The sequence below is a fragment of the Halorussus ruber genome, from assembly GCF_004765785.1.
GTDB lineage: Archaea > Halobacteriota > Halobacteria > Halobacteriales > Haladaptataceae > Halorussus > Halorussus ruber.
In genome coordinates, this window is the sequence record NZ_SBIT01000001.1 from 442722 (window position 1) to 499086 (window position 56365).

At 64.8% G+C, this 56365-nt stretch carries 53 protein-coding genes, 1 tRNA gene and 1 pseudogene (1 of these 55 running past the window's edge); 24 read left to right on the plus strand and 31 right to left on the minus strand.

Going from position 1 to position 56365, the window contains the following annotated elements; all coding sequences use genetic code 11:
• Positions 1–140: 140 nt before the first annotated feature.
• A tRNA-Val gene (locus EPL01_RS06775) sits at positions 141–215 on the minus strand.
• A gap of 111 nt (positions 216–326) precedes the next feature.
• Positions 327–560, minus strand: coding sequence for a DUF7553 family protein (locus tag EPL01_RS06780; RefSeq protein ID WP_135824489.1), 234 nt, complete (start codon positions 558–560; stop codon positions 327–329).
• A gap of 494 nt (positions 561–1054) precedes the next feature.
• Here EPL01_RS06780 and EPL01_RS06785 point away from each other — a divergent pair, with 494 nt between their 5' ends.
• A complete protein-coding gene (locus EPL01_RS06785; protein ID WP_135824490.1) occupies positions 1055–2044 on the plus strand; it encodes an MBL fold metallo-hydrolase in 990 nt (329 codons plus the stop codon).
• Entirely contained in the window at positions 2041–3777 is a 1737-nt protein-coding gene (locus EPL01_RS06790) for an adenine deaminase C-terminal domain-containing protein (RefSeq protein ID WP_135824491.1), read from the plus strand. Before EPL01_RS06785 ends, EPL01_RS06790 begins: the two co-directional genes overlap by 4 nt.
• 22 nt (positions 3778–3799) lie before the next feature.
• On the opposite strand, the gene EPL01_RS21995 is transcribed toward EPL01_RS06790, so the two are convergent.
• The gene (locus tag EPL01_RS21995; RefSeq protein WP_210424085.1) at positions 3800–4054 is read right to left on the minus strand and encodes a hypothetical protein; all 255 of its coding nucleotides are present in this window, start codon (positions 4052–4054) and stop codon (positions 3800–3802) included.
• A 120-nt stretch (positions 4055–4174) separates the two neighbouring features.
• On the opposite strand from EPL01_RS21995, the gene EPL01_RS22690 reads away from it, so the two are divergent.
• On the plus strand, positions 4175–4774 hold the full coding sequence (locus EPL01_RS22690) for a hypothetical protein (RefSeq protein ID WP_210424086.1): 600 nt from the start codon (positions 4175–4177) through the stop codon (positions 4772–4774).
• Positions 4775–4792: 18 nt separating this feature from the next.
• On the opposite strand, the gene EPL01_RS06805 is transcribed toward EPL01_RS22690, so the two are convergent.
• Entirely contained in the window at positions 4793–6394 is a 1602-nt protein-coding gene (locus tag EPL01_RS06805) for a vWA domain-containing protein (RefSeq protein ID WP_135824492.1), read from the minus strand.
• 123 nt (positions 6395–6517) lie between these two features.
• The gene (locus tag EPL01_RS06810) at positions 6518–6817 is read right to left on the minus strand and encodes a hypothetical protein (protein ID WP_135824493.1); all 300 of its coding nucleotides are present in this window, start codon (positions 6815–6817) and stop codon (positions 6518–6520) included.
• 146 nt (positions 6818–6963) lie between these two features.
• Between EPL01_RS06810 and EPL01_RS06815 the strand changes: the two genes are divergently transcribed.
• Positions 6964–7647 (plus strand): DNA methyltransferase, encoded by a 684-nt coding sequence (locus tag EPL01_RS06815; protein WP_135824494.1) that lies wholly within the window; start codon positions 6964–6966, stop codon positions 7645–7647.
• A gap of 9 nt (positions 7648–7656) precedes the next feature.
• Here the strand turns inward: EPL01_RS06815 and EPL01_RS06820 are convergent, their stop codons facing one another.
• Positions 7657–9027: an NAD(P)/FAD-dependent oxidoreductase gene (locus EPL01_RS06820; RefSeq protein ID WP_135824495.1), complete on the minus strand. Its 1371-nt coding sequence runs from the start codon at positions 9025–9027 to the stop codon at positions 7657–7659.
• Between the two features lie 795 nt (positions 9028–9822).
• Here EPL01_RS06820 and EPL01_RS06825 point away from each other — a divergent pair.
• On the plus strand, positions 9823–11904 hold the full coding sequence (locus EPL01_RS06825) for a serine hydrolase domain-containing protein (protein ID WP_135824496.1): 2082 nt from the start codon (positions 9823–9825) through the stop codon (positions 11902–11904).
• Positions 11905–11923: 19 nt separating this feature from the next.
• Here the strand turns inward: EPL01_RS06825 and EPL01_RS06830 are convergent, their stop codons facing one another.
• Together EPL01_RS06830 and EPL01_RS06835 are read right to left on the minus strand one after the other, a co-directional pair.
• Positions 11924–13279 carry an MFS transporter gene (locus tag EPL01_RS06830; protein WP_135824497.1) on the minus strand — a complete coding sequence of 452 codons (1356 nt, stop codon included), beginning with the start codon at positions 13277–13279 and terminating at the stop codon, positions 11924–11926.
• Positions 13280–13306: 27 nt separating this feature from the next.
• Complete coding sequence (locus EPL01_RS06835) at positions 13307–15184, minus strand: S9 family peptidase (protein ID WP_135824498.1); 1878 nt, start codon at positions 15182–15184, stop codon at positions 13307–13309.
• A gap of 105 nt (positions 15185–15289) precedes the next feature.
• Here EPL01_RS06835 and EPL01_RS06840 point away from each other — a divergent pair, with 105 nt between their 5' ends.
• Both EPL01_RS06840 and EPL01_RS06845 read left to right on the plus strand, forming a co-directional pair.
• Positions 15290–16492, plus strand: coding sequence for an amidohydrolase (locus tag EPL01_RS06840; RefSeq protein ID WP_135824499.1), 1203 nt, complete (start codon positions 15290–15292; stop codon positions 16490–16492).
• Positions 16493–16616: 124 nt separating this feature from the next.
• Positions 16617–18848, plus strand: coding sequence for a PQQ-binding-like beta-propeller repeat protein (locus EPL01_RS06845; RefSeq protein WP_135824500.1), 2232 nt, complete (start codon positions 16617–16619; stop codon positions 18846–18848).
• Positions 18849–18908: 60 nt separating this feature from the next.
• Here EPL01_RS06845 and EPL01_RS06850 read toward each other — a convergent pair whose 3' ends face one another.
• The 4 genes from EPL01_RS06850 to EPL01_RS06865 form a co-directional block, all read right to left on the minus strand.
• Positions 18909–20894 carry a SpoVR family protein gene (locus tag EPL01_RS06850; protein WP_135824501.1) on the minus strand — a complete coding sequence of 662 codons (1986 nt, stop codon included), beginning with the start codon at positions 20892–20894 and terminating at the stop codon, positions 18909–18911.
• A 31-nt stretch (positions 20895–20925) separates the two neighbouring features.
• Positions 20926–22236: a YeaH/YhbH family protein gene (locus EPL01_RS06855; protein ID WP_135824502.1), complete on the minus strand. Its 1311-nt coding sequence runs from the start codon at positions 22234–22236 to the stop codon at positions 20926–20928.
• A gap of 43 nt (positions 22237–22279) precedes the next feature.
• Positions 22280–24589, minus strand: coding sequence for a PrkA family serine protein kinase (locus tag EPL01_RS06860; RefSeq protein WP_135824567.1), 2310 nt, complete (start codon positions 24587–24589; stop codon positions 22280–22282).
• A 77-nt stretch (positions 24590–24666) separates the two neighbouring features.
• Complete coding sequence (locus tag EPL01_RS06865) at positions 24667–26730, minus strand: PrkA family serine protein kinase (RefSeq protein ID WP_135824503.1); 2064 nt, start codon at positions 26728–26730, stop codon at positions 24667–24669.
• 582 nt (positions 26731–27312) lie between these two features.
• Between EPL01_RS06865 and EPL01_RS06870 the strand changes: the two genes are divergently transcribed.
• Positions 27313–27708, plus strand: coding sequence for a DUF5820 family protein (locus EPL01_RS06870; protein ID WP_135824504.1), 396 nt, complete (start codon positions 27313–27315; stop codon positions 27706–27708).
• Positions 27709–27953: 245 nt separating this feature from the next.
• Positions 27954–28403 carry a UPF0179 family protein gene (locus EPL01_RS06875; protein ID WP_135824505.1) on the plus strand — a complete coding sequence of 150 codons (450 nt, stop codon included), beginning with the start codon at positions 27954–27956 and terminating at the stop codon, positions 28401–28403.
• Between the two features lie 322 nt (positions 28404–28725).
• On the opposite strand, the gene EPL01_RS06880 is transcribed toward EPL01_RS06875, so the two are convergent.
• Together EPL01_RS06880 and EPL01_RS06885 are read right to left on the minus strand one after the other, a co-directional pair.
• Positions 28726–30507, minus strand: a complete 1782-nt coding sequence (locus EPL01_RS06880; protein ID WP_135824506.1) for a M3 family oligoendopeptidase — start codon at positions 30505–30507, stop codon at positions 28726–28728.
• 47 nt (positions 30508–30554) lie between these two features.
• Positions 30555–31835, minus strand: coding sequence for an RNA-guided endonuclease InsQ/TnpB family protein (locus tag EPL01_RS06885; RefSeq protein WP_135824507.1), 1281 nt, complete (start codon positions 31833–31835; stop codon positions 30555–30557).
• A gap of 417 nt (positions 31836–32252) precedes the next feature.
• Here EPL01_RS06885 and EPL01_RS06895 point away from each other — a divergent pair, with 417 nt between their 5' ends.
• Positions 32253–32756, plus strand: coding sequence for a phosphate-starvation-inducible PsiE family protein (locus tag EPL01_RS06895; RefSeq protein WP_135824508.1), 504 nt, complete (start codon positions 32253–32255; stop codon positions 32754–32756).
• Between the two features lie 54 nt (positions 32757–32810).
• Positions 32811–33536: a ribosome assembly factor SBDS gene (locus tag EPL01_RS06900; RefSeq protein ID WP_135824509.1), complete on the plus strand. Its 726-nt coding sequence runs from the start codon at positions 32811–32813 to the stop codon at positions 33534–33536.
• Positions 33537–34072: 536 nt separating this feature from the next.
• Here the strand turns inward: EPL01_RS06900 and EPL01_RS06905 are convergent.
• Positions 34073–34393 carry an FUN14 domain-containing protein gene (locus EPL01_RS06905; protein WP_135824510.1) on the minus strand — a complete coding sequence of 107 codons (321 nt, stop codon included), beginning with the start codon at positions 34391–34393 and terminating at the stop codon, positions 34073–34075.
• A gap of 228 nt (positions 34394–34621) precedes the next feature.
• Between EPL01_RS06905 and EPL01_RS06910 the strand changes: the two genes are divergently transcribed.
• The 3 genes from EPL01_RS06910 (at position 34622) to EPL01_RS06920 (ending at position 37093) form a co-directional block, all read left to right on the plus strand.
• Positions 34622–34978 (plus strand): DUF2209 family protein, encoded by a 357-nt coding sequence (locus EPL01_RS06910; RefSeq protein WP_135824511.1) that lies wholly within the window; start codon positions 34622–34624, stop codon positions 34976–34978.
• Positions 34975–36270, plus strand: coding sequence for a GTPase HflX (gene hflX / locus EPL01_RS06915; protein WP_135824512.1), 1296 nt, complete (start codon positions 34975–34977; stop codon positions 36268–36270). The genes EPL01_RS06910 and hflX overlap by 4 nt, the downstream gene beginning before the upstream one ends.
• A gap of 175 nt (positions 36271–36445) precedes the next feature.
• Complete coding sequence (locus EPL01_RS06920) at positions 36446–37093, plus strand: DUF7344 domain-containing protein (protein ID WP_135824513.1); 648 nt, start codon at positions 36446–36448, stop codon at positions 37091–37093.
• Here EPL01_RS06920 and moaC read toward each other — a convergent pair whose 3' ends face one another.
• The 6 genes from moaC to EPL01_RS06950 all read right to left on the minus strand — a co-directional run bounded on the left by moaC (position 37094) and on the right by EPL01_RS06950 (position 42504).
• Positions 37094–37597, minus strand: coding sequence for a cyclic pyranopterin monophosphate synthase MoaC (gene moaC / locus EPL01_RS06925; RefSeq protein ID WP_135824514.1), 504 nt, complete (start codon positions 37595–37597; stop codon positions 37094–37096).
• Complete coding sequence (locus tag EPL01_RS06930) at positions 37584–39032, minus strand: NAD(P)H-hydrate epimerase (protein WP_135824515.1); 1449 nt, start codon at positions 39030–39032, stop codon at positions 37584–37586. The genes moaC and EPL01_RS06930 overlap by 14 nt, the downstream gene beginning before the upstream one ends.
• 542 nt (positions 39033–39574) lie before the next feature.
• Positions 39575–39961 carry a hypothetical protein gene (locus EPL01_RS06935; protein ID WP_135824516.1) on the minus strand — a complete coding sequence of 129 codons (387 nt, stop codon included), beginning with the start codon at positions 39959–39961 and terminating at the stop codon, positions 39575–39577.
• 216 nt (positions 39962–40177) lie between these two features.
• Positions 40178–41203: a hypothetical protein gene (locus EPL01_RS06940; protein WP_135824517.1), complete on the minus strand. Its 1026-nt coding sequence runs from the start codon at positions 41201–41203 to the stop codon at positions 40178–40180.
• A gap of 8 nt (positions 41204–41211) precedes the next feature.
• A complete protein-coding gene (locus EPL01_RS06945) occupies positions 41212–41505 on the minus strand; it encodes an acylphosphatase (RefSeq protein WP_135824518.1) in 294 nt (97 codons plus the stop codon).
• A 78-nt stretch (positions 41506–41583) separates the two neighbouring features.
• Positions 41584–42504, minus strand: coding sequence for a DNA-3-methyladenine glycosylase family protein (locus EPL01_RS06950; protein ID WP_135824519.1), 921 nt, complete (start codon positions 42502–42504; stop codon positions 41584–41586).
• 86 nt (positions 42505–42590) lie between these two features.
• Here EPL01_RS06950 and EPL01_RS06955 point away from each other — a divergent pair, with 86 nt between their 5' ends.
• Positions 42591–43046 carry a DUF555 domain-containing protein gene (locus EPL01_RS06955; RefSeq protein WP_135824520.1) on the plus strand — a complete coding sequence of 152 codons (456 nt, stop codon included), beginning with the start codon at positions 42591–42593 and terminating at the stop codon, positions 43044–43046.
• Between the two features lie 129 nt (positions 43047–43175).
• Here EPL01_RS06955 and EPL01_RS22720 read toward each other — a convergent pair.
• The 3 genes and pseudogenes from EPL01_RS22720 to EPL01_RS06970 form a co-directional block, all read right to left on the minus strand.
• Positions 43176–43844 (minus strand): annotated as a pseudogene (locus EPL01_RS22720) (RNA-guided endonuclease TnpB family protein); the annotation flags it as partial.
• A 26-nt stretch (positions 43845–43870) separates the two neighbouring features.
• The gene (tnpA, locus tag EPL01_RS06965; protein WP_135824521.1) at positions 43871–44266 is read right to left on the minus strand and encodes an IS200/IS605 family transposase; all 396 of its coding nucleotides are present in this window, start codon (positions 44264–44266) and stop codon (positions 43871–43873) included.
• A 312-nt stretch (positions 44267–44578) separates the two neighbouring features.
• Positions 44579–44818, minus strand: a complete 240-nt coding sequence (locus EPL01_RS06970) for a UPF0058 family protein (protein WP_135824522.1) — start codon at positions 44816–44818, stop codon at positions 44579–44581.
• Positions 44819–45069: 251 nt separating this feature from the next.
• On the opposite strand from EPL01_RS06970, the gene EPL01_RS06975 reads away from it, so the two are divergent.
• Entirely contained in the window at positions 45070–45477 is a 408-nt protein-coding gene (locus EPL01_RS06975) for a translation initiation factor IF-2 subunit beta (RefSeq protein ID WP_135824523.1), read from the plus strand.
• On the opposite strand, the gene EPL01_RS06980 is transcribed toward EPL01_RS06975, so the two are convergent.
• On the minus strand, positions 45478–45657 hold the full coding sequence (locus EPL01_RS06980; protein WP_135824524.1) for a DUF7836 family putative zinc-binding protein: 180 nt from the start codon (positions 45655–45657) through the stop codon (positions 45478–45480).
• Positions 45658–45794: 137 nt separating this feature from the next.
• Here EPL01_RS06980 and EPL01_RS06985 point away from each other — a divergent pair, with 137 nt between their 5' ends.
• Positions 45795–46541 (plus strand): hypothetical protein, encoded by a 747-nt coding sequence (locus tag EPL01_RS06985; RefSeq protein WP_135824525.1) that lies wholly within the window; start codon positions 45795–45797, stop codon positions 46539–46541.
• Between the two features lie 125 nt (positions 46542–46666).
• On the opposite strand, the gene EPL01_RS06990 is transcribed toward EPL01_RS06985, so the two are convergent.
• The 4 genes from EPL01_RS06990 to EPL01_RS07000 form a co-directional block, all read right to left on the minus strand.
• A complete protein-coding gene (locus EPL01_RS06990; protein ID WP_135824526.1) occupies positions 46667–47026 on the minus strand; it encodes a hypothetical protein in 360 nt (119 codons plus the stop codon).
• Positions 47027–47087: 61 nt separating this feature from the next.
• Complete coding sequence (locus EPL01_RS06995) at positions 47088–47372, minus strand: DUF357 domain-containing protein (protein WP_135824527.1); 285 nt, start codon at positions 47370–47372, stop codon at positions 47088–47090.
• Positions 47373–47426: 54 nt separating this feature from the next.
• Positions 47427–47552 carry a hypothetical protein gene (locus tag EPL01_RS22395; RefSeq protein ID WP_281275340.1) on the minus strand — a complete coding sequence of 42 codons (126 nt, stop codon included), beginning with the start codon at positions 47550–47552 and terminating at the stop codon, positions 47427–47429.
• A 3-nt stretch (positions 47553–47555) separates the two neighbouring features.
• Positions 47556–47798, minus strand: coding sequence for a hypothetical protein (locus EPL01_RS07000; protein ID WP_135824528.1), 243 nt, complete (start codon positions 47796–47798; stop codon positions 47556–47558).
• Between the two features lie 440 nt (positions 47799–48238).
• Between EPL01_RS07000 and trxB the strand changes: the two genes are divergently transcribed.
• Entirely contained in the window at positions 48239–49291 is a 1053-nt protein-coding gene (gene trxB, locus EPL01_RS07005) for a thioredoxin-disulfide reductase (RefSeq protein ID WP_135824529.1), read from the plus strand.
• Between the two features lie 17 nt (positions 49292–49308).
• On the opposite strand, the gene EPL01_RS07010 is transcribed toward trxB, so the two are convergent.
• Positions 49309–50478, minus strand: a complete 1170-nt coding sequence (locus EPL01_RS07010; RefSeq protein ID WP_135824530.1) for a DUF7282 domain-containing protein — start codon at positions 50476–50478, stop codon at positions 49309–49311.
• Positions 50479–50875: 397 nt separating this feature from the next.
• Between EPL01_RS07010 and EPL01_RS22005 the strand changes: the two genes are divergently transcribed.
• From EPL01_RS22005 to EPL01_RS22400, 4 genes are all read left to right on the plus strand, one after another.
• Entirely contained in the window at positions 50876–51424 is a 549-nt protein-coding gene (locus EPL01_RS22005; protein WP_210424089.1) for a hypothetical protein, read from the plus strand.
• Positions 51425–51503: 79 nt separating this feature from the next.
• Positions 51504–52190, plus strand: a complete 687-nt coding sequence (locus EPL01_RS07020) for a hypothetical protein (protein WP_135824531.1) — start codon at positions 51504–51506, stop codon at positions 52188–52190.
• An 85-nt stretch (positions 52191–52275) separates the two neighbouring features.
• Positions 52276–52575 (plus strand): DUF7545 family protein, encoded by a 300-nt coding sequence (locus tag EPL01_RS07025; RefSeq protein WP_135824532.1) that lies wholly within the window; start codon positions 52276–52278, stop codon positions 52573–52575.
• Between the two features lie 215 nt (positions 52576–52790).
• Positions 52791–52916 (plus strand): hypothetical protein, encoded by a 126-nt coding sequence (locus EPL01_RS22400; RefSeq protein ID WP_281275341.1) that lies wholly within the window; start codon positions 52791–52793, stop codon positions 52914–52916.
• Here EPL01_RS22400 and EPL01_RS07030 read toward each other — a convergent pair whose 3' ends face one another.
• A complete protein-coding gene (locus tag EPL01_RS07030; RefSeq protein ID WP_135824533.1) occupies positions 52917–53579 on the minus strand; it encodes a 2,5-diamino-6-(ribosylamino)-4(3H)-pyrimidinone 5'-phosphate reductase in 663 nt (220 codons plus the stop codon). It abuts the gene before it with no gap.
• 70 nt (positions 53580–53649) lie between these two features.
• Between EPL01_RS07030 and EPL01_RS07035 the strand changes: the two genes are divergently transcribed.
• Complete coding sequence (locus EPL01_RS07035; RefSeq protein WP_210424090.1) at positions 53650–54996, plus strand: arylsulfotransferase family protein; 1347 nt, start codon at positions 53650–53652, stop codon at positions 54994–54996.
• A 508-nt stretch (positions 54997–55504) separates the two neighbouring features.
• Positions 55505–56365, plus strand: partial view of a Single-stranded DNA binding protein gene (locus tag EPL01_RS07040; protein ID WP_135824534.1) — the 5' portion only. It continues 408 nt past the right edge of the window; 861 of the gene's 1269 nt are visible here — the first part of the coding sequence; the start codon lies at positions 55505–55507; the stop codon falls past the right edge of the window.

A 56365-nucleotide genomic window follows, 5' to 3' on the forward strand; every position in this document is an offset into this window, starting at 1 on the left:
CAGACCCACTACTCCAAGGTGAAGCCGACCACGCCGGGTGGATTGGACAGTATCAACCGCTGACTTGGTGAGTTGGAAACGAGGTAGAACTCCACCGTATCCACGTCTGGTGGTTAACTACTCGCCACGAACAGAGTGAATGGGTCGGGGCGGATTCGAACCGCCGACCTGCTCCGTGTGAAGGAGCTGTCATAACCGGACTAGACTACCGACCCGCGCATTCCATGCTTTCCCCTTCCGGGACTTAAGACTTACTTTACGCTCGGAAAATCGGCCGTCGTCCGAGACTTTTCCCGAGGAGTCCCCTCGAAACGGTCTCGAACACCTCACACCCGGCGGCGGGCCTTTCGCACGGCGCGTCGAGCGCGGTCCACGGCCTCGTCCTCGGTCGCTTTCAGTTCGGCGAGCCACTTCTCGCGGCGGGTCGTGACCTCTTTCTCGCGGCCGGTGGCCGTCCGGAGGCGGCGCTCGACCGGGGTTAACTCCTCGCGCAGGCCGCGGGTGAGGTGCTTGCCAGCGCGGCGGGCGTAGTACCAGGCGTCCTCGAAATGTTTGTTCATATCTCGCACACCATTGTGTTCTTACGGGAAGGACAGATATAGCTTTTACCCTCGTTCGGACCGCGCCGAAGTCCCTGTTCCGCGCGCGAGTCGGCGGTTTCGGGACTCGATTCGCCTCACAGAACACCTCTACATTTGCTAAGAACAATTATTTATTTGTTTAGAAATTGTTTTTATTTCTTTCTGGTGGTGGTTCACTCGACGGAGCCAACCCGTGACCGCCACCGCGCCCCGTGCCTCCTCGCCCGCCTTGCGCTCACTTCGTTCGCGCAGGACGGCCGCGACCCGATGACTAGCACACCGGTCGCGTCCGGTAGATGGTCACGCCGACCGCACCCCGTCGATTTCCACAACGACCGCGTCCCGCGAACCGGGAAAATCCACGACGCTCGGTTGCTCGGCGAGGACCGCGAATCCCCGTCGTCGGCACCAATTCCGTCAAACTCCCGTGCCGTGTCAAAAACTGTTTATCGGCAGGAGGCTACAGTCCGGGTATGTTCACGCGGCTCTCGATACCGACGCCGTTCCAGGTCGGCCCAGTCAACGCCTACCTCGCCGGGCGGACGCTGGTCGACCCCGGACCGGGAAGCGAGGAGGCGTGGGCGGCCCTGCTCGACGGCCTCGAAGCCCGCGGGCTGGGACCGACCGACGTGGAACAAGTGCTTGTGACCCACCCGCATCCGGACCACTTCGGACTGGCGAGCCGACTCCGCGAGGAGGGGGCGCGAGTCGTCGCCAGTCCGACCACCGCGGAGGTCATCGCCGACTTCGGCGCGCGACTCGACTACGAGCAGTCGTACTTCGTGGACATGTTCGAGCGCCACGGGATGGCCCGCGAGACTGCCGAGACCGTCACCGACCTGCCCGAGGTCTTCCTCAAGGTCGCGCCCGGCGTCGAGACTGACCGCCGACTCGAAGACGGCGAGACCGTCGAGGTCGCGGACACCGGCGTCACCGCCGAGGCCGTCCAAGGTCACGCACCCGGCGAGACCATCTTCACCTTCGAGACCGACGCCGAGTTGCGGGCCATCGTCGGCGACCACGTGCTGGCCGACATCACGCCCAATCCCCTGCTCCAGCCGCCCGTTCCCGAGGAGAGCGCGTCCGGCGCGGGAGCCAGCGCCCCGATACACGGCGAGCGCCCGCGGGTCCTCCCGGCGTTCAACCGCTCGCTGGCGACCCTCCGCGACCGGGAGTTCGACCGGTTCCTGCCGGGCCACCGCGAGGAGATTCCGAACCCGACCGAGCGCATCGACCAGATTCTCGACGCCCACGAGGAGCGCACCGAGAACGTCAAGGAAATCGTCGCGGACGGCCCGACCACCGCGGTCGAGGTCATGGAAGAGCTGTTCAACGACCTGCCCGCGACCGAGTACTTCTCGGGCATGAGCGAGGCGGTCGGCCACCTCGACGTGCTGGACGAGCGCGGCGAGGTAGACGCCCGCGAGCAGGGTGGCGTGGTCGTCTGGGAGGTGGCGGCGTGAACGACCTCCAGTCGGTCGCGCTCGGCGACGAGACGGCCGACCTCGTCATCACGGGCGGTCGGGTCTGCCTGCCCGAGAAGGGCGAGTTCCAGTCCCGGGACGTGGTCGTGGTGGACGACCGAGTCGCCGCGCTCCCCGAGGACGCCGACCCCGTCGTCGGCGAGGAGACGCAGGTCATCACCGCGAGCAACCGGGTCGTCGCGCCGGGGTTCGTGGACGCCCACACCCACCTCGACCTCCACCAGACGTTCGAGAACGCGTACCACTACGTCGTGGAGGGCGGCACCACGACCGTCGTCTCGGAGGTCACGGGCTACGGCCCGGCCTTCGGCGCGGAGGGCGTCGAGCAGTTCCTCGCCGCCACCTCCTACCTCCCGGTCCGGGTCCGAGCAGTCGTCCCGCCCCAACCCCTGCTCGACACCTTCGAACCCCCGCGAGACGAGGGCGAGGACGCCGAGGCGCTCGTGGACCTCCTCTCGGACGACCGCGTGGTCGGGGTCGGCGAGACCGACTGGATTCACGCGGTCGGCCGGGACACCCCCGCGGAGCGCCTCTACGAGCGCGCCGACGCCGAGGACAAGACCGTCTCGGGCCACGCCGCGGGCTGTTCGGGCGAGAAGCTCTCTGCGTTCGCCACCATCATCGACGACGACCACGAGGCCATCTCCGGCGAGGACGTCATCGAGCGCGTCGAGAACGGCATCCACGCCATCGGGCGCTACGGCTCGATTCGTGACGATATGGAAGCCATCGGCGAGGCCTACCCCCACGTCCCGACCGCGGAACTCTCGCTGTCGACCGACGGGATGTGGCCCCGCGAACTCATCGGCGAGGGCTACATGGACGTGGTGGTCCGCCGGGCCATCGAGGAGGGCGTCGAACCCGCGGACGCCATCCGGATGGCGACCCTGAACCCGGCCCGCCACTTCGGACTGGCCGAGGAGGGAGTCGGGTCCCTGTCGCCCGGAAGCGTCGCGGACATCGTCCTCATCGACGACCTCGACACGGTGAACGTCACCACGGTCGTCTCCGGCGGCGAGGTCGTCTACAACAAGGGCGAGTCGAAGGTCGCGCCCCGGACCCACGAGTACCCCGACCGCTTCTACGACTCGGTGAACGTCTCGACCGACCCCGAACAGTTCCGGGTCCCGGCCGACGCCGCGAACGACGACGGCGAGATTCGGGCGGTCGAGTACCGCGGCGGCCTCCTCTCGGGCGAAACCGTCGTCTCTCCTCCCGAGGAGGACGGCGAACTCGTCGCCGACCCCGAGGAGGACCTCCTGAAGGCGACCCTGCTGGACAGGCATCCCAAAGGCGATGGAACCGGATTCACCGGGTTCGTCACCGGCCTCGGCCTCGACTCGGGCGCGGTCGCAACCAGCGTGGTCTGGGAGACCACCGGCGTCCTCGCAGTCGGCACCAACGACGAGGACGTGCGGACCGCGGTCTCACACGTCGAGGAGATGGGCGGCGGCTGGGCCGTGGTCGAGTCCGGCGAGGTCGTGGCGGAACTCCCGACGAGAGTCGCGGGCGTCTGCTCGGACCTCGAAGTCGAGGAGACCGCGAAGCTCTACGACGCCGTCGAATCCGCGCTCCGGCGACTCGGTGCCGAGGGCGACCGGCCCATGCTCGCGGTCCAGACGATGACCTTCCCCGGCGTCCCGCAACTCAAGTTCTCCTTCTCGGGCTACGCCGACATCATGCACCGTGAAATCGTCGGGCTGAAGCCCTGAAAACCGGGGGTCTGCTCGGTCATCACTCTTCGAGCATCTCTTCTTCGGCCCCCGCGTCGCCGCCTCCGCCCTCCGGTGTCTGTGTCTGGGCCGTACTCGCTTGTTCGGAGTGCTGTCCCTCGGGATGCTCTCGGATGGTCCGAATCTGCTCGTAGGGGAAGAAGTTCCGGCCTGCCTCGCGGTCCAGCCAGACCCCGGTGTCGTAGAACTCCAACTTGTGGCCCTTGACCGGGGAAGTGACTTCTCGCTTGCCGCCTTGCTCGCCGTGTCGTTGCACCAGGTATACGGAGTAGACACTCTCGGACATCGCACCGGGAGTACGACGGACCCGGCGAAAAGTGTGTGGGTAACTACCACCCTAACGATTAATCAGGTCGCCGTGGTACCGCGAGTCGGTATGAGAACGACTGGCGCGGCGCTGGTGCTGGCCGTCCTCCTCGCGGTCGCTCCGCTCGCCGCGAGTCAAGAGACCGCGACGACGCGACAATCGGACCTCGACCTCCGCGAGGCCAACGTCGTGGGCGTCGAGTTCGAGCGAGGAGACGGCGACGACAGGAGCTTCGACGTCTCGGTGACGCTCTACCACGACGACGACGGCGAACCGGGCTACGCCGACCGCTGGCAGGTCGAGACCCTGAACGGGACCGAACTCGGCAGGCGGGAACTGCTCCACGCCCACGGCACCCGCCCGTTCACTCGCTCCGAGCGCATCTCGGTCCCCGAACCCGTCTCGCTGGTCGTCGTTCGCGGCCACGACCAGACCCACGGTCTCGGCGGGCAGGCGATGGTCGTGGACCTCCGGACGGGCGCGACCGAGGCCGTCGAGCAGGGACCGGACGCGCGGAACTTCAGCGAGTGTACCGCGGTCCGGCGCGCGGTGAGCAGCGAGACGACGACTGCGAGCGCGACGACGACAACCGCGACTGCCGGACTCTCGTCCGAGACCGACCTCGTGGACTGTCCGTGGGAAAAAGCGGCGAATCGGACGACCGCGTGACTGCCGAACCGACGCCGACTATTCGCAGATCTGCTGAGCGATGGCGTCGAACGCGTCGTTTATCTCCTCGACGGTTTCGGCCTCCACGAAGTTATCACTCACCGGGTCGGACGCCATCTGGCGTAGCTGAGACCGGTCGGTCAACTGTGGGATTCCGATAGTCATCACTCGAACGCCCGCCGATTTCGCATCACGTGTCACCTGTACCGGATTCGGACCGGGGGTGTTGTGTTGTCCATCCGCGAGAACGACCATGACCTTCTTCGAGTTCTGCCGACCGTTCGTCCTGAGTTCGTTCAGCGCGCGAGCGACACCGCCGCCTAAATTCGTGTCCCCACGAGCGTCGAGGTTTCGCGCGAGGGACCGGACACGTCCGAAGTTTCCGGTCAACCCCGAGTCCAAACTCACGCCGCTTGCAAAGGAGACGAGTCCGACCCGGTCGTTTCGAGCCAGCAGACCGACGAGATTTATCGCACCGGTCTTGGCCTGGTTGAATTTCCCAGTCTGTTCGGTCATCGAACCCGACCGGTCCAGAACCAGCATCACGTCGTTCCGAACAGGGTCGCAGTCCGGCCGGTCGCCTCCCCCGCAGGGCACCTCCGAGGGGTTCTTGTCCGTGAAGAGGTCGCGGGCGCTGACGGGCCGCCCGTCGAACCGGACGTTGTACTTGTCCATCCACTGCTCCGGAACCGAGAAAGCCCGGAGGTCGCCCGTGAAAGCGTAGCAGTTCCACTCGCCTCGGTTGAACCCGTTTACGCTACAGTGGTCGATGTCGTCCTCCGCATCGACCGTCACCACGTCCGAGTCGATGTTCGCCATCTCCGTCGCGTCGAGTTTCTCGATGTTCCCGCCGACCGCGAACTGATAGGGATACAGCCGGTCGTTGGGCGCGTTGATACAGAGTTCGTGTTCGACTCGACCGCCGCCGTCCTGACCGCCGCGGTCGTCGTCCTGCTGTCCGCCGCCCTGCTGTCCGCCGCCTCCGCCTCGGCTACCGGGCCGGACCTCGCTCCCGTTGTGGAACACGGTCGCCGGTCCGGCGAGTCGAAACTCGGAGACGTCCCCCGCGTACCGAAACTCGTCGGTGCCGCGTTTCGGCCCGACGTGACCGTATCCGCGGCCTCCTCGCACCTGGTCGCCGCTGTCCACCTGATTCAGCGAGTCCGTCACGCCGAACTCGTACACCGCGATGCCACCGCCGTCGCTCTCGATTCGAATCGTATTCGTGCCCTGTGCAGCCGGGAAATCGGCCCCGCTGACCGACCCCGAGGGGTGGGCGACGCCGCTCGTATTCAACCGATTGCCGTTTCGGTACACCGTCGCAGGCCCGGCGAGGACGAATCCGGTCAGTCGACCCGAATAGCTGAACGTGTCCGTCCCTCGCTTCGGTCCGACGTGTCCGTAGACTCGGTTGCCGCGAACGTGGTCGCCCGAGTCCTCTTGACGGACTGACCCGCTGACGGTGAACTCGTACGCCGCGTGACCGCCCCCGTCTGACTCGACCCGAAGCGTGTCCGATTGAGCGCGCACGGCCGACGCCGACTGCGCGGCAAACGCTGCGAACCCCGCTGTTCCGAGGCCCTCCCTGAGGAATCGCCGTCTCGAAAACTCCCCCGACATGTTAACCCAATCCACTTTCTGTTATTTAGTACATTCTGTATTTTTGACGACAGTACCGCGCGATAGTACGAACTCGACGGTCGAGTTACAGCAGAACGTTCCGCTCGAAAGACGACTCCGAGGTTACCGCGACCGGATGCGCGAGAGTCGGCCCCCAGACGCTTGCTCCTCGGCTTCGGCGGCCTCGCGCGCTCTCCGGTCTTTGAGTCGGTTGTAGGCGATGCCCGCGCCGACGACCAGCGCCATGATGGCGAGCGAGCGAAGTTTGGGCGCAATCGACGGTCGGTCGGTCCCGCCGCCGTCGGTCGTCGCGGCCCCGGACTTGCGCTTTCCCCCGAGCGAGAACGACCGCTCTTCGTCGCTTCCGGGGTTCGTGCTCCAACTGAACTCCGAGTCGTGGAAGTGGATTTCGAGAATTCCCATGCCCCGGAACTTCGCCGAGCGCGGACTTAGCGGTTGGGGCGGAGTGGGTGGGGTCGAGTGGTTGGGGCGGAGGAGGAGGAAGTGATAGGGGAGGCGGTCGGCTTCGACCGGCGAGATTTATCAGGTCCCCGCCAGAATCCCGCCTCATGCAGACCTTCCTGACGCTCGACTACGAGCAGGAAACCGCGATTCCGCCCGAGGAGGCCGACGTGCGAACCCCCGAGGCCTACGTCCGGCACTTCCTCGCCGAGTTCTCCGACGAGGGAGACGCCGTCTTCGACCCCTTCGCGGGGTTCGGCACCACCCTCGCCGTCGCCGAGGAGTTGGGCCGAGTGCCCTACGGCGTGGAGTACGAGGCCGACCGCGCCGAGTTCGTCCGCGAGCGCATCGACCACTCCGAGAACGTGGTCTGTGGAGACGCACTCGACGTAGACCTCGCCGACGAGTTCCCGGCGTTCGACTGCTGTCTCACCTCGCCGCCCTACATGGAGCGGTCGATGGGGGTCAACCCCTTCCGGAACTACGCCGACGACAGCGAGAGCGACTACGAGACGTATCTGGCGGACCTCGCGGACCTGTTCGAGCGACTGGCTCTCCTCGCAAATCCGGACGCCAGCCTGCTCCTCGACGTGTCGAACATGAAGCACGCCGGGGAGGTCACCCCGCTGGCGTGGGACGTGGCGGAAGTCGCTTCCGAATCTTTCCACTTCGAGGGCGAAGTCGTCGTCGGCTGGGAGGGCGACGAGCAGGACGAGCGAGACGGCGGGCGGTACGGCTACGGCTACGACCACAGCTACTGTCTGGTGTTCAACGCGAAGAAGGCCGACTGACTCGGCGGTTTAGACCGTGTACTCCGACTCCTCGAACTGGACGTACTTGCCGTTGCGGAACTTGCGCTTGGTCGTCTTGTACTTCGTGACGATCTTCGCGCCCGTCAGGCCGGAGGAGAGTTTGTACTTCAGTAGGCGGCCCTCGCCCTCGCCCGCCAGAATGTCGCTGGCGGCCGAGAACGCCTTGTCCCAGTCGCGCGGGCCGTAGTCGGCCACGATGTCCGCGAAGGTGACGTTCCGGACAATCTCCTCGCCGATGGCGTCCTTCCAGCGGTCGTTGTAGGGGTCCAGACGACCCTTCCCGGCGAGTTCTCCGGCGATTTTGCCGGTCCGGACCGCGACGTGATAGCCGCCCTCGTGGAAGGCCGAGGTGGTGCCCATCGCGCCGCCAGCGACGGCGATGTTCGCCGCGGTGGGCGAGTCGATGGGCCGCGTCGAGGAGATAGGATACGTCTCGGTGCCCTTGCTCTTGCCCCGATTTCGGACCAGCGGGAAGTCGGCGAGGTCGTACTCGTCGCCGAACTGGCGGTCGAGGAGGCGCTCGATGTACTCGGCGGGCCGGGGGATGGCGTCGTCGTCGGGTCGAAGAAGGTCGTACTCCTCGGGGTTGTCCACGTCTTCGAGGTTCATCCCGATGGGCATAGTGAGACCGACGCGGGCAGTCGTCCCGTCGTTCGGGAAAATCCACGGATACGCCGTCTCGCCGGGCATGATTCCCCACCAGAACTTGAGCGAGTTCGGTTCGAACAGCTCCTCGGGGAACTCCCGGTACTCCTGATACGCGATGTGGTTGGCCTCGTTGGGGGCCACGACCTCCGAGATGGGGCGGTCCTCGGGCGAGAACCGGTCGAGCGCCCGCATCGTGACCTGTCGCTGGGGGCCGTCGGCGAGGACGAGATAGTCGGCCTCGACGTCCTCGCCGTCCGACAGGTGGAGGGTGTGGCTCGGCGCGCCCGTCAGGTCGGTCGTCACGTCGGTCACGCCGACGCCGACGCGGTACGCCGCGCCGGCGCGCTCCGCTCGGTCTCGCATCCAGTCGTCCATCCGGGCGCGGTGGAAGGTGAAGCCGAACCCGTCGTAAGACGACTCGATGCCGGTGTCCTCCATGACGCAGGAGTTCTCCGGTCCGAGGAACTCGGTCCGGTCCAACTCTTGGAGGACGACGTGGTCGGGAATCTCCTCGAAGGGGATGCCCATGATGTCCACCCAGTAGTCGAGCATCCCTGCGGCGTCGGTCGAATCGGGTCCTAACTCCTCGCGGTCGGCGCGCGGAACTCCCTTCTCGACGAGGAGCGCGTCTGCTCCCTCCTCGGCGGCGGCCCGCGCGGCGGCAGTCCCGGCGGGACCGCCGCCGACGATAGCAACGTCGACTCGCTTCATACCCCTACGGTTCTTCGCAGGATATTAAATGCTTGACCTTCCGATTTCGTGATGAGACCTCCGGAGATTTTGGTCGGCGAATCGTGAAGGAAATTTAATTGTTTTCCTAATATGTGTATTTGATTGTTTAGGAAATGTCTGGGTATGTCTCGCAGTCGAACTCCCGGCAGATGGTTCTCGGACCACGTTTCAACTCGGAGGAAGGATGGTTCGATGTGACGCCGAGCGACAACGGAGGCCGTGGTGGTGTCTTCTGAAGCCCCGCCAGCTCTATCTCGGCGTGATTCGAACGCGAACAGTAGAGTTGGAGTGATGATGTCTTCTTGAAGCCCCCGCCCGCTCGCGGTCGCTGGCCGACATATCCGCTCCTCTCCGCACCGGAAGACAACCCGCGTCTTCCGAGCCTCGCCTCACTCCGTTCGGTGAGACACCGCCCGTCGCGGATAGGGGCCGCCCAGCGACCAAGCCCTTCGGGCGCTGGGAGACGAACCGCGTCTCCCAAGGTCACGTTCGCACCGGAAGACAATCCGCGTCTTCCGAGCCGTCACCTCACTTCGTTCGGTGAGACTCCGCTCACGTGACCGCGACCGGGCGGCCCCTTCAGCCCCCCGTCGGTTGTTTCACCGAGCGCATCCCGGCGGTTGGTCGGCCGGGCGCGTCCTGTCGGAAGGTCCACCGAGCGCGACCGCCTCAGACCGGACGCGCCGCGTCGGTCTCCGACGCGGCGCGTCCGTCTGCCATCTGACACCATCTTCCTCCCGAAACCTAAGTGGAGTCCCGTCGTATCGGAGTTTCATGCGTCAGAGAACCCGTTTACTGACAATTACGTTCGTCTTTCTCCTCGTCGCCGCGCAGGCCGCGCCCGCGCTGGCGGTCGCCGCGCTGGACGGCCAGAACGCCCAAGCGCAGGAGACCGACGCGCAGGAGCGCGGAGTCGATTCCCGCGAGGAGGTCGAGGCCTTCGTTGACACCGCGATGGCCGAGGACCTGAACGAACACCGCGTCTCGGGCGCGACCGTCTCGGTCGTCAAGGACGGCGAACTCCTCTTCGCGGAGGGGTACGGCTACGCAGACCGACGGAACCGGACCCCGGTCGCGGCGAACCGGACCATGTTCCGCATCGGGTCGGTCTCGAAGCTCTTCGCGTGGACCGCGGCGATGCAACAGGTCGAGCGCGGCCGCATCGACCCCAACGCCAGCGTGAACCGGTATCTCGACGACGTTCACGTCCCCGAGAGGTACGGCGAACCCGTCACGGTCGAACACCTCGCCACCCACACCGCCGGGTTCGAAGAGCAGTTGACCGGCGTCGGCGTCCGCTCGCCCGAGGACGTGCGACCGCTCGGCGAGACCCTTCAGGAGGTGCCCGCTCGGGTCCGACCGCCGGGCGAGGTCACCTCCTACTCGAACTACGGCGCGGCGCTCGCGGGCCACATCGCCGCCAAGCAGGCTGGTACGCCCTTCAATCGCTACGCCGAGCGCGAACTCTTCGCGCCCCTCGGCATGACCCGCAGTACCTTCCGCCAGCCGGTTCCCGCCGACGTTCCCGGCCGCCTGTCGGAGGGCTACACCTACCAGAACGGGCGCTACGTCCGCGGCGAGTTCGAGACCATCGGCATCCCGCCCGCGGGGTCGATGAGCGCCACCTCGACCGATATGGCGAACTTCATGATAGCGCACTTGCAGGGCGGGCAGTTCGAGGACTCCCGAATCCTCTCCGAGTCGGCCACCCGGCGGATGCACCGCCAGCACTTCGCCAACCATCCCGCGCTCAACGGGATGGGCTTCGGCTTCTACGAGCAGAGCAAGAACGGCGTGCGCGTCGTCGGCCACGGCGGCGACACCCGACTGTTCCACTCGGGGCTGTGGCTGATGCCCGAGCGGGACCTCGGCGTGTTCGTCTCCTACAACTCGGTCGGCGGCGTGCAGGCCCGAGAGGAGTTCTACGACTCGTTCATGGACCGCTTCTTCCCGACCGAGGAGCGGCCCGTGACCGGCCCGGTCGCCCCGACCGTCGCCGACGGCGGCCAAGCGGAAGGGAGCGAGGCGAGCGCGAACGGCGGGGCCGAAATCGCCGACCCGGAACTCTCGGCGTTCACCGGGGCCTTCCGCACGACGCGAATCTCCTCCACCGACTTCACGAAGGTCGCCGCGCTCAACGGCGACTTCCGGGTCCGACCGGCCGAGAGCGCCGAGGGAGTCCTCGTGACCTCCCGGCCCGGGCAGGGCACCCAGCGCTGGATTCGGACCGGCCCGACCGTCTTCGAGGAGGTCGGCGGCGACGGCCGGATGGCCTTCCGCGTCGAGGACGGCCGGGCGAGCTACGTCTTCTTCGACGCCGCCGCGCCCCAGAGCTTCGAGCGCATCGGGTGGTGGGAGACCACTCAGATGCAAGCCGGACTGTTCGCCGCGGCGCTCCTGATTTTCGCCTCCGCGATTCTGGGGTGGCCCGCCGCGGCCCTCTGGCGTCGCTTCCGCGGCTGGCGACGCCGGAGGCGAGGGCGTGGAGGCAGGGGGAGGAGTCCCGTGAGCGCGGACGGCGATGACCGACTGGCCGCGAGCGACCGTCCCCGCGCGGCCCGCTGGCTGGCCGGGTTCACCGCACTACTCGGTATCGGCTTCGTCGTCGGATTCCTCGCGGTCCTCCTCACGGACCCTTTCAGCATCCTCGTTCTCCCGCCGAGCCTGCAAGCCCTGCTCTTCGTCCCGCCGGTCTTCGCGCTCGCCACGCTCGGCGTCGTCGCCGCCGCGGTCCTCGCGTGGACCGACCGCTACTGGGGTCCGGTTGGTCGTGTCCACTACTCGCTGGTCGCGGCGGCGCTCGTCGCCTTCCTCTGGCAACTCGCCTACTGGAACATGCTGACCGCGTGGCTCTGAGTCGGGCGGGGCGCGTTTCTCAGTCGTCGGCCGCAGTCGCCCGCGAGGGCCCGCTGTTGCTCTCGACCAGTCGAATCCCGACCAGTCCCGCCGCCGCGAACGCCAGCACGCTCCCGCCGAGGAAGGCCGTCTCGTAGCTCGCAACCGTGGCTACTGCGCCGAAAATCGGCGGCCCCAGCACGCCGCCGACCCCCTTCGCGGTCGAGCGCAGGCCCATCAGTTCCGACTCGCGCTCGGCCGGAGCCACGTCGCCGATGAACGCAATCGCGCCGGTCGTCATCGCCGAGAAGGCGGCCGCGATAATCACGAAGCCGATTCCCGCAATCGCCATCCGCGCGAGGAGGGCGTCGGGCGCGGTCGCCAGTCCCGCCACGACGGCGTAGAGGCCGCTCCCGGCCATCCCGACCGTGACGAGGGGTTTCCGGCCCACCGAGTCGGCGAGTCGGCCGAACAGGACCATGAAGACGGCCTGCCCCGCCGGGTTGATTGCCAGTAGCGCGCCCATCACGAACTCCGAGACGCCGACATGCTCGACGAGGTAGGGAGCCATCAGGCTCATCACGCCCAGCACGGTCATGTTCCGGAGCGCCAGCGCGACGTAAAGCCACCCGAGACCGTTGGTCGTGAGGTGGTCGCGCTCGCCCGCCGCGGGGAAGAGTCGCTCTTTGACCTCGGTCCGAATCTCGCTCAGCGAGGGTTCCCTGTCGGGGTTCGGAGTGGGGTCGGCGACGAACGCGACCGCGAGCGTCGAGACCAGACTCACGCCCGCGATGACCAGATACAGTTCTTGGGGCGCGAGCAGACCCAGAAGCGCGCCGACGGTCAACTGCCCGCCAGCGAATCCGACCGCGCGAGTGCTGTTGAAGAAGCCGACCGACTTGCCCCGGCCCGTCTCGCCGCCGTGGACGCTCACGATGGTCAACATCACCGGGGCGAAGCCCGAGGCGAAGACGGCGTAGAGGCCGCGCGTGCCGATGGGTCCCCAGACGCCCTCGGTGACCGTCAGGGGCAGGACCGCGAGGGTCGCCAGCGCGCCCGAGACCACCATCACGGCTCTGCGCCGCCCGGTCACGTCGGCGAGCGCGCCCCAGACCGGCGAGAACACCATCATCCCGAGGAAGTAGGCCGTCAACACCATGCTGACCGCGAAGGCCGACCCCTGCCTGCCGACGTACACCGCCAGCGCGGTGCCCATCAGGATGCCGCTGGCGAATCTGGTCGCGGCCCCCACGCCGATGAGCAGTCGCTGTCGCCGGTCGGTCGTCACGCCCGAGGCTTGCTCGCGGGCGGGTAAACCCCCTCCGGAACCCGGAGGGAATTGCCGACGTTCGCGCTCGTTCGCGCGCAAAGTACTATATGAATGTCGCAGTCGCATGCGACTGCGACGTTCGTATAGTCGCAATCACTCGTCGTCGGGCCGATGCGGCCGACTGCTCCCGTCGTCGGGGTTGACTTCGAGGTACTTGGCGAACAGGTCGGCGACCCGCGAGTAGGCGTCTACGACGTTCTCGCGCTTGAGGAACCCGTGGGGTTCGTCGTCGTAGGTCTGGAACTCGTAGGTCTTGCCGTGCTTGTCGAGTTCCTCGACCAACTGCTCGGACTGGCTGAGGGGGACGCGCACGTCCTCCTCGCCGTGGAGGACCAGCAGGGGTGCCTCGATGTCGGGCACGCTCCGGATGGGACTGGCCTCCCGATAGTTGTCGATGTCGGTCGCGGGGAAGCCGAGTTCGCGCTTCATGAGTCGCCAGCCCACGTCGTCGGTGTCGTCCACGAACGTCTCGTAGTCGTAGACGCCGTAGAAGGCCGCCCCGGCGTCGAAGCGGTCGGTCTTCCCGAGGGCGTTGACCGTCATCAGGCCGCCGCCGCTCCCGCCGAAGATGCCCGCGCGGTCGGGGTCCACCGCGGGGTAGGCGTCGGCCAGCGCGTCGGCGGCGTTGACCACGTCGTCCAAGTCGCCCTCGCCCCACGCGAAGTCGTTGCGATTCCGGAACTCGCGGCCGAAGCCCGACGAACCGCGGTAGTTGGGTTCGATGACGGCGAACCCCTGCCGAGCGAAGTACTGCGCGCGGTAGTTGTACTCGTAGCCGTCGAAGGCGGTCGGGCCGCCGTGGGGGTGGACCAGCAGGGGAATCGAGTCGGGGTCCGCCTCGTCGTGGCCCTCGGGCAGGTAGACCATCGCGTGAATCTCGACGCCACCCGTCGAGTCGTAGGTGATCTCCTCGGGGTCCACGAACCGGGATTCGAGGCCCGCCGGGGGTCGCCCCGCCACGCGCTCGCCGGTCGAGACGTTCCGGACCTCCGGGGGCGTGGTCGGGTCCGCGGCGACTGCGAGAACGTCGCCTTCCCGCCACTCGGGGAAGTAGCGGTCGCCGGGTTCGTCGGTCAGCGCCTCGACCTCGCCCGAGTCGGCGGCGACGGTCCGGATTTCCACCTTCCCGTCTCGGGTGGCCGTGAACGCGAGTTTCTCGCCCGAGGAGTCCCACGAGGGCGCGCCGAGGTCGGTGCCGCGCTCCGCGACGAGTTGCTCCGGCTCCTCTCGGTCGGGACCCGTGAGGTAAATCGCGTCGAACCCGGTCTCGTCGTGGACGAACGCGAGTTCCTCGGAGTCAGAGTCGGAACTGGGCCGAGGCCGGGGCGCGTAGGCGTTCACCGAGTCGCTGGCGAAAACCGGTTCGACCCCGCCGTCCCGACTCACGCGGACGACCTGACTCGCGCGGTCCGTGAGGTCCTCGTGGCGCGTCCGGACCGCGTAGAGGGCGTCGCCGTCGGCCCATCGGGGGTCCTGATAGAGGAACTCGTCGTCGCGCAGGACCTCGACGCGGCGGCCGTCGGCGGAGGCGACCGCGAGGCTTCCGGGCGACCAGTTGTCGGTCACGAACGCGATTTCGTCGCCGTCGGGCGAGAACCGCGGTCCGGCGTCGGCGGCGTCGTGGTTGGTCACGCGGGTCTTCTCGCCGGTCTCGGCGTCCGCGGTCCAAATCGAGAGGCCGTCGTCGTCCTCTCCGGCGTAGGCAATGTTCTCGCCTTCGGGGTGCCAGTCGAACCACCGCGGGTCGAGGTGGGTGTAGCGCTGAGCGAGGAGGCCCCTGCTGGTCAACTTGCGGGTCTCCTCGCCGTCCTTCAGGTAGAGGTCGGTGCGATGCTCGCGGGAGGCGGCGTAGGCGAGGCGATTGCCGTCGGACTCGTTCGGTTCCGGAATCGCCTGCTCGGCCATCTCCGCGGTGACGGCGTCGGCCAGCAGGTCGTCGGATTGGGTGTCTCTGAGGTCGCGTCGGTACATGGCCGTGGTATCGAGTGACGCGGGTTTATTTTCCGGGGTAGCGGCGAGGGTCGGGAGGTACTTCGAACCGAAATCCTCATATCCTCGTTTTCTCACCTTCGAGGTATGCGAGCAATCGTCAATGGGACGGTCCACACGGTGGCGGAGCGAGGAACGATAGACGGCGGCACGGTTCTCCTCGAAGAGGGCGAGATTTCGGCGGTCGGCCCCGACGAGGAGGTCGAGGTCCCCGACGACGCCGAGGTATTCGACGCCGAGGGTGCCCACGTCACGCCCGGCCTCATCGACGCCCACAGCCACGCCGGGATGGCCGAGTGGGGCGAACCCGAGGACGGCGACTTCAACGAGGTCTCGGACCCCGTGACGCCGCAGGTCAACGCCCTCGACGGGTTCCACCCGCGCGACGACGAGTTGAAACACGCCTTCCAAGGCGGCGTGACGACCGTCTCGGCCCGGATGGGGAGCGCGAACGTCGTCGGCGGCATCATCTGCTCGATGAAGACCTACGGCAAGGTGGCCGACCGAATGCTGATTCGGGAGGACGGCATGAAGGCCGCCTTCGGCGAGAACCCCAAGCGGTTCCACGGCGACGAGAAGGACCGCCAGCCGAGTACGCGCCCCGGCGTCGCGGCCACGCTCCGACAGGCCCTGATGGACGCCGAGGACTACGTCGAGCGCCGGGAGTCGGCCCGCGAGGAGGGCGACCCCTTCGAGCGCGATTTGGGGATGGAGAACCTCGCCCGCGTCATCGAGGGTGAGTTGCCCCTGCGAGTCCACGCCCACCGCGCCGACGACATCGCCACGGTGTTCCGCATCGCCGACGAGTTCGGCATCGAGAATTTGTCCATCGAACACGCGACCGAGGGCCACGTGCTGGCCGAGGAGTTCGTCGAGCGCGACGTGCCGGCGGTCGTGGGGCCGACCATCTCCTCGGCCAGCAAGTACGAACTCCGCAACATCACCTTCGAGACGCCGGGCATCCTCCACGACGCCGGGGTCAAGGTCGCCATCCAGACCGACGCGCCGGTCCTGCCCCAGGAGCATCTGGACGTCTGCGTCGGACTGGCGGTCCGCGAGGGCCTGCCGAAGGACGTGGCGCTGAAGACGGTCACGCGCCACCCGGCCGAGATTCTGGGCATCGAGGAGCGCGTCGGGACGCTGGAGGAGGGGACCGACGCCGACCTCGTGGTCTGGGACGGGCCGATGTTCGAGTTGGACTCGGACGCCCAGCAGGTGTTCGTGGAGGGCGAGCGCGTCTACGACAGCGAGCGCGACGACGTTGACCCGCGCGAAGAGTACGCTTGGTAGGATAGAGACATAATTTTATTTTTCTAAGCATTATTTATAATCACTAAAGACGCATTTATATTTCAAAAGTCCGGATAAGTATCCAGTCGAAAATAATTTACGATGGACATAACAACACGGCGGCATGGGAAAATCGCTCTTCTTAGCCGTCGTCCTTCTGTTCTCGATGGCTGTTCCCGTGGGTGCCACCGTGGGCCAGCCAGCGGACCACCACGTGCAGGCGGCGACCGACAGTGACGTTCGAGAGTCGGATCGGACCGAGTGGAACGTTACGGTGAACGAGACGGAACCGGACCTCAACCGTCTCGGCGTTTCCGGCGAGTTCGTGTTCGTCGGTGGGGCGAGCTTCCCCTCTTCGGGACCGACGATCTCGCCCGCCGTTCACGTACTCGTCGGGAACAACACCACGAATCTCGCGGCGACCAAGGTCGTCGCAGACGCCGAGTGGACCGAGGAGAGTTCCAAGCGGTTCGACGGCCGGGTCGTCGGCGACACGCTGGTCGTCCGGTACGGACGGACGATTTCTGCCGTGGCGAAACGAGGCGGAAAGTGGAAGCAGTTCGACCTCGGAACGCTCGACGCGCAGTTCGAGACGATGTTTGCGACGGACTCGGCGGTCTTCGTGGTCAGTAAAGCTGGTATCCGAAAGTACGGCGTCGGGACGAAACCGACGGAACTGGCCCGGTACGAGACCGAGTACGAACTCGAAAGCGCGGACTACGCCGACGGGACGATAACCTTCGAGACCCTCGACGACACCGATTGCGAAGCCGAGGGAGCAAGCGGCTGCTCGGGGGAAATCGACGACGGGTCTCGGTACGGGGCCTTGGACACGGGCCTGAACGAGCGGTGGACGCAGTTCGTCGCAAACGAGTACGTTCTCACCGAGCGAGTCGGCGACCTACTGCTCACGCAGCCCGGAAGCAAGGCCACGTTCTACGCCCGCGACGTGACGACCGGGGAACCGGCGTGGACGTGGGAGGCTCCGAACAGCGGTTACATCGCCGAGCGAATGCGTGGCGACGTCCGCTTCTGGACGAATCACAACCAAGAGTTCATCGTGGACCCCGATACCGGTGACGTGCAGTGGAGCTACCACAACGACGATATTCTCTACGATAGCCCGTCCCGAGTGTTGTTGCACGTCGATGGCGAGTACGTCCTCAGAAACCACTCTACCGGCGAAGTTCTGGCCCGCCATTCCGGACCGGAACCGCCGAGGCTGGACTCGTGGAAGTGGAACAGCGTCGCAAAGATAGACGGCGGGGCGTATCTCTCGTTCACGGTGGACCCGGCACCGACCCGCGTGTTCGTCAACACGACGACCGGTGAAACCGCGACGACGTTCGACCCGCCGGAGCGAGTCGTGACCGCCTACGAGAAGGCCGAGGAGTTGCCCGACGAACTGCGCTATCTGACCTACTCCGTCGAGACGATGGGACCGCCGGGAAGCTTCTCCATGGCGGTCAGCATTCGCGGGGAGACGAACACCTCCGACCTCTACAAGACGAGCGTCTTCGCCCATCCGACCGACCGCGAGTGGTTCGAAGTCGAAGGCGACTCCTCCGGTCGCAATCTGGCGGTCGGGTCGATGGTCCAGACCGACGGAGTACTCCTGTACACGACAGTCGAAGAGCAGTCGGAAGCCGAGGGCGTGCGGCGATTCGAGGAGGTCCACGTCAGGAGCCTCAACGGGACGTATCTGGGACGAGCCACCTTCTACCGGACGGACCTCGGTAAACCGATGCCCGAGAGCAGGGAGATACCGGGGCGGTCGCTCGACAATCAGTACAACGAGAATCTGACGCGGGAGAACTACCAAGTCCAGATGGCCGCCAGCGGTCCGAGCGGTGAAGTGCAGTACGTCGAACCGTACGGCCACGAGGGAGACCGCCGGAAAGTCCTCCGGTTCGGAATCGAGGAGGTCTCCCCCGAAAACGTGACCGCGAGCGTCGAAGTCTCCTGTGGTGACGGCGGACCGCAGGCAGTGCTGAACAATCCCACGTCGATGCCGCTCGTGTACTCGGTCGGCGGTGTCGCCGACGAGGTGAGGGTCGGAGCCGACGAGTCGCGGACGGTCGAGCTTTCGGACGACGGAGAGTACACGTTCGAGGTCGGGACGACCCTCGGTGACCCTGTCGAGTTAGAGTTCGCGGCCTCCGGCGATAGTTCGGTCGAGGGCGACACGGTCGTCACGGACTGCGGTCAGAAGAGTGCGAAAGCGATGGCGGACGAAACCCGCTCGGCGGACGATACTTCGGGGACCGACGGGTCGGTTCCGGGATTCACCCCGCTGGCGTCGGTCCTCGCGCTCCTGATAGTGTTCGGTCTCGGATACGTCGTGCGGGAAGGGTAGGACTTTCGTTTCTCTTTCTGCTGTCGGGAATAGTTGGCCGGAAAACCAGCGATGATTCTGTTACGCCAGCCAGTCCACGGGCTTGGTGTCGTAATCGACCTCCGTCGCAGCGATGTCCTCGACTTCGCTCCACGGCAGGTCCTCCATCGTGAATTGCTCGCCGTCGTAGCGCAGGAGCTTGCCGACCTCCTCGGGTTCTGGCTCGCGGTCGCGTCGGCGGGCGATTTCGGCGTCCCTGTCGTCGACTTCCTTCACGATGGTCTTGAGGTTCACCGGGCGACCCCAGAGGTCGAAGACGCGCTCTAAGGTCCGCTTGGCCTGCTCTACGTCCAGCATCACGCCGTTGTAGTGGTGGCCCAACAGCAGTTCGTTGCGGTTGTTGTAGTTACCGTCGTACACCGCGATGGTGGGCTTGCCGAAGTTGGTGAACTGGAGCATCAGCTTCTTCTTGACGTCCTCGTAGTCCGTGCTGGCGACCCGGTAGTCGCCCGTGGTCTGGCTGAACTCGTAGGTGAAGTACTGGTTGTCGTTGACGAACTCCTGAGTCAGGTAGCTGTCGAGGAAGGTCACGTCGTTGTTCGAGGCCCGCACGTCCCGCATCTTGTCCCAGCCGGTGGCGTAGTCCACGTCGGCGATGGCCTCCTCGACCGAATCGAATCGGGCGTCGTCCACGATGTAGCGCGCGAACTGCTCCAAGTCCTGCTGGGCGACCGACCGGAGGAACCCGCGGTTCTGGCGCTTGCACAGCGAGAAGTGCCGTTCCGCGAGGCCCCGGTAGGTCAGGACCTTCCACGGGTATCGCTCGATGTCGATGTCCCCCTCCTTCGCGGCGTCGAGCGCCTCCCCGTCCACCTTCTCCGGCGCGAGGTCGTCCAACTCGTCCAGATTCTCGGGGTCGATGCTGTCGATTCGCGGGTCGGGCGCGAGCAAGTCCTGCACCCGCTCGAAGTCCACGGTGTCGTGGAAGTTGCGCCACGTGACGCCCTCGACGCGCAGGAGCTTCCGGCAGACCTCCCGGCGGTTCTCGGTGTTCTCGATGTACTCCCACAGCTCCTTGCCGAGCTGGTAGGGGTTCAGCCCCGGCGAGTTGAGGACGCGCGCTTGGTGGTCGGCGTAGCTCAGGAACTCGTCGTCCCCGGCGAAGGCCTCCTCGCCCATCATCATCGACTCCCAGTAGGCGGCCCACCCCTCGTTCATGACCTTCGTCAGCTTCTGGGCCGCGAAGTAGTAGGACTCGGCCCGGAGCATCTCCAAGACCTCGCGCTGCCACTCTTCCATCTCCTCGGCCTTCTCTGTCTCCTCGTCGTAGGCCTTGCCGTGGTCCCGGAGGAAGGCCAGCACGTCCATCTCGGGTTCGTCCAACTCGGCGGCGTCGGCCTGCTCGTCCATCCACTCCTCGTCGAACACTTGGCGCTTGACCTCCTCCGAGAGGTCCATCTCGTCTAACTTCTCGGCCAACTCGTCGTTCTCGATTTCTTCGTCGTCGTCGCCTCTCTGCTCGTACTGGCGCTTGAACGGTTCGTGCTGGTCGATGTTGTCTTCGAGACACAGCACGCTGTCTATCCACTGCTCGACCTCCTCGCGGTCGATGTCCGAGTCGGCCATGTACTCCTCGATGCGCCGGGCGTGGCGTTCGAGCATCGCCGCGGCGTCCAACTCGTCGGCGAACATCCGGTACCACCGGTTCTCGGCGAAGAAGTCGCTGTGGGCCTCGACGTGGGTGATGACCGCCTTCTGGTCGGCGACGGCGTTGGACTCCTGGAGGAAGGCGTGGGACGGGTCGTCGTTGATGACGATTTCGAAGGCCTTCCCGCCGGTGTACTGGCCCTGCTTCTGCTGGCGGTCGTACTGCATGCCCCATCGCCAATGGGGGTAGCGCTCTTGGAACCCGTTGTACGCGATGAGTTCGTTCATCTCGTCGTAATCGACCACCCAGTAGTTCACGTCGTAGGGGTCGAGGCCGAGCTTGTGGGCCAGATTTCTGGCCTCGTCGGCCGGTTCCTGTAGCGGTTCCGCCGCCTGCTTGGTTCGGGGTCGCTCTCTCATGCTGTGGCCTCCTGACTGTCGTTACTGCGAATCACGATTCGGCCTCCGTGCTGAGGATTTCGTAGATGGCGTCGGTCACGTCCTCGGGGCTGTTGACGAAGCTCACCGCCACCTCCGAGGAGTCGCCGAAGTAGTCTTGGACCTCCTCGGCGTGGGTCGCGTTGATGGCCTTCCCGTCGGGTTGAGTCTCGACGTAGGCGTGGAGGTTCGCCGGAATCTCCTCCATCATCGGGATGACGTTCTCGCTGGTGTCGTTGCGGGAGTTCTCGCTGTCGCCCGCCGCGAACACGTAGCGGTTCCAGTCGGTCCAGGGGTAGCGCTCGTCCAGAATCGCGGCGGCGAGTTCGTAGGCCGACGAGATTTTGGTCCCGCCGCCCGACCGAATCCCGAAGAACTCGTCGCGCTCGACCTCCCACGCCTCGGCGTCGTGGGCGATGTAGACGAACTCGGCGTTGTCGTACTTGCCCGTCAGGTACCAGTCCAGCGGCGTGAAGGTGCGCTCGACCAACTCGCGCTTCTTCTCGCGCATCGACCCGGACACGTCCCGGATGTTGACGACGACGACGTTCTTCTCGCGCTCCTCGATGATTTCGGGGTAGCGGTAGCGCTCGTCCTCCTTCCGGAAGGGGACGTGGCTGATGCCCTCCTCTTTGATTTTCTGGGCGGTACTCCGACGGGTGACGTTCTCCTCGACCTCCTCGATGGAGGACCACTCGGTCTTCTCGTCGTCGGGAATCTGGCTGTAGGCTTCTTCGAGCCAATGCTTCGAGACGTTGATGGCGTTCTCTCTGGCCCACGAGAACGTCTTGTCCGGTCCCCAGCCGTCGATTCGGAGGACCTCCTTCAGGAACTCCGGGTCGAAGTCCATCGCCAGCTTTCGTTTGAGGCCCTCCTTGAACATCCGCTCGAAGTCCAGCGTCGAGTCGGGACCCGTCCGGGTCATGTCGGTGAAGTCGCCTTCCTTCTCCTCGATGACCTCCTTGCCCTTCGGTTCCAAGTCGAGGCCCAACTCGTCGTCCAACTCCTCGGCGAACTCCTCGGGGTCCATCTCGTAGTAGTCGTGGTCGCCCGACTCGTCGCCGGGGTCGCCCTCCTCGTCGCCGTCGCCGGGTTGTGGCTGTGGCTCGCCGACGGGGTCGCCCACGTCGGGTTCGCCCTGCCCGATGCCGCCCTCGTCCCGCTGGTCGTAGGCGAACTCCGGCAGGTCCACGATTTTGATGGGGATGTTGATTTCGTCGGGCAGGCTCTGGCCGAGGTCGCCGTACTGGATGAAGTCGGCGAGGTCTTGGCGCTTGGCTTCCCCGACCTCACGATACCGCTCTAAGTCCTCTCTCAGTCCCATTCCTGAATCACCTTGCTTGGTCCCGCCAGCCGGGACACGCTGTTCAGTCCCATTTGTAACTCACCTGCCCCATGACGTGCTGGCTGGTCAACTCGGCCGACGCCTCGCTGTAGCCGAACATCTCTACCATGTTCTGAACCGTCTCTTCCTTTACTTTAGCCGTCTCCGTATTGCTCGGCGGGTCGGACCAATGGTTCGGGTCGAAGTCCTCGTAGACCCGACGCACGTCGTCCCAGTCGTAGTTGGCCAGCACCGTCTTGATGATGGGAATCTCCTTGGGGTCGATGTCCGTCACGGAGAAATCCTCGTCGCGGTTCTCCCACGCGTGGCGGTTCAAGGCCGTGATGACCTTGTTGCGCCGGAACTCCTCGACCGCCGGCGAGGGGCCGTGGTTCGGGCCGTAGCTCTCGGGCGAGAACCGCCCGAGGTGGTCGGTCTCGAACACCTTCATCTTCAAGGCGTCGGGTTCGACGCGCTCGCCCCGGTCGTTCTCGACCTGCTCGTCGGTGGCCCACGCGTAGACGTGTTCGATGTACTCCTCGACGGTGTCCTCGTCCACCCGCTTGTCGCGCATCATCGCGTCCAGCACGTCCTCCTCCTGTTGCTGGAAGACGTGGTTCTTGACGGGCACGAGGCGGTTCTCGTACTCGGTGCGCTCGGCGGTCGAGAACACGGGCGCGCCGGTCAGGTCCTCGGCCATCGCGTTCAGGATGTCTCGGGGCATGATGACCTCCTCGACCGCGTACTCGACGTGGTGGCGCTCGCTCTCGTCGTTGAGGAGGTCGGCGATCACGTCCCGCGTGTAGGTCACGGGGATGCCCTGCTCGCCGTCGTCGGGGTCGTCGCCGAACTCGAAGTCGTCCTTGTCGAGGCGGTCGTCGCCGTCCAGCAGGTAGCCCCGGTCGAACAACTTGGCCTTGTCCACCAGGTCGAGTCCGGCGGGCACGTCCTCGCCGTCGAGGCGGGTCACGACGCTGTAGAGCGCCGCGGCCTCGATGGCGTGAGGAGCCAACTCGCGCTCGCTGACGCCGGCGGCGTCCTCGTCCCGCCGGACGCTGACCGAGAGGGGTTCCCGAATCAGGTTTTCGAGTTCGTCGTAGCTCTCGGCCTGCCAGACGTCGGTCTCGTTGGTCAGTTCCCGGCGGATGAGTTCCGCTTCGAGGCTCAGGTTGGTCAGGTACTTGAACCGCCGCCGGTCGAGGCGGCGCTTCAGGGCCTTCAGGGGGTCTGCGCCCCCGGCCTCGGCGTGCTGGTTGAGTTGGGCCTCCAAGTCGGGGTTGGAGATGATGAGCAACTGGGTGTCGATGTCCATCTGGATGCCCTTGTCCAACTTGACCGTCTTCTCGTCGGGGACGTTGAGCAACTTCTGGAGGAGGTCGGCGTGCTGGGCGGCGTCCTCAACGATGGTCAGCAGGCCGTTGCCCTGCGAGAGGACCCCGTCGTAGCTGAACGCTTGGGGGTTCTTGCGCCCCCGCGAGTCCAACTCCTGCAACATCCCGCGCATCCACGACCCGACCAACCGCTCTTTGGGCGGGCCGGAGTCCTCGGAGTGTAACACCCCGATGCCGTGGCCGATGTCCACGACGTAGTTTTTGACTCGGAGGTGGTTCTCGTCGGTGATGGCCGAGAAGAGGTCGTCCTCGCCCGTCCGGCGGTACTGCTCTTCGAGGTAGTCGTAGGCCTCTCGACTGAAGGGGTCGAGGTCGCTATCGATTTTCACGTCGATGTGGTCGGCGACGCCCTCGTTGACCTGCCGGAGGATGCGCTCGCGCACCTCCTCGGGGAACACCGTCAGGGGATTGGTCTGGACCGGACTCTGGAACCAGTTCTCCTCGTCGGCGGCGGCGCGCTCCTCGCCGTAGCTCAGGCCCTTCGCTTCGGTCGCGCTGGCGATGTTCCACTCGATGGTGTATCGGCGTCCCGCCTCGGTCTTCGAGAACTCCCGGAGTCCGTTGACGAGACACCGCTTCAACTCCGATTTGCCGGTCGCGGTCGGGCCGTCGAACCAGATGATTTTCTCGGCCTTGCCCCGCTCCGCGGCGATGGACCGCAGGTCGTCCACGAAGGCGTTCAGCACCTCCGTGTTGCCCAAGATTGCGTGTTCGCCGTCGTTGGCGGGGTCGTCGAAGAACTTGTATCGCTGTTTCTCCTCGCCCTCCTCGATGACGGTCCGGGTACCCATGGATTCGATGGCTTCCAGCAGGTACTTGCTGGCGTGGGCCGCGACTGTCGGATTTCGGAACGCCTCCTCGACGAACTCGTCGAGGCGCTTTGGCTCCTCGTAGGTCTCGCGGAGTTCGCGGTCGGCCGCCTCGATGAACTGCTGGCCGTCGGGTGCCTCGTCGGGGTCCAGTCCCTCTCGGCGGTCGGGAGACTCCTCGCGGCCAGTGTCGTCGCGGCCGGTCCGGTCGTCGTGGCCGGTCGCCACGGTTAGTCCTCCATCTCCGCGCGGGCGACTTCCGCACCGGCGAACTCCAGCACCTCCTTCGCGCCGTCGCGGGAGTAGCCCTGGTCGATGAGCGCGTCTATCCAGGCGTTCTGCTCGTCGTCGTCCATCTCGTTACTCGACACCAGCGCCGAGAAGTTGATGTTGTGCTTCTTGTCCTCCCAGAGCTTGCGTTCCAGCGCGCGGCGCAGGCGGTCGTTGTCCTGCGGGTCGAAGGGCGACCCCTCGCGGGCGCGCCGGGAGACCCAATTGCTCACTTCCTGGCGGAAGTCGTCTTTGCGGTCGCGCGGGATGTCGAGTTTCTCCTCGACCGCCCGGAGGAAGCTCTCGTCGGGTTCCTGCTCGCGGCCCGTGAGTTCGTCCTCGACCGTATCGTCGTCGATGTAGGCCATCACGTGGTCCATGTACTTCTCGCCCTGGCGCTGGATTTCCTCGATGTCGTAGGCCAGCGCGTGGCGGACGTCCTCGATGGCGCGGTCCTTGTACTCCTCGCGGACCATCTCGAGGTAGCGGTAGTAGGTCTCGAAGTTCTCCTCCGGAATGGAACCGTGGTTTTCGAGGTTCTCCTCGAAGTGGTTGAACACCGAGAGGGGACTGAGGAACCCGCGGTCGCGGTGAGTCGAGTTCATGATCGCCTCCGCAATCTCGTCGCCGATGAACCGGGCCGAAACCCCTTCCATGCCCTCGCCGATGTCGGCGGACTCCTCGCCCTCCTCGCGGAGCTTTTTGACGTCCACGTCCTCGCCGTCCTTGATTTCCCCGTTGTAGGCCTTGACCTTCTGCATCAGGTCCACCATCTCGCTGTCGGGTTCCTCGATGCGAGTCAGGACGCCGAACAGTCCTGCCATTTCGAGGGTGTGAGGTTCGATGTGAACGTCGGGCACGTCGGCGTTGAACAGCATCTTCCGGTAGATTTCGGCTTCCTCCTCGTACTCGAGGACGTAGGGGAAGTCGATGCGCTTGGTCCGGTCGTTGAACGCCTCCATCTTCTCGTCGCCCTTCTTGTCCCGGTACTCGGGCATGTTCGTCCGGCCGACGATGACCTGGTCGATGTCGATTCGGGGGTTGTTCTTCGGCTTGATGGTCTGTTCCTGCGTGGCGTGGAGGAAGTCGTACAGGAACTCCCGCTGGAGCTTCAGTAGCTCCTCCCCGGAGAAGATGCCCCGGTTGGCGTTACAGAACGCCCCGGAGTAGTCGAACGCGCGGGGGTCGGACTCGCCGTAGATGGCGATTTTCGAGTAGTTGACGTCGCCGGTCAACTCGGTCTCGTCCTGATTCTTCTTGTCCTTCGGCTCGAAGGTCTCGACCGCTTGGCGCTTGTTCTCGTCGGCGGTCAGGCGGATGACCTCGACGTGGTTCTCCAGCACCTGCTGGATGTCGTCGTCGTAGTACGCCAGCAGTTCGTCCATGTAGAACGCCGACGCGGGGTCGAGGCTCTGCTCGTTCTGGATGGTGTAGGGCGCGTCGAGGTTCTCGTTCAGGTCGTCGATGACGCGCTGGCGCTGTTCGAGCGGCAGGAGGACCAGCGGGTCCTGATTCATCGGCGACCGGACCGTGTCGTCGGCGGGGTCCTGGTCGTGAATCACGTCGCAGAGGTTGGTCCACTTGTAGGTGTACATCCGGCCCTCGTCGCTGAGGGTGTAGTCCTCGAAGTAGGTCCGGACCTGTCGGTCGAAGTCGGACTTCCCGGACCCGACCGGGCCGAGGAGCAACTTGATACGCTTCTCCGGGCCGAGACCTCGCGCGCCGGACTTGACCTTGTTGACGAACTCGTGGATGGCGCGGTGGATTTCGTGGCCGTAGAAGGTGTTCTCCCCGTCGTGGAGCGGGTCCTCCGAGGCGAGGAGGTACTCGACTACCCCGGCCTCCTCGTCGTACTCGGTGCCGTAGTAGTCGAACATGTCGGCCACTCGCTGGTGGGCGTTTCTGGCGATTTTCGGGTCGTCGTACACCTCCTCCAAGTACCTGTCGAAGGACTTGGTCTCACGGAGGTCTTCGGGCATCGATTCCTGGTAGCGCTGGCTGAGTTCTTCGAGTGTTTCTGTCATCGTATCACGCTTGTTGGGAGAGGCGAGAGAGGCGAACGGCTGACCGGTGGTTCGGCATTTCGCGGTCGAGATATGTGGTAGGTAGACACGCACAAATGTTTATCGGCCTCTATGGCAAGTGACAACTCATCCCATTCGCGGCGCTCCCGCCGCCGCTTTCCCACCCCGGAACTTCGTTCGGTCTCGCTCGCGTGCGAGACGCCGTCTTGCTGGCCGGACATGTGCGTGCCATCCCCACTCCCCATTCACGGCGACAAGACGGCGGAGGGCGACGAGTTCGGGCGGTCGTGAATGGGCGTCGGTATGTTAGTCTGTACCGCGTGGGTCGCTACCACCGATACTATTTAATGGATGGGATGAAGCGATATATAATTGTTGGCGCATACCATGGGAGTGTATGACTGAATTAACGCCCCGGGTCGGTCACGACTATACCCGGTGATGGGTGTCGGTCGCGCGCGCTTCTCGGTGTCGAACGGTACCATATATCACGTTTAAATAGGGGCCGACGCTGGCGGCGTTCGGACGCTCTCCTCGCCCGCGACCGGCAGGTCCTTACCCGACAGGCCCCAATCGCCGGGCGTGACCGAACGCGACTTGCCCGAGGGCTGGACCGTCTGGAACGACGAACCCGGCGGGCGACAGGTGCTGGCCTACCGCCCGGACGTGTTCGACACCGAGCAGTTCCCGCCAGCGTGCCTCCCCACGCTCTACGTCGCCGCGGGTGCGCCGAACCGCCCCGCCGCCGAGTCGGAACTCAACCCGACCGAGGTCTGGCGCGTGGAGTTCTTCCTCGAACCCGAGGTCGAGATGGTCCCGGCGCGAACCTTCGACACCCGCGAGGAGGCGCTGGAGGGTGCCCGCGAACTCGCCGACGAGTTCGCTCGCGGCGACCTCGACTACCGCGGCGCGTATCAGGTCCCGCGCGACGACTATCTGGACGAGTTGGACGAGTTGACAGGCGGCGACGGCGAGTGACAGTTTCCAGTCGGGGCGCGCTCGGTGGACCAAACCACGAGGATGCGCTCGGCCGACCAACCGCCAGCGAAAGCCCGATGACACAGTCGATGTGGGCGGGGGCTTCAAGAAACGTTCACGACTATGATTCTGCGGTCAGGATTCGATATTCCGGGAGTACCAGTATCCAAACAAGCGTTTTCCAATCCGTCCTCTCACTCTGTCGTGACGAGAGCCTTAACCCGGAGGCCCGCATACGCCCCGTCATGTCATCCATAACCCTCATCGGAACCCGCCTCGCCGAAGCCGGACAGGAGTTCGTCTATCGGGGCGAGGCCGCCGCCTGCGAAGGCTGTCCCTACCGCGACCAGTGCCTGAACCTCTCAGAAGGCGTCCGCTACCGCGTCAGCGACGTGCGGGAGGGTGCCCAGACCCTCGACTGCGGCGTCCACGACGCCGGGGTCACGGCGGTCGAGGTCGAGCCGGTCGGCGTGAAGGCCAACGTCCCGGCGAAGAACGCCTACGCCGGGAGTAAGGCCAGTCTGGCGGGACCGTGCCCCCACACCGAGTGCCCGAGCCACGAGTTCTGCGAACCCGCGGGTGCGGACTTCGACGAGGACTACCAGATTGCGGAGATTCTGGGCGACCCGCCACACGACTACTGCATGCTGGACCGAGACCTGACGCTGGTCGAGTTCGCGCCGGAAGAGGAGTGAGATAAAACGTATCTAGCGGTGTTTTAGAAATATTTTCGTGTTTCTAATGACAATATTTCTTTCCATATCCGACTTTAGTGGCCTTCTGTCACAACCGAGGGCGACCGCGCACCGGAACCGCGGGCCACGCCCTCCCCAACCGATTGCGTTGCTCGCTTTGCTGTCTCCGAAAATCTCCGATTTTCGGGATGACGAGAGAGTTTCACTCGCTCGAACCACGCTACTCATCCCTCGCGCGAGGATGGCAGACACCCGTGGTCTGCCAGCGCGCGCCGACAATCCTTGAGTCGGCACCTCGAACAAAACGAATCTCGCTTCTCGGTCAAAACTCCTCCAGATACCCCGCGAACGCTTCCGCCGCACGCTCGTAGGGGTCGGCGCTCGTCACGTCGACGCCGAGCGCGTCGAACTGGTCCAGCAGGTCCCGCTGGCCCGTGTTTCGGAGGAAATCCCGGTATTCCGCCGGGGTGAGGCTCCCCTCGCGGAGTCGGTCGCGGACCACCAGCGCGCCCGTCGCGCCGAGGACGTACTGGAAACTGCTGTAGGGCGGTCGCAGGCCCCTGCCGAGCCAGTTCCGGCCCGCGCGGTCCTCGTAGACCACGTCCGGCCGGAACTCCCCGAGGAGGTCGGCGTAGACCTCGCGGATGCGCTCGGCGGAGAGGCTCTCGCCGTCCTCGACCGCGGTGGCGAGGCGGTGGTCGAACGCCGACCCCATCGCCGACCCGTAGAGGTTGCCGCCCAGAAACTCCAGCAGGCGGTTCTTCGCGTGGGCGGCGAGCGCGCCGCCCTCCTCCAGCCAGTACTCGGCCAGCAGAATCTCGTGGAGAATCGACGGAATCTCGCAGATTGCGGTCGGGCAGGTCGCGTATCGGGTCGGTCCCTCGCTGTAGTAGGCGGCGTTGAGCGCGTGACCGAGTTCGTGGCAGACGTACGAGGCGGTGCGCGCGTCCTCGCGGTAGTTCGCCAGCACGAACGCGCCGTCTTCCGCCGAAGACGGGCAGTAGGCCGGGATGTCGGTGCGCTTGTTCCGGGTCGGGAAGGCGTCGATGCGGCGCTCTTCGAAGAACGACCGCGCGCGAGAGACGTACTCCTCGCCGAGGGGTTCGAGCGCGCCGAGGACGTCGGCCTTCGCCTCGTCGTAGGGAACCTCGGGGTCCGGCGCGTCGGCAATCGAGACGTTGAGGTCCCACGGTCGTAGCTCCGCGACCCCCAACCGCTCGCGGCGCACCGATTGGGCGCGGTGGTACGGCCCCAAGTTATCCCGAACCGCCGACAGCATCGCGTCGTGGACCGCGCCCGGCAGGTTGGGTTCCAGCCCCGACTCGGGGTAAGTCTCGCGGAAGTCCCGATCCCGAATCGAGTCGTACCCCCGGACCTCGACCTCGGTACTCGCGGCGGCCAGCTTCTCGGCGTAGGCCCGCGCGAGGACGTTCTCGAAACGGTCGAACTCCTCGCGGTAGGTTTCGTACACCCGACGGCGATAGTCGCGGTTCGGGTGAGTGACCTCCTCGCGGTAGTTGCCGTACCGGAGCGCAACCTCCGTTCCGTCCGGCCGCTCGACGCTCGCCGGGTCGAAGTCCTCGGTCGTCACCTCACGAATCACCCGGGTCGGCGCTGACCGGGCCTCGCCGTGGGCCGCGATGGCCTCCTCGGCGTCGGGCGACCGGACGCGCTCGGCCCGCTCGCGGAGGTGTTCGGCGTATCGGCGGTAGTCGTCGTCAAGTTCCGCCACGAACGCGTCGAGGCGGTCGGCGTCGGTCTCCCGCAGTCGGCGGAGCGCGCTCCCGACCGCTGGCTCGAACGCGGATTCGAGGGTTCGGAACTGGCGCTGGAGGTCGTCGGCCTCCTCGGACTCGGTGTTGACGTTGCCGTAGAGCGTGGCGTAGAGGTCGAGGCGCTGTTTCCGGCGGTAGCAGTCCTCGACGCGTTCGAGGAGCGCCCGGAGGTCGGCCGCGGTGTCGAGCGACCGGTCGGCGCTGGATTCGAGCGCGTCGAGTGCTTCGCGGAGCGCCGCCGCGGCGTCCTCCCACTCGGCTGGCGAGGCGAAGATTCTGGTCAAGTCGAAGCGATACTCGGGGTTCACGTCGTCTCTGGCTGTTGACATCCTCCCGGCCATGACGGGCGAGGATTCCCGCGTTGGGATATTGTGGTTTACGACGTGACGTGTTCTTGAGGTGCAACCGCACCAGTTTCCTTGTCAAACAGGTACGTCGATGGCTGTGCCAACCAGCCGTTACTCCTATCTCCCCCATCACAGGCGAGACTCGGAGATACTTTCTGTCGAATGTTCTCAGCACCGTTCACGTCTGCGTTTGCCACCGTCCCGCAGCTATCACACACGTACAATCCGCGTTCAATTCGGTTCGCATCACATTTCTGACCACAGTACGAACACGACTTCGACGTATCGCGCTCAGACACCTGCTCAACCTCGATACCTTCCATCTCTGCTTTGTACGTCAGCAGGTTGGTGAAGCGGTCGAACGCCCACGAATGCAGGTTGAGGTTGCCGTGCTTTCCCCAGTTTTTCGACTCGCCGTTCTCCTCGTCCTCACGGATACCGGAGAGGTCGCCCACCACAATCGTCCCGACTCCCTCCTCCACGCATCGGTCAACGATGTGTTTGGAGAGCGTGTGGAAGTAGTGGGTGCGGCGAGCCGACTTTTTGTGATTTAGCCGCGTGGCCTGTTCGGAGTCCGAGTCGTCACACCGGGCGAGACGCTTGCTGAAGTAGTAGTCGTCCTGCTTCAGACAGTTGAGTGGATACAACTCGGCATGGCCGTCTTCGTAGGCAAGGGCGGCGAAGTTGCTGATACCAAGGTCGATGCCCACGGTCTTCTCGCCGGGTGATTCTGACACTTCGATTTCAACTTTGCAGACGAAGTGCAGTTCCCATTCATCGCCCGTCCAGACGGCTCGAACCTGTTGGACGTTCTCCACGGTGGAGAGGTCAACGTCGGGTCTAGTTCGGTATTCACAGAGGATGAAGTCCGACCAGTAGTTTTTGAGGTTCGAGCCTTTGGAGAGTCGGACGCGATTGTACTGGGTATCGAGTTTGAAACTCATCTGCTTGAACGTGACTGTGCTTCGGGGATGTTCGTCGCCGTGTTTGCGGTAGCCGGGCGGGTTTGCGTTCGTGTCTCCGTTGCGTCGGTTGGCGTACCAGCCGGTGAACGCCTCAGCGAGTTCCTGAAGAACACGCTGACTTGACTGAGAATGGAGGTCATCGTAGCGTTCGTGGCTCTTGAGGTACGCGGTGAGTTCGTCGTGGTCTGGGATGTAGCCGATTTCGTCCCAGACTCGACTGATTGTCCACCGGCCGACGTTCCAGAGTTTCGAGGCTGAGAACCCGAGCGAATCCAGGTCGTCGGACACCTGTGGCTGGTTCCGGATGGACGCCGTGTAGGTGCGAGTGACGACCTGCTTCGCAATATTTTGCCTATATAGGCAATATTACTTAAGAGTTCCGAGAAGCGGGGAATATCCTGCCGTGCCATCGAACGGTGGTTTGTGAAGGGTCGTGTCGGATTTATCCTCGCCCTGAACGGCGGGGCTTTCTCCTTGACTCTTCGTAAACTCATGGCTGTCTGGTGTAACTCGATTCAGAAGCGATACTGGCGACTGACCGAACGCTGGCCGAGCGGGGCGAACGCCGGTCGAGCGAAGCGAACGTTGGCCGAGCGGAACGAACGCCGGTCGGGAGAAGTTAGCGGGTCATCGGTCGCCTGCCGTTGTCCGGAGTTATCTCGCCGGGGTGATAATTCTATCCCTCGAACCGGTCGCGTTCGGACGCCGACGAATCCGCCGCGAGAGACCTAGATTCTTTGTCCTGTAGTCCTTGCCACGTGTATGGCCGCCGACGAGGAGTCCCCCGAAGGGGAGGTTTCCGGGGAACAGGTTTCGGCGTCCGACCCGTTCCCGGAGCGACTCCTCGGGGTCAGCGAGTCGCTGATTCGGTACGTCGAAGTCGTCGCGGCGCTGGTGCTGGTCGCGCTGTTCGCCATCGGCGTCTTCGACCTCGGGTTACAGATTCTCCAAAGCGCCATCAGGGGAGACATCACCGACCCCCTCGTCGTCGTGAGCTTCATCGACACCGCGCTGTTGCTGTTCATCATCGTGGAGGTCTACCAGACCGTCGTGGCCTACACGCAGGAGAGCGAGACCCGCCGCATCGTCCGGTTGGTCATCTACACCGGGGTCATCGCCATGGTCCGGAAGGCCATCATCTTCCGGACCGGCGAGTACGGGTCCGAGCGCGCCGCGCTGTTGGCCTCGGCCGCCTACACGCTCATCATCGTCGGCCTCGCCGTGTTGCTCCTCGTGGAGCGGCGGAGTGGCGAGGAGATACTGTGAGGAGCGACTCGACGGACGCAAGGTTATTTTAGACGTGGGGCACTACCGTACCCTATGATACCACTCGAAGAGGCGGTGACTGCCCGCCTCGAATCTCACGGTGAGCGGTTCGAGGTGCTGGTAGACCCCGACGCCGCGCTCGAAATCAAGCGCGGCGAGTTCGAGGGCGACTTAGAGGACGTCATCGCGGCCGAGGACGTGTTCGAGAACGCGAGTCGCGGCGACCGACCGGCCGAGAGCGCGCTGGAGGAGGTCTTCGAGACGACCGACCCCCTCGAAATCATCCCGCAGGTTATCAAGGACGGGGAGATTCAGATCACGGCCGAACAGCGCCGCGAGATGCAGGAGCAGAAGCACAAGCAACTGATAAACCGCATCACGCGCAACGCGGTCAACCCCCAGATGGACAACGCGCCCCATCCGCCCGAGCGCATCGAGTCCGCGCTGGAGGAGACCGACTTCCGCGTAGACCCGATGGAACCGGTCGAGACGCAGGTGGACGACGCGCTGGAGGCGCTCCGGCCGGTCATCCCAATCCGATTCGACGAGGTTACAGTCGCGGTGCAGGTGCCCGCCGACTACGCCGGGAGCGCGCAGGCCAAGATTCGCCAGTTCGGCGACCTCGAACGCGAGGAGTGGCAGAACGACGGCGGCTGGGTCGGCGTGCTGACTTTCCCGGCCGGGATGCAAAACGAGTTCTACGACCTCGTGAACGAACACACCAGCGGCGAAGCCGAGACGCGCATCATCAAGGACGAGGACGACATCAGCATGCGGTAGGCCAGCGACGCGCCCGGCGGTCGCCGGGCGTGGCGCGGTCGTTTTCCGGGCGCTCGGTGTGATTTTCAACAGGGCGCACCCGGTGGGACTTTCCACCGGAGCGCGCTCGACTGACCAACCGGCGAGGACGCGCTCGGCTGACCTACTGACAAGGACGCGCTCGACCGACCAACTTCCGGGCGGGATGAAGGGGCCGCGCGCTGGCGGGCCGCAGGCCCGTGGTCGTCTCAGCGACCTCTATCTGACGCAACTACGTCCGTCAGATATGTCGCTGAGCGACCGCCAGCGCGTGGGGGCTTCAAGAAACGTTTCCCACCTCCGTTTTACCGCTCGCGCTCGGAATCCCGCCGAGAAGCGCAAGCTACTCTAAAGTAACTATTTAATTATCTAAGAATTTCTTTTGATTGCGTAAGACAACTCTATAATTCCCTAACGACGCGCTCGGACACGACTCGCTGGTTCGAAAACCGATTCGGGAACGAAATACGCCGTCGAAAAAGCGGGGGAGTCGAGAAGCCGAACAGCCGATTCGCGGATTACCCCTTCCGGAAGCCGAGCAGGAAGCCGCCGGTGAATCCGGCTCCCACCGAGAGCGTCGAGAGGATGGTCGTGACCCACGACGGCGGGGCACCGCTCTGGGCGGTTTCGCCCACCTGCAGGACGCCCGCGGTCAGTCGATTCCAATCGACCGTCAGGATGCCCCGCGATTCGAGGAACTTGAAGAGGGCGAGTTCGAGTCCGACGATGACGGCGAGGAGTTTGGCGATTTTCTTCGCCGCGAACCCGATGACGCCGCCGACGACGGCCCCGGACCCGAACTCGAGTCCGAGTTGCTGGGGGTCGATGCCGAGTTGCATAGTGGTCAATGCCTCATTGACAGTTTAAACCCTTTGTGGTAACACAACTCCCGTCCGAAATCGACAACCGAGCAATCAGTCGGACTCCTCTCCGATTCTCCCCGCCTGCTTCACCCGACGCATGATTGAAAAGGGTTGGGGACGTACCCGGAGATATGCGTACCGCGGCACGGGCAACCGAGGTGAAGGCCCGGCGAGGCTAACGCCAGCGAGGCCAGCGTCGTCGGCGTGGACATCAGCGGCCGCCACGAGGAGTCCGGCGAGTATCTGATGGTCGCCGCGGCGGTCCACGCCAGCGTCGGCACGGCGCGACTCCGAAGCGTCGAGGGGCTGGGGTTCGCCACCAGCGACGACCCGCCGACGTTCGAGAACGCCGCCACCGTCATCGCCGACGCGGTCGCGGAACTGCCCGCGCCGCCCGAGGGACCTGTCGTCGCAGAACACGGCGAGTTCTACGAGGAGCCGGAGGTTCGCGTCGAGCAGTTCCTCGGCCCGAGTTTCAAGTACGTCGAGAGTATAGCCGAACGCGAAACCGTTCAGGCCGCACACCACGCCGCCTACGCCGCTCGAAAACTGTTCCTATGAAAGCGATAATCGTCAAGCGAGTCGATTCAGGCACGCCAGATACCGAAGAGATACGAGACCTCGCCCGCGCGGCGGGCTACGAGATAGCCGGGGAGTTCACCCAGTCCAGGAAAGAGGACCCCGGGCTACAGGTCGGCGAGGGGAAGGCCGCCGAAATCGGGGCCGCGGTCGCCGAGACTGGGGCCGAGGTCGTCATCTTCGACAACGAACTGGGGCCGTACCAGACGTACAACCTCGGCCAGAAGTTCCCCGAGGACACTAAGGTCATCGACCGGTTCCGGCTCATCCTCGAAATCTTCGGCCAGCGCGCCCAGACCCGGAAGGCTCAGTTGCAGGTCGAGTTGGCCGAGCTCCGGTACGAACTCCCGCGGGCCGAGGCCAAGACCAGCCTCGCCAAGCGCGACGAGCGGCCGGGGTTCATGGGGTTGGGCGAGTACGACGAGAGCCGCGAGCAGGACATCAAAGACCAGATTTCCCGCATCAAGGACGAACTCGACTCCATCGCCCGGACCGAGGCCGACCGCCGAGACCGGCGACGCGAGTCCGGCTTCGACCTCGTGGCGATGGCTGGCTACACCAACGCCGGGAAGTCCACGCTGATGCAGAGCCTCGCGGAAGACCTCGAACTCGGCGAGAACGAGGAGTTGCACCCCGACCTCGACACCACGGCGGAAGCCCAGGACCGCCTGTTCACGACGCTCGGAACCACGACCCGGAAGATGGACATGGAGCGACGGGACGTGCTTCTGACGGACACGGTCGGGTTCATCAGCGACCTGCCACACTGGCTGGTCGAGTCGTTCAAGTCCACCCTCGACGCGGTGTACTACGCAGACCTCGTCCTGCTGGTCGTGGACGTGAGCGAGCCGATAGAGGAGATACGCGAGAAGCTCATCACCAGCCACGACACTCTCTACGAGCGCAACGAGGCCCCCATCGTGACGGTCCTGAACAAAATCGACGCCGTCAGCGAGGACGAACTCGCCGAGAAGACCGAGGCCTTGTCGGCGCTCGCGCCGAATCCCATCGCGGTCTCGGGCGAGGAACAGCTCAACCTCGACGGTCTGCGCGAGCGCATCGACCGCGAACTGCCCGACTGGGAGCGCGAGAAGTTGGTCCTCCCGATGACCGAGGACACGATGAGCGTGGTGTCGTGGGTCCACGACCACGCTCGCGTCAACGACGTGACCTACGCCGACGACGAGGTGGTCGTGGACTTCGAGGCCCGGCCCGCCATCGTCCAGCAGTCCAGAGCCAAGGCCGGGGAGTTGGCGAGCGCGCCCTCGGCCTGATACGTTTTAGCTCGGCTAGCCAGCCGTAACTTCCGTTATTCGGCGCGAAATGTCCGTTATCGACTCCCATTCCACCGCCAGATTCGGGCGATTTTCGGGTTGTCTCGAACACCGCGCCGAGGGCAGTCAATAACAAAAAGCCCGCCGCCCTCAAAACGTGACGACGACCCACTCGATGGACCCCGAACGAAACCGCACGCCGACCGGCCCCGTTTCCGTTCGCTCTCGGGACCAGTTCGTCGCTGGCGTCGTGCTGGACCAGCGTCGGCGCTACGCGCTCTACTACCTGCACGAGTCGTCCGGTCCGGTCGGACTCGACGACCTCGCCGAGCAGGTGGCGGCGTGGGAACGCGAGACGACGCCCGACGAGGTCGCGAGAAACCACGTCGAGTCGGTTCGCTCGTCGCTCCGCCGGAGCCATCTCCCGTATCTGGCCGACCGCGGGCTCGTCACCTACGACGACCGGCGACACGTGGCGACGGGACACGTCGAGGACCCGGAGGTGGCGGTGTTTCTGGCCAACGACCCCCGGACGGAGGTGTCGTGGTACCGGGTGTACCTGACGCTGACGGCGGTGTCGGCCGTCCTCGTCGGACTGGTCTGGCTCGACGTGTCGCCGTTCGACCGCGTCGGTCCGGTCGTCGCGGCCGCGCTGGTCGTGGGACTGTTCGCGCTGGCGAGCATCGGCTACTGGTACGACGTGCGCCGGTGGCGACGGCGGAGCGAGGACACGCCGCCCGACTTTCTGGTCAGTCTGGAGAGAGACGTGGGGTTCGACCGGGGGGACGACGAGGAGGCAGAGGAGGACGAAAATCGGCGGTAGCTACAGTTCGGTCTTGACTTTCTCGACCACGCGAACGTTGCGAATCGCGGTGTCGGGGTACTGACCGTCGTCGTTCTTCTCCGCAGATTTCACCATGTCCCAGACCACGTTCAGTCCGGTGGTGACGCCTTCGAGGGCCTCCATCTCGCAGCCGGTCTTGCCGGTGGTCTCGACCGCGACTTCGAGCGCGACGTGGTCGTCGTGGAGTTCGAAGTCGGTCTCGACGTTCGTGATGGGAATCTGGTGGCACATCGGGATGGTCTCCCACGCGTGTTTGACGGCCTGTATCGCGCCGACCCGGGCGGTCGCCAGCACGTCGCCCTTGCTCACGTCGTTGGCCTCGATGGCGGCGACGGTCGAAGGTTGGAGGCGGATTTCGCCCGCCGCGACCGCCCGGCGGGCCGTGTCGGGTTTGTCGCCCACGTCCACCATCTGGACCTCGCCCTCCTCGTCGGTGTGGGTCAGGTCTGTGGTATCTCGTTCACTTTCATCATTCATCGTCATCACCCCAGATAGCGCGGGGGAGCGCATCCAGCAGGTCCGAGGCCAACAGGCCGCCGTGGCGCGCGTCCTCCTCGTCCACAAGTTCGGCCGCCCGACCGTTGGCGTAGGCCGCCATGCAGGCCGACTGGAAGGGGTCGTGGGCCGCGAGCAAGCCCGCCGTCGTGCCAGCGAGAGTGTCGCCCGTGCCGCCGACGGTCATGCCGGGGGTTCCGGCCCGCGAGATGCGAGTCCGGTCGCCGTCGGAAATCACGTCGTCTTTGGCTTTCGCCAGCACGACGTGGCCGAGGTCGTCGGCGAACGCCTCGACTTCGTCGGCGCGGTCGGCGAGCGCGTCGGCGCTCTCGATTTCCGGGCCGCCCATCTTTTCGAGTTCCTTGCGGTTGGGGGTACAGACCAACGTCGCGTTTGTATCGACCTCCGGAACCACGGGGAGGGCGTCGGCGTCCACGACCGCGCGGCCGGAGAACTCGGCGAGGAACTTCTCGGCGGCTTCGAGGGTCTCGTCGGCGTTGCCCAGCCCCGGCCCGAGGACCACCACGTCGTCGTAGCTCTCGGCGGTGTCCACGAGGTCGGGGACCTGCTCGGGTTCGAGGCGCTCGCCCTCGTAGGCCTGCACGATGAGGTCCTCGGCGTAGCCCTGAATCTGGGGCGCGACCGGGCCGGGCGCGGCGACGAACGAGAGGTTCGCTCCCGCCCGGAGCGCGGCCTGCGCGGCGAGAGCGGGAGCGCCGGTGTAGGGGCCGCCGCCGACGACGTAGGCGCGGGCGTCGTCTGCCTCTGGTCCTTTCCGTACCGGGAGCATGTCGCCCGGGCCGACGTAACGCTGGGCCGCTTCGGGGATGCCGATGTCGGCGACGGTGACCTCGGCGTCGAGGGCGTCGAGGCCGGGTTTCCGGTCGTGGAAGGTGACCACGCGGTCGGCTTGGACGGCGGTGCCCTCCGCGTCTCCGGTGTTGGCATCGACGCCGGAGGGGACGTCTACCGCAATCACGGTCGCGTCGTGCCGGTTGATTCGCTCGGCGGCGGTGGCCTCGGGTTCCCGGAGCGCCCCCGTCACGCCGGTTCCGAGCATAGCGTCCACGAGTACGTCGCAGTCGGGGAGAGAGAGGTCTCTGGAGTCGCCGACCTCCTCGGTGGCGTAGTCGGCCTGCCGGAGCGCGTCCCAGTTCTCGCGGGCGATATCGGTCGAGATGGTCTCGGCCCGCCCGAGCAGGTGGACCGACACGTCGTACTCGTCCAAGAATCGCGCCGCGACGAGGGCGTCGCCGCCGTTGTTGCCGCGCCCGGCGACGACTGCCACCCGCGCGCCGGGAGTTGCGACCGCCCGGACCTCGCGGGCGACAGCGTTGCCGGACGACTCCATCAACTGCTTCTGTGGCACGCCGAGGGCGGCCGCGTTCGCGTCCACCTGTGCCATTCGCTCCGAGGATATCATGCCCGGGGATTCGGCGGGGACGGCGTTAAGTCCTGTCGTGTGCGCCGTTCCGGATCCGGCTTTCGCGGAGTGGGACAACTCGCGGGACGCGCTGAGAACCGCGGTCCTCGGGATGCGCCGACTGTCTCAATCCACGGGATACGCCGCCTGTCTCAATCCACCGGATGCGCCGACTGTCTCAATCCACCGGATGCGCCGAGAACCTCAATCCACGGGACGCGCCGTAGCCGGGGGCGGCCGCATCTGCGGTGCTGGCACGGCCGCCCCCGGCCACAGCGGGGAGGCACGGGGCGCGGTGCTGTGGCGGTACGGCGGCGGTGCGGCGGCGTTTCCGAGCGTCGTGGAGTGGTTCGCTCCCGCCCCTACCGTCCTTCTCACGGCTCCCCGAAATTACTGCACGTGTAACGGATAGAATTGTAAAATTGTCTTAAGAACTGAAAAACACGTCTAAATAAATCAAATACGTTTCTCTATCGCCTTCATCGAATCCGCCTAGCCAGCACGGATAAGAGTCTCGCGGCCCCAACCTTTGGCGGGGGAAATTACTCATGTCCAACGACGACCACTACCGACAGGGAGGCCGCGACACGCGAAATCGACAGGGTGACCGCGACGCGCGAAGCCACGAGGAGCGCGGACGCGGTGACCAGCGACGGGGGCACCGAGGCGGTCGAGACCAGCGAGACGACCGAAGTCCGGAGCAAGTCGAGCGAGAGGTCAAAGAGCGAATGACGGGCGGGGAGGCTGTCGTCCCGACCGGCGCGCAGTCCGACCAGACCCGGCAGGCGAGCTTCCGCTTCGGCGGCGAGGGCCGACACGAGGGCGACCACGTCCCGCGGGAGCGCCAGACCGGCCAGTCCTCGCAGGGCCGACAGCCTTCGCAGGGTCAGCACTCCTCGCAGGGCCGACAGCCTTCGCAGGGTCAGCAACAGAGTTCACAGTCGCGGGGGCGACAGCAGGGTTCACAGTCGCAGGGCCAACAACAGAGTTCACAGCCGCAAGGCCGGTATCGGTCGCGCCAGACCACGCGCCGATACCAGCACCGGCAGTCGCCGCAGGGCCAACAGCAGGGTCGGCAGTCACAGCAGGGCCGTCAGTCACAGCACGGCCAGCAGTCCTCGCAGGGTCGTCAACAGAGCCAGCGGTCACCGCAAGGCCAGCAATCGCAACGGGGACAACAGCAGAGCCGCCAGTCTCCTCAGGGCCAGCGACAGGGCCGTCAGTCGTCGCAGAGCCGCCAACCCTCCCAGGGCCAGCAGTCCCGCGACCCGCAGTCCGCGGAGGGAAGCCGCCACAGCCTCCGATTCGGCGGTGAGCCTCGACACGAGTCGGGCCACGCCGAGCGACCCCACGGCGGCGAGCAGTTCTCGCAGGAGGAGCGCCAGTCGAGCCAGCAGGGTGGGCAGTCCGGCCAGCGAGGCGGGCAGCACTCCCAGTCCGGTCGAGGGCAGTCCCGGCAGGACTACGCCGCCGAACCGCCACAGCGACGGCCGTCGCCCCAGCAGTCTCACCAGACCTCGGGCCAGTCTCGACAGCAGACCGGGCGGCAAACGCGACAGCAGTCCGGCCGCCAGACCAGCCAGCAACAGTCCGGACAACAGGGCCGCCAACACCAGTCCGGCCAGCAGACCCACCAGTCCGGCCAGCGGACGACGCCGAAGCAACCGCACCAGCGACCGACCGGACAGGGGTCGTACTCCCAGCGACTCGAACAGTCGCGCCGGATGACCGGCCAGTCCGGACAGTCTCAGTCGAGGCAGTCCCAGTCCGGGCAGTCTCGGTCTGAGCAGTCCCAGTCCGGGCAGTCTCGGTCTGAGCAGTCCCGGTCCGGGCAGTCTCAGTTCGGGCGCTCCCAGTCCGACCAGTCCCACTCGGAGCAGGTCCGAACCGGTCCGTCCGGGACGCCCCAACAGCGCGACCAGCGCCAGCGGTCCCAGACCGGTCGATTCGAAGGTCGTCAGCGAGGAGACGCCAGCCGCCAGCAGGGTGGTGACATGGGAGACCAGCGCCACGGCGACCAGCGTCACGACGACCAGCGACGGTCCGAACGCGACCGCTCGGACCAGTTCCAGAGCGAAGGACGCCACCGCGCCGAGAGTCACCGCGACGACTGGTATTGAGGTCGTCGCGTCCGCGAAGTCGCTCTTTCCGAAAAATTGCTTCTTTCGCACTCGCCGCGCTACCGCCGAATCCGGAAGCCGTCTTCGCCCTCGGGAGTTCCGTACTCGACGTTCACGTCGTCCACGTCGGCGGCGGGGCTGCCGGTGTGACACCACTCGACCATCTCCTCGACCGTGGGCTCCGGTCCCTCGAAGACGGCCTCGACCCGGCCGTCCGAGAGGTTCTGGACCCACCCGTCTACTCCCTTCTCGCGGGCTGTGTCGCGGGTGTTCGCCCGGTAGTAGACGCCCTGCACTTTCCCGGAGACGAAGACGTGCGCTCGGGTTCGGTCGTCGGTGGAACTGTCGGACATGGTTCGGGTCGGTTGTTCGGCGTTCTCGCTTAAACTGGTTGGGTACTCGAACTGGTGGGATGCGTCGAAGAGAACTCTCTACCCCTGATTCCGGAGATAGTGAAACACGTAGGTCTGGGCGTAGCCAGCGTACTCGCCGCCGAACCGCTCCCGAATCGCCCGCGAGGTCTTGGCGTACGACCCCCTGTCGCAATCGGGGTAGTAGTCCGCGATGGCGGTCTGAATCCACGTGTCGAGCGGGACCGCCTCCAGATAGCCCAGCGAGAACAGCAGGACGCAGTCGGCCACCTTGTCGCCGACGCCGACGAACGCTTGGGCGGCCTCGCGGGCCGCCTCGTAGTCGAGTCCGAGGACGTCGTCGGCCGTGGCCTCGCCCGAGGCGACCAACTCCGCCGAGCGCCGGACGTAGGGCGCGCGGTAGCCCAACCCTAACGCACGCAGTTCCTCCTCGGTCGCGCTGGCGAGGCGGTCGGGGGTCGGATAGGCGTGATAGCGTTCCCCGTCGAACTCGACTTCCGCGCCGAACTCCCGGGCGAGGGCGGTCTGCATCCCGTGGATTCGCCCGACCCGCATCTGGGCCGAGCAGATGAACGAAATCAGACAGGGGAAGAAGGGGTCGTCCACGATTCGAAGCCCGCGGTAGGCGTCGGTCGCCGACGCGAGGAGTTCGTCGTCTGGCAGCTCGGCGAAGATGGCCGGGAGGTCGTCGTCGAGGCGCAGTCGCTCGGTGAGAAGCGGGTCGGCGTCGGTGGTGGCCTCCCACTCCAGCAGGCCGTCGCGCTGGCGGACGCGGACCACGTCGGGGTCTCCGCTGGCGCGTCCGCTTCCGGCGGACTCGCCGACGACGGTGTAGTACCACGCCGACCCGCCGTAGGGGTCGGCCTCCTCGTAGGCGCGGTCGTCGTCGCGCCGCCAGAGGAAGGTCTGGCCGCTTTCGAGCGTCGCCTGCAGGTCGAAACCTCCCGAGAGGTCGGCGACAGGTATCGAACCGGAGTGCATCGCGGAACCCTCCGGCCCCCGAAGGTGGAAAGCTTTCGTTTTAGGGCTAAACTTGATACTGTTGGCGCTACAACTTCTACGTGGCTATGAACTGCAGAGTTGTCGTGGAAGCCGCAGTCCCGGTCTACGACGTGGAGACCCCGGACGAGGCCGTTCGGATCGCCATCTCGAAGACCGGCGAGTTGCTCAACCCGGACCTCAACTACGTCGAAATCAACATGGGCGAGCGGTCCTGCCCCCATTGCGGGGAGGAACTCGACCCCGCCTTCATCGCCGCCGACGAGAGTCTCGTCGCGCTGGAGTTGGAGATGACGGTGTTCAACGTCGAGCGCGAGGAACACGCCTCGCGCATCGCCCGGAAGGAGATCGGCCAGCGTCTCGAAAACATCCCGCTGACCGTCCTCGAAGTCGAAGTCATCGAGGAGGAAGACGAGGAGGACGAGACCGAGGCCGAGGAAGACGTCGAGGTCGAGTCCGAGAGCGAGCGCGACCGCGACGAAGACGACGAGGTCCTTCCCGAGTTCGAGGACCTCATCGACTGACATCCGCTCAGGGCTGAAGCCGTGGGGTTCCCCACTGGGGGTTGAGCCTACGGAAACAGAGAGGTTCGCAGGTTCGTCGTCGCGTGGGACGAGGACCTGCGTTTCGGGCCGTGCCAGTCCGACCCCCGCCACGATGGCGCGGGAAATCTTGTGGAGGCGGTCGTCCACCTTCCGCGCTTCCGCGTCACCGATGCGCTCGACTACCTGCTTACCTTGCCGCGGTTTTGCCTTCCCGATAGACTTGCGGAGTTGCTTGTAGTGTTCGCGTATGCGACGCACTTCCTCACCGTAGAAGGTGGTTTTGCGGTCGGAGAGAAACGCTGTCGTGGCGACCCACCGTGCGCCCATGTCGATAGCCAGTACGTCGGCGTACTCGTCTTGAACGGTCACAGACCGCTTGACGACAAGATCGACGTACCAGTCACCGTCTCGGCGCACGAGTTCGCTGTCCCGAATATCACCTTCGCGGACGAGCTGGTCGTCTTTTCGGGGAATGTGGGCCGGACACCAAGTCGAGTTGCCTCGTCCGCGCTCGGGGTCGTAAACGGGGACTCTGACCCACCACGACGAGAGAACAGTATCCTCGTCGTAGGCTACGTCGAACACGTCGTTGCGAAGCACGACAGGTTGCTCGGTGTCGGGATTTTGGTCTTTTTGTCGCTGTACTTTCGACGCCTGTTGTTTGGTCGCAGAGTAGAGGTCGGCGTCTCCGCCGTGAACCTCGGTCTGGAACGCCTCATATTCACGGGCAAGCAGGTCGGCCTTCCTGTTGGTCAGCGAGTGGAGTTTGACCCGCACCGTGGTCGAGACGGTCCGTTACATGCCTACTCACCTGCTTGGGCGTCGATGTACTCTTCGATGACCTCGATGGACACGTTGCCCGCGCTTGAGACGAAGTACGAGCGCGTCCACAGCGAGGGCAAGCCGACGTCGAACTCGTCGCGGAGGTGGCGCGAGGAGTAGCCTTTGACCTGTTGCACGATTTTGTTTGGGGCGAGCGTGGAGTCGCCCGTGATGAACAGGTGTACGTGGTCGGAGCGAATCGCCAACTCCAGTCTCTCTAAGCCGAGTTCGGCGGCTTTCTCCTCGATGAGTGCTTCGAGACGGTCACGTACGTCGCCTTCGAGTACCGATTTGCGGTACTTCGGACACCAGATGAAGTGGTACTGGAGTTTGTGTATGTTGGTACGCTCCCGGTCGAACCCACGAGGTACCGTCAATATACACAAATTCCCACCTAAAGATGTTACGCAATTATCCACCCCCAACCGTGGCTATGAACGGGGACAGTTTCCTCGTTGTCGGCCGCATCCCACCCGTAAACGAGTGGGATGTCGCCTCGCTACCGCTGTAACCAGTGACTCTGCCAGTCCCGCGCCGGTGCCGCCAGTCGGCGGCACCGGCGCGGAAATCGTTTTCGAGCAGGAACTCTCGACTATCGCAGTTCTCGTCCCGGTCGCAGTTCTCGTCCGCAGAACAGTCGCGCCGCTAGCGAGTCGTCGCGGATTCGGGAGGAAGCGTCGTACCGCAGTTCAGTCGGCCTTGGCGGCGACTTTCTCGTCCGCCTCGGCTTCGCTCATTTCGGACGTGATTGCGTTTGCCATGGCGAAGACTGCTGCTTTGTGGTCTGTTTTCGACTTGTGAATAGAAGTTGGTCGTACGCCAAGGGAATCGTACTCGCTAAGGTCGACTTCGGTGCTGTTCTCCTCTTCGAAGTAGTTTCCGACCTCCGCCAGCAGGCCGTGAAGGTGGATGAGTTCCTGCTTCTTCATAAGCAAACGAGGCTAACAGTTGCAGGGTTATAGTATTATCTTGAGTCCCGTTAACACGGTGTACGCATTTCTCCCGATTACGGGGCCACAATAGTACGTAACGCCTACCACCGTGGTATTGTGAAACAGTTTCATGAAGTTGTGTTCGTTTCACACAGAAAGGCAACCTTACCGGTCGGCGCATCAGTCGATGGCTAACGACTCTGAGAGTCTGAAAGGTTTTTATCCGTATGCGCTCGTTACCCCCTCGTATGGAGAGTTACGACGACCACCTCGAACGGGCGATGGAGGAGTCGCCCGAGATTCAGGGTAGCGGCGACCGGTTCGACGTGCCCGAGGCCGACGTGCGCCAAGAGGGGAACGTCACCGTCTACGAGAACTTTCAGGACACCCTCGACCGACTCGGCCGCGAGGAGGACCACGTCCTGAAGTTCCTGCAAGACGAACTCGGCACGAGCGCCCACATCGACGAGAGCGGCCGCGCTCGGCTGACCGGGGAGTTCAGCCAGCGCCGCATCGAGGACGCCCTCGAGGAGTACACCGACGAGTACGTCCTCTGCTCGGAGTGCGGACTCCCCGACACGCGACTCGAACGAGAACAGGGTGCGGTGTTGCTACGGTGCGAGGCGTGCGGCGCACGCTCGGCGACCAGTAGCTGACTACTGGAACTGTTTCAGCGTCTCCAGGTCGCGCTCGGTCCGCGCGAACTCGGCGGTCCGGCGCGTGGCGTGACAGTTCGGGCAGTTGAACTGCTCGTCGTGGGACGGCAAGTCGTCGGGGGACTCCTCCCAGTCCTTGCCACACTCCGGACAAACCAGCCGCACGTAGGTTTCGTTCATGTACAAAGAACCATGCGCGTGGCTGATAGAAAAAACTTGTCGCGGTATTCCAACTCGTGGGGCGGTAGCCGTCGAACCACCGACCCGCCAGCACGTCTAAGGCCGTTCTCGCGCAACCCTCGTTGGGGGTTGAGAGTATGGCTAATCGACACCGAAGCGACCGACGGAACGACGACCAGAATCGAAGCGGACGCCACGAGAGCCACGACCGAGACCAGTCTCGGCGCGAAAGCGGCGGGCGAGGAGACGAAGGGAGCGGCCACCCGGCGGACGAGCGCCACTCGAACCAGTACGGAGACGCCGCCGACCGCGACCGACAGCGTCGCACCGGACACCGGAACCAAAGCGACGAGGCACCGCGCAGTCACCACGAGAAAAACGAGATAGAGGCGAAACACGACTTCACCGGTCACGGCCACGCGAACCGGTGGGGGAGCAATCGGACGACAGCAGTCCACGAGTCGGACCAATCCGGACGCGAGGGGCGTCAGAACCGGCCTGAGCGGTCCGGACGCGGAGGGCAGGAAAATAGACCGGAGCAGTCCGGACGCGGAGGCCAGCAAAACAGGTCGGACCAATCCGGACGCGGAGGCCGCCAGCGTCGCAAGCGAAGCGGACAGGAGAGCCACGACACCGGTTCGTCGCGCACCGGGAGCCAGCGCGGAAGCCACCGCGAGCAGGGGATTTCCGGACGGATGACCGGTCAGCGCGGCGAGTCCTCGCACCACTCCGACCCGCGCGACTCGACTTTCCGCGAGGAGGGCGGCGAGCGCGAACACCGCCACGGCGGCGAACACGGCACCAGCGAGCGCGACCACCGCTACGGGAGTCGCCGGGGGCACGGGACCGAACGCCGAAAAGACGAGCGCCACTCCTCGGAGTGAAATCTAGTTCAAGCAACTTCTTTAAGTTGTAAAGAAATGAAAATCTTTCTTTAGGAATTGTTCTAAGTTCTTTCGCGTGCCGGGAACCCGCGCCGCCGCCGACCGCGATTAGACGAGTTCGCCTTTCAGACGAGTTTGCCTTCCCGGGCGAAGAGGTAGCTGATGAGAAGGAGGAAGGCAGTACTCAGCGCGCCGGTCACGAGGCCAATCGTCCGATACTGCATTCCGCTGAGGAGCCAGATGAAGCCGAGGACGAGGGTGTACACGACGCCGAGGACGTAGAGGACCGGCCGCCAGTACTGCGTCATGAAGAACGCCACGCCGAGGAGGAACCCGGCACCGATCACGACGAACGGCGACTGGTCGGTCGTGACGCCGAGGTAGATGTGGATGGCCGCGAGGACGACGCCGAGCGCGACCGCGACCCAGTCCAGCCGACTATCCATCTCGAGACGCACCACGCCCGACAACGAACGTTCTTCCATGGCAATCCGTTAGGGGGGCTGGCGTGTTATAAACTTCCACGAGGCTCGACCCGTTCGAGACTCAGACGGTGAACAGGTGTCCCTCGCGGGGCACGTCGAACAGTCCGACGCGAGCGCCAGCGTCGAGCCACGCGTGACCGTAGGAAAAGGAGGCCAGCGCGTTCACGAGGTCGTCCTCCTCGCGGAAGTGACGGCCGTCTTCGAGGTACGAACTCGCCATCTCCAGACACTCGGCCGCGGCCTCACCCATCGGGGTGTCCTCCGGCGGCGCGATTTCGGCGGCGTCGAGGGCCTCAGCGAGCAGGCCCTCGTATCGGTCGGTCTTCTCTTCGAGGTCGGCGGCCATACCGCGTATGGAACTGAGAGGGAAGTAAAAACTTCGACCTGAAGTGAAAGACGGTTACTCCTTTTCCGAGTCGTCTTCGGCCTCGGAACTGCTCGGTTCGCCGAACGTAGTCGCACCCGGTTCACCGAGGTCCTCGGGGCGGATTGTCGGTTCTTCGTCAGTCGATGTACTCTCGCTCATGGTTTAAATGTCGGGATAAATAGTTAAAAGCATTCCGACGAGAAGCATGGCGATTCCGCCGAGAAACGCGATTAGCGAGTACTCTATCCATCGCTCTTTTGCGTCTCGTTTTTCGACACCTTTGTCGATCCATTTCGGATACCCGAGCGTGAGAACCCAGTTCAGGTACTCGTCTTCACGGAGGTTGTATTTCGTCAGTTTATCGAAGGCGTCCGTACTCACGCCTCCATCGACAGTCTGTATCATGTAGCTGAACAATGCGAACAGTATCGAACCGATGAACAACAGCACAGCGCCGATAGAGGGGATACTGACGTACGATTGCAGGTCTTGAAGATTCGAGGCGACTGCAATCAGGATAGTCAGAACAAGGCCATTGAGGCGGATGAGTCGGAAAGCCTTGTCCGACAGGTCCGAGAACGTTTCTAGCGTTTGCTCTAAGACGAGTTGCGCGTCGGAATGAGCGCGTTCAAGCGCGTCTGAATCGGGGTCACGGCACTCGGCGATTTGTTCTAATTCCTGCCTTCGGCTACTTTCCTCGTCGTCTGTCCCACTCGATATTATTATTACTAACGACTATTTAGTCGCGGAATAAAAATGTGGATGAATGTTCTCCGAGATTTCAGAAACCGGAAAGCCGAGGAGACAACACAAGCTAAATACGCGCCCCATCGTAATATTGCAGTATGAGCGAACAACCTCGCGTCGAGCATCGGAAACTCATCATCTCCGGGAGCGGAATCGCGGGGCTGACCGCGGCCATCTACGCTGCGCGGTCGAACAACGACCCCCTGGTACTCGAGGGCGACGAACCCGGCGGGCAACTGACGCTGACGACCGACGTGGAGAACTACCCCGGATTCCCCGAGGGAATCAGCGGCCCGGACCTCATCAACAACATGAAAGAGCAGGCCACGCGGTTCGGGGCCGAGGTCAAAAACGGCATCATCGAGGAGGTAGACGACTCCTCGCGGCCCTACCGCGTGGAACTCGCCAACGGCGACGTCTACACCGCCGACGCGTTCATCGCGGCCTCGGGTGCCAGCGCCCGGACCCTCGGCATCCCCGGCGAGGACGACCTGATGGGCTACGGCGTCTCGACGTGTGCGACCTGTGACGGCGCGTTCTTCCGCGGCGAGGAGATGCTCGTCGTCGGCGGCGGCGACGCCGCGATGGAGGAGGCCAACTTCCTCACCAAGTTCGCCTCGAAAGTCTACCTCGTCCACCGCCGCGAGGAGTTCCGCGCCGAGGACTACTGGATAGACCGCGTGCAGGAGAAAGTCGAGGAGGGCGAAATCGAACTCGTCAAGAACGCCGAGGTCACCGAAATCCACGGCTCGGTCGAGGAGGGAGTCGATACCGTGGACCTCGTCCGTCACCCCGAGGGCTATCCGACCGACAAGTTGGACGACCCCGAGACCGAGGAGTTCGAGATGGACGTGGGCGCTGTCTTCCTCGCCATCGGCCACACGCCAAACACCGACTACCTCGAAGACACCGCGGTCGAGATGGACGACGCGGGCTACATCCAGACCGAGGGCGGCAAGGGCGGCGGCCAGACGAAGACGGGCGTGCCCGGTATCTTCGGCGCGGGCGACGTGGTGGACTACCACTACCAGCAGGCCGTGACCGCCGCGGGCATGGGCTGTAAGGCCGCGCTCGACGCCGACGACTACCTCGAAACCGCCGAAATCGAGGCCGAGGAGGGCGCGACCGAGGCCGCGGCGGGCGACGACTAAGCCGAGGACTCGGTCGTCTAAGTCACCGTTTCTGTCGTCGTCTCCGCCGTTTCGTTAGTCGTCTCGTCAGTGACTTCGATCACGGCGATGCCGTTGACCGCCTCCCGTGAATCGACCTTCGTGTACGGTCCGTCGGCAGTCCGGTTCGACGCGACGAAGTCGAACTGCTGGTTATCGTTCGAGTCCCGGTAGACGACCGCGACTAGTCGCTGGGACTGATTCAGCGATTGGTTGAGTTCGACTGTGACGTTCTCGCTCAGTCCGGGCGCGAGGTATCCGGACTGACCGAGTATACTCCCGACCACGTTCCCTTCGATGATACTCTCGTCGTGGACGACGACGAAACCACCTTCGGGGACGGTCACCGACTGCACGGTGACGGCCTCTCCGGTCGAGTCCTGACGCTCGAACGTGAGGCTCGCAGTGGGCGCTTCCGCCACGGTCGTCGTCGCGGGTTCCGTAACCGCAGTCGTCGTTTCGGTTGCGGTGGTCGTAGTGGTTGCAGGTGCGGCAGTAGTGGTTTCGGTTGCAGGTGCAGCAGTAGTGGTTTCGGTTGCAGGTGCAGCAGTCGTAGTTGCGGTAGTCGTCGTGGTCGCTGCAGTCGTTTCCGTCGCCACGGTAGTGGCTTCGGTCGTCGCTGTCGTCTCCGTCGGCGTTTCCGCCGTAGTGGTCCCCGCAGTCGTGGTTCCCGGGGTCGTGGTTTCTGTCGCCTCGGTCGTCGCGTTCGCCTCGGTCAGCGTCACGTTGGCAGTAACTGCCGTGTCTTCGGCGAACACGCCGTGCGTGAACGTTCCCGCGGGGAACCCGGTCGTGTCGTCCGTCGTGACGTTGAACTGTATCGTCTGGGTCGCGTTCTCGGCGACCTCGACCAACTCGGCACCGATGACGTTTCCGGCGATTCGATAGCTGACCTCGCCCGCGAACGACTCGTCGCCCCTATTGACGATGTTCGCCGAGACGGTGTAGTTCGTCCCGATGCGGACTCGCTCCGGTGCTGTCAGGTTCTCGACCGAGACGCCAGTCGCTTGGGCGGTCGTCGTCCCCGCAGTCGTCGCTGTCGTCTCCTGAACTCGGGCGGTTCCGTCTGAGACTATCGCTCCGCTCGTGACTGCGCCCGCCCCGACGACTAAGAGCGCCGTAACGAAAACGGCGGTTACCGCTCGGCGGGGGTCGTCTCTCGGAGTCATTGTGCTCTCACCCGGATGCTCTCGCGCATGGTAGAGAGTCACTCCGTATCGACGAATAGATGCTCTCGACCGTTCACGGGGTTATTTTCCTCTTAGGATTACTCGGGCGAGAGTAACGGATTTTCTCAGTCGGAAAGCAGACCGAGAACCGGTGAAATCCATATTGTCGAGCGTCTAACTGTTCGTGTCCTCGTCGAAATTCAGGCTGTCGCTCGGGCATCGGACGTTTCTTTCTCTAATTCACAAATAAGAATATAGAATGCGTAATACTACCCCGGATAGAAATTTAATACATCACACTTCTCATCAAGAATTCGTTACGTCGAGAACGGTCGTCCTTCTTTATGGAGGAGTCAGTCCCACGTTTGCAATGCCCCGGTTGGGGGGCAGAGAAACTATGACACGAGAGAACTCCGCAGAAGAGACCGACGATACGCGGCGGTCGTTCATGAAGAAGGGCGTATTGGCGTCGAGTGCGGTCGCGCTCGGCCTCGCCGGTAGCGGGAGCGTTATCGGGCAGGAGAACGCAGCGAACCCGAACACCGCCTTGGTGTTCGTGAACGACTACAAGCCCGGCGTCAGCTTCAGTCCGGTGAGTCGTCTCCAGCAGCCGACGGTCGAGCAAATCCTCGGGTACGTGGACCCGGCGAACCCGAACGATCCTGACGCGTCGCCCGGTGCCGTCGTGGACCCGGACGACTGGAACGGCTACATGATTCACTACGAGGACTGCGGCCCGGGCAACTACGACGTCATCTTCCTGCGGGAGGGACTGCTCGAATCCGGACAGACCTACTCGTTCACTACCGACGCTGTCTTCTTCAGCAACAGACTCGGACTGCTCGAGGCGAGTATCCAGTCGGGGGGTGGCGGCGGCAACGGCGGTGGCGACGGCGGTGGTGGCAACGGCGGCGGTGACGGCAACGGCGGTGGCGACGGCGGGTGATGCTCGACCGCCGCGTCACGGTCCACCGAGGCTCGCATAGCCTAACCGAACTCAGCGCGCGAGCGCCACGGGGGACATAATGCAAGAGAACGCACAGGAACCGAACACTGCCTTGGTATTCGTGGACAGCTACAAACCCGGAATCGGGTTCCGGCCGATAAGCCGCGTTCAACAGCCGACGGTCAACCAGATTCTCGGCTACATCGACCCGGCCAATCCGGACCCGGCGGACGGTGCGGTCGTGGACCCGGCCGACTGGAACGGCTACATCGTCCGCTACCAGAACTGCGGCCCGGGCAACTACGAACTCGTCTTCCTGCGGGAGGGGCTGCTCGAAACCGGTCAGACCTACTCGTTCACTACCAACGCCGTGTTCTTCAACAACGAACTCGGCCTGCTCGAATCCGAGATACAACGAGGAGCAGGCCCGGCAGGGCAAGGAGCGGCCGAGGAGACGACCGGAGACGAGACGCAAGAAGCAGAGCAAGAGGGGGCCGAAGAGACGGCCACGACTACCGAGGAGACCACTACGACCGCCGAGGAACCGGCCACGACAACCGAGGGGACTCCCACGACCACCGAGGAACCGACGACTACGACCACTGGGGAGACGGCTACGACCACCGAGGAGACGACCACGCTGTCGGACCAGACGACTACGGTCACGCGGGAGACGACGCCGCCGACCGAAACGACGACGACGCCGAACCAGACGACGACCCAAGAAGTCCTCGTGAACGCCACCGAGACGGGAGACGGTGGCTGAGAACTCTCCTCGACTTCGGGCCGCTCGGCTCGCTTCCCGGACCGGTATCCGCACTTCTTTACGTCCGCCCGCGGAAGGAAGGACCATGGCCGACAACGAAGTCGAGACCGTGACGTACACCATCGAATCGCCCGACGGTGACACCGAAGAGCTGACGCTGCCGACAGGCATCGTCGACGCGCTCCGCGAGGACGAGGGCGAGACCGACACCTCCGTCCTCGGCGACCTGACGATGCTCTCGTTCGCACAGCAGGCCCACGCCCTCGTCCACCACGCTCACGGGGAACCCGACGAGGAGACTCTCGCGCAGGAGGAGAAGACGATGGAACTGTTCGAGGAGCGATTCGGCCAGACGTTCGGCGAGATGACCGGTCACTCCCACTAACTGTCGCTCGAATAGGATTTTTCAGCAAAAGTATATTTTCGACGAGCACTTTCAAGTACGGTTCCAACCGCACCACGAGTTACGGAACCCGTCTCCGATTTCTGTTCCACCGGGGCTTAAAAAGCATTGACTATAGCAGGCAACAATAACTCCCCAGCGGGATGCGAACGACGGTACGAACGACCGAAATGTCCGCCGATGAGAACAAAGTCCGGGTGCGTTGTCGTGACTGCTCGTTCGAGAAACTCGTCAGCGCCGAGGACGCGAAACCCGCCGAGGTTCTCATCGAACACGGCGAGCGGACCGGCCACACCCTGACCATCGACCACGTCGAGGAGTAGTCAGACCACCGCGTACCGGAGCAGGACGCCGTCGTCGATTCGCTCCACGTCGTCCAGTTCCAACTCGGGGAACTCCGCGACGAAGCCCTCGCCGTCGGCCAGCGTGGGGGCGTCCCGGCCGCCGATGACCTTCGAACCGACGAACACCCGGAGTTCGTCCACGAGTCCGCCCTCGAACAGCGAGAAGATGAGTTCGCCGCCGCCCTCGACCATCAGTTGCTCTATCCCTTCCCGGTCGAGCGCCGAGAGCGCCGCGTCCAACTCGACTCGCTCGTCGCCCGCGGTGATGAGTCGCGCGCCGGTCTGGGTCAACGCCTCGATTCGCTGGTTCGGCGCGGACTCCGAGACCAGCAGGTAGGTCGTCGCCGCGTCGTCCACAATTCGGGCGTCGGTGGGCGTGCGGGCCTTCGAGTCGGCGACGACCCGGACGGGGTGGGCCGACTCCTCGCGGTTCCGGCGGGCCGACTGGCGGTCGGGGTCGTCCAACGTCAGGTGCGGGTCGTCGGCGAGTACCGTGCCGACCCCGACCATGACGGCGTCGCTCCCGGCCCGAAGGGCGTCCACCCGGTCGAAATCCTTCGGGCCGCTGATGGCTATCTGCTCGCGCCGCCGCGAGGAGAGTTTGCCGTCGGCACTCATCGCCGCGTTGACGACCACGCGCATACCTCCGATAGCGCCCGGCCGGGAAAACCGCTTTCGGTCGATTTATGTCGCACACGATGGACGTTAGGGTGTGCGCCGCCACCGGGTTATCTTCGCCGTCGTCGTCGTCCTCTGTGCCAGCACGCTCGGATACAGTTACTTCTCCTCGCCCGCCGACGCCGCGGTCACGACCTACGAGCGACAGGCCGGACTCGCGGGCGACCAGCGGGCCTCGGTCGTCCCGCCCCGCGAGAACGTGACCGTCGTCGCCGGGCACGGCATGAAGGGCGAGTCGGCCGCGCTGGTCGCGTTCGGCCCCGAGGGAGAGGTTCTCTACCACAACGACACCTTCCACGGCTACTTCGACGTAGACCCCGTGAAGGGGACTCGGACGACCGTCGAGTACGTCGCCGAGCGCAACTACGACGGCGACGACTGCAACGGCAAGTGTACCGTCTCGGCAGTCGAGCGCGTCAACCTCACGACCGGGGAGATTACCCGCGTCTACTCCCGCGTCATCCCGGCCGACCGAGGAGCAAACTGGCACGACGTGGACCGACTCGGCGAGAACCGCCTCCTCGTCGGGGCAATCAACACCGACGAGGCCTACATCGTCAACACGACCACCGGGATGACGACGTGGGAGTGGTCCACCAAGCAGGCCTACCCCATCTCGGGCGGCGGCCCCTACCCCGAGGACTGGGCGCATCTCAACGACGTGGAGCGACTCCACGACGGCCGAATCATGCTGAGCCTCCGGAACCAGGACTCGGTGGTCTTCGTGGACAAGCAGACCGGCGTCCAAGAGAACTGGACGCTCGGGAGCGAGAACGACTACAGCGTCCTCTACGAACAGCACAACCCGGACTACATCAACGAGTCGAACGGCGGTCCCGCGGTCATCGTCGCCGACTCGCTCAACGACCGCATCGTGGAGTACCAGCGCGAGGGCGGAGCGAACGGCACGGACGGTCGGTGGGTCCAATCGTGGGTCTGGTCCGACGAGGAGATGCAGTGGCCCCGCGACGCCGACCGCCTGCCCAACGGGAACACCCTGATTTCGGACACCAACAGCCACCGCGTGCTGGAGGTCAACGAGTCGGGCGAGGTCGTCTGGAGCATCGACTTCTACGCGCCCTACGAGGCCGAGCGCCTCGGCACGGGCGACGAGAGTACGGGCGGCCCGAGCGCCGCGAAGGCCGACCTCCAATCCCGCGGAGTCGAGCGGGCCGACCACTCGCAGGAGACCACCTCGGTCGCCGGGTTCACGCCCCGGAAGGTCACCAACAGCATCGCGTTCGTCCTCCCGCTCTGGATGAGCTTCGCCGACGCGCTGGTCGCGCTGGTGCTGGTTCTGACCCTGCTCGCGTGGGCCGTCATCGAGTATCGTGACTCCTCGGTCTCGGTCGCGTTCCAGTGGCCGATTCGGCTTCGATAGCTCCTCGATTGATCCCTGCAATCTCTCCTCCACATCCCTCTGACGCACCCTTCCGCCGCGAATCGGTCACCAACCGATTCGCGGCGAGCGCGCTCGGTGGAACAAACCACGGTCGAACGCTCAATTGACCAGCCGACAGGTCGCGCCTGATTGACCAACCGCCGTGGGTGGATGAAGGGGCCGCCCGGTCGCGGTCACGCGAACGAAGTGAGTGTGACCTTGGAAGACGCGGTTTGTCTTCCAGCGTTTACCGTGGTCGTCTGAGCAGGCCACTATTCGGCGTGCGGGCTGTGCGGAGAGCGCGCCGAATATCCTGCTCAGCGACCGCGACCGGGCGGGGGCTTCAAGAAGACACCACGATGTCCGATTCTGCGGTTTACCTTCGTACTTACACCGGAATTCCTTCGGTGACTCAGAACGATACCCATCCCGACCACACCCCCGAATCCACCTGTCAGATTCGCCCCCGTGACGAACACTTTTAATCCATCCGGGCCAAATCCGAGTGATGAGTCTCGACGACCATGCCGAGGAGCTCGCCTCCGACCTCGGCGTAGACAAGGAGGAGGTCAAGGCGGACCTCGAGAACTTAGTGGAGTACAGCGTTCCAGTCGAGGAGGCCAAACAGAGCCTCCGGCGAAAGTACGGCGACAGCGGCGGCGGGTCGAGCGGACCCTCCAAAGTGGACATCGCCGACGTGACCACCGAGGACAGCAGCGTCACCGTCACCGGAAAAGTGCTGACGGTGGGCAAGCGCTCGATTCGGTATCAGGGCAACGAGCAGGTCATCCACGAGGGCGAAATCGCCGACGAGTCCGGGAAAATCTCCTACACCGCGTGGGAGGACTTCGGCCTCTCGGCGGGCGACACCATCACGGCGGGCAACGCTGGCGTCCGGGAGTGGGAGGGCGACCCCGAGTTGAACCTCGGCGAGAGTACCAACGTCGCCTTCGAGGAGGACATCGAGGTGTCCTATCCGGCCGGTGGCGATTCGGACCTCGAAGCCCTCGAACCCGGCGACCGAGGCATCAACCTCGAAGTCGAAGTGGTCGAGGTCGAGACCAAGACCATCGACGGCCGGGACGGCGAGACCGAAATCAAGAGCGGCGTCCTCGCCGACGAGTCGGCCCGCCTCCCGTTCACCGACTGGGAGGCCCGGCCCGAAGTCGCCGAGGGCGCGGCGATGCGACTCGAAGACGTCTACGTCCGAGAGTTCCGGGGCGTCCCCTCGGTCAACCTCTCGGAGTTCACTTCGGTCGCGCCCCTCGACCGCGAGTTGGCCATCAGCGACACCGGCACGCGGATGACCGTCAGCGAGGCGGTCGGCACCGGCGGGGCCTACGACGTGGAAATCGTCGGCAACATCGTG

What these genes read in the sequence shown, in the direction of transcription:
- EPL01_RS06805 (WP_135824492.1), bottom strand. Translation starts at nt 6,394, where the DNA reads ATGTCGGGGGAGTTTTCGAGACGGCGATTCCTCAGGGAGGGCCTCGGA.
- EPL01_RS06945 (WP_135824518.1), bottom strand. Translation starts at nt 41,505, where the DNA reads ATGTCCGACAGTTCCACCGACGACCGAACCCGAGCGCACGTCTTCGTC.
- EPL01_RS06985 (WP_135824525.1), top strand. Translation starts at nt 45,795, where the DNA reads ATGGCTAATCGACACCGAAGCGACCGACGGAACGACGACCAGAATCGA.
- EPL01_RS06950 (WP_135824519.1), bottom strand. Translation starts at nt 42,504, where the DNA reads ATGCACTCCGGTTCGATACCTGTCGCCGACCTCTCGGGAGGTTTCGAC.
- EPL01_RS06830 (WP_135824497.1), bottom strand. Translation starts at nt 13,279, where the DNA reads ATGCGACTGCGACATTCATATAGTACTTTGCGCGCGAACGAGCGCGAA.
- EPL01_RS22005 (WP_210424089.1), top strand. Translation starts at nt 50,876, where the DNA reads ATGACACGAGAGAACTCCGCAGAAGAGACCGACGATACGCGGCGGTCG.
- EPL01_RS07020 (WP_135824531.1), top strand. Translation starts at nt 51,504, where the DNA reads ATGCAAGAGAACGCACAGGAACCGAACACTGCCTTGGTATTCGTGGAC.
- EPL01_RS06785 (WP_135824490.1), top strand. Translation starts at nt 1,055, where the DNA reads ATGTTCACGCGGCTCTCGATACCGACGCCGTTCCAGGTCGGCCCAGTC.
- EPL01_RS06845 (WP_135824500.1), top strand. Translation starts at nt 16,617, where the DNA reads ATGGGAAAATCGCTCTTCTTAGCCGTCGTCCTTCTGTTCTCGATGGCT.
- EPL01_RS07010 (WP_135824530.1), bottom strand. Translation starts at nt 50,478, where the DNA reads ATGACTCCGAGAGACGACCCCCGCCGAGCGGTAACCGCCGTTTTCGTT.
- EPL01_RS06780 (WP_135824489.1), bottom strand. Translation starts at nt 560, where the DNA reads ATGAACAAACATTTCGAGGACGCCTGGTACTACGCCCGCCGCGCTGGC.
- EPL01_RS07000 (WP_135824528.1), bottom strand. Translation starts at nt 47,798, where the DNA reads ATGATACAGACTGTCGATGGAGGCGTGAGTACGGACGCCTTCGATAAA.
- EPL01_RS06895 (WP_135824508.1), top strand. Translation starts at nt 32,253, where the DNA reads ATGGCCGCCGACGAGGAGTCCCCCGAAGGGGAGGTTTCCGGGGAACAG.
- EPL01_RS22395 (WP_281275340.1), bottom strand. Translation starts at nt 47,552, where the DNA reads ATGAGCGAGAGTACATCGACTGACGAAGAACCGACAATCCGCCCCGAG.
- EPL01_RS06835 (WP_135824498.1), bottom strand. Translation starts at nt 15,184, where the DNA reads ATGTACCGACGCGACCTCAGAGACACCCAATCCGACGACCTGCTGGCC.
- EPL01_RS06995 (WP_135824527.1), bottom strand. Translation starts at nt 47,372, where the DNA reads ATGGCCGCCGACCTCGAAGAGAAGACCGACCGATACGAGGGCCTGCTC.
- EPL01_RS06990 (WP_135824526.1), bottom strand. Translation starts at nt 47,026, where the DNA reads ATGGAAGAACGTTCGTTGTCGGGCGTGGTGCGTCTCGAGATGGATAGT.
- EPL01_RS06820 (WP_135824495.1), bottom strand. Translation starts at nt 9,027, where the DNA reads ATGAAGCGAGTCGACGTTGCTATCGTCGGCGGCGGTCCCGCCGGGACT.
- EPL01_RS06930 (WP_135824515.1), bottom strand. Translation starts at nt 39,032, where the DNA reads ATGATATCCTCGGAGCGAATGGCACAGGTGGACGCGAACGCGGCCGCC.
- trxB (WP_135824529.1), top strand. Translation starts at nt 48,239, where the DNA reads ATGAGCGAACAACCTCGCGTCGAGCATCGGAAACTCATCATCTCCGGG.
- EPL01_RS06865 (WP_135824503.1), bottom strand. Translation starts at nt 26,730, where the DNA reads ATGACAGAAACACTCGAAGAACTCAGCCAGCGCTACCAGGAATCGATG.
- EPL01_RS06810 (WP_135824493.1), bottom strand. Translation starts at nt 6,817, where the DNA reads ATGGGAATTCTCGAAATCCACTTCCACGACTCGGAGTTCAGTTGGAGC.
- EPL01_RS06980 (WP_135824524.1), bottom strand. Translation starts at nt 45,657, where the DNA reads ATGAACGAAACCTACGTGCGGCTGGTTTGTCCGGAGTGTGGCAAGGAC.
- EPL01_RS06975 (WP_135824523.1), top strand. Translation starts at nt 45,070, where the DNA reads ATGGAGAGTTACGACGACCACCTCGAACGGGCGATGGAGGAGTCGCCC.
- EPL01_RS06905 (WP_135824510.1), bottom strand. Translation starts at nt 34,393, where the DNA reads ATGCAACTCGGCATCGACCCCCAGCAACTCGGACTCGAGTTCGGGTCC.
- EPL01_RS06900 (WP_135824509.1), top strand. Translation starts at nt 32,811, where the DNA reads ATGATACCACTCGAAGAGGCGGTGACTGCCCGCCTCGAATCTCACGGT.
- EPL01_RS06880 (WP_135824506.1), bottom strand. Translation starts at nt 30,507, where the DNA reads ATGTCAACAGCCAGAGACGACGTGAACCCCGAGTATCGCTTCGACTTG.
- EPL01_RS06825 (WP_135824496.1), top strand. Translation starts at nt 9,823, where the DNA reads ATGCGTCAGAGAACCCGTTTACTGACAATTACGTTCGTCTTTCTCCTC.
- EPL01_RS06875 (WP_135824505.1), top strand. Translation starts at nt 27,954, where the DNA reads ATGTCATCCATAACCCTCATCGGAACCCGCCTCGCCGAAGCCGGACAG.
- EPL01_RS06955 (WP_135824520.1), top strand. Translation starts at nt 42,591, where the DNA reads ATGAACTGCAGAGTTGTCGTGGAAGCCGCAGTCCCGGTCTACGACGTG.
- EPL01_RS06850 (WP_135824501.1), bottom strand. Translation starts at nt 20,894, where the DNA reads ATGAGAGAGCGACCCCGAACCAAGCAGGCGGCGGAACCGCTACAGGAA.
- EPL01_RS06970 (WP_135824522.1), bottom strand. Translation starts at nt 44,818, where the DNA reads ATGAAGAAGCAGGAACTCATCCACCTTCACGGCCTGCTGGCGGAGGTC.
- hflX (WP_135824512.1), top strand. Translation starts at nt 34,975, where the DNA reads ATGAAAGCGATAATCGTCAAGCGAGTCGATTCAGGCACGCCAGATACC.
- EPL01_RS06840 (WP_135824499.1), top strand. Translation starts at nt 15,290, where the DNA reads ATGCGAGCAATCGTCAATGGGACGGTCCACACGGTGGCGGAGCGAGGA.
- moaC (WP_135824514.1), bottom strand. Translation starts at nt 37,597, where the DNA reads ATGACGATGAATGATGAAAGTGAACGAGATACCACAGACCTGACCCAC.
- EPL01_RS06920 (WP_135824513.1), top strand. Translation starts at nt 36,446, where the DNA reads ATGGACCCCGAACGAAACCGCACGCCGACCGGCCCCGTTTCCGTTCGC.
- EPL01_RS06855 (WP_135824502.1), bottom strand. Translation starts at nt 22,236, where the DNA reads ATGGGACTGAGAGAGGACTTAGAGCGGTATCGTGAGGTCGGGGAAGCC.
- EPL01_RS22690 (WP_210424086.1), top strand. Translation starts at nt 4,175, where the DNA reads ATGAGAACGACTGGCGCGGCGCTGGTGCTGGCCGTCCTCCTCGCGGTC.
- EPL01_RS07025 (WP_135824532.1), top strand. Translation starts at nt 52,276, where the DNA reads ATGGCCGACAACGAAGTCGAGACCGTGACGTACACCATCGAATCGCCC.
- EPL01_RS06815 (WP_135824494.1), top strand. Translation starts at nt 6,964, where the DNA reads ATGCAGACCTTCCTGACGCTCGACTACGAGCAGGAAACCGCGATTCCG.
- EPL01_RS07030 (WP_135824533.1), bottom strand. Translation starts at nt 53,579, where the DNA reads ATGCGCGTGGTCGTCAACGCGGCGATGAGTGCCGACGGCAAACTCTCC.